Here is a 53,761-nt window from a genome sequence, read left to right on the forward strand (position 1 = left end):
TTCCGAGCGGCTGGTGGCCGAGGCGCAGCGCAACTACGTGAACACGCTGTGGAACGTCTATTCCTTCTTCGTGCTGTACGCGAATCTGGACCGGCCGGAGCTGGGGGCGGCCCCCGCGCTGTCCGAGCGCCCCGAGATGGACCGCTGGCTGCTCGCGCGGCTGGAGGAGACGGTGCGGGACGTGACGGCCTCGCTCGACGCCTACGACGCCCGCGGGGGCGGACGCGCGCTGGAACGCTTCGTGAACGACCTGAGCAACTGGTACGTCCGCCGCAATCGCAGCCGGTTCTGGGGCGAGGGTGGACAGGTGGATGTGGCCGCCTACGCCACGCTGCACGAGGCGCTGGTGGTGGTGTCGCAGCTCACGGCACCCTTCACGCCGTTCCTGGCGGAGGCGATGTACCGCAACCTCACGCGCGGGGAGGGCGCACAGAGTGTCCATCTCACCCGCTGGCCGCAGGTCCGCGCCGAGCGGCTGGACGAGCGGCTGACCGCCGAGATGGCCGCCGTGATGAAGGTGGTCGAGCTGGGCCGGGCGGTGCGCGGCGCGCACAATCTCAAGACGCGGCAGCCGCTGGCGAGCGTGACCGTGCGCGCGGGTACGCCGGAACTGACGGACGCGCTGCGCCGCTCGCAGGAGCAGCTCATGGAGGAGCTGAACGTCAAACAGGTGCAGTTCCTGGAGGGCGTGACCGACCTGGTGCAATACAGCCTGCGCCCCAATCTGCCCGTCATCGGCAAGGTGTACGGCAAGGCGCTCCCCGCCGTGCGCGCGGCGCTGGCGCAGGCGGACGCGGCGGCGGTGGCCCGCGCGGTGCAGGCGGGCGAGAGCTTCACGGTGGAGGCGAACGGGCAGCAGTTCGAGCTGACGCCGGAGGGGGTGCTGGTGGATGCCAAGGCCCCCGAGGGAGTCGCGGCGGCGGAGGACGCCGGGTTCCTGGTGGCCTTCGACACGCACCTGACGCGCGACCTGGTGCTGGAGGGCCTGGCCCGCGACCTGGTGCGCGGCATTCAGGAGGCGCGTAAGGCGGCGGGCTTCGAGGTGCAGGACCGTATCCGCCTCGCGCTGGACCTGGAGGGGGACGCCCGCGAGGCAGCCGAACAGTGGCGCGACTTCATCGCCGGGGAGGTGCTGGCGTCCGAGCTGACCTTTGGGCCAGGCGAGGGCCATGCGGCGGAGGTGGAGGGCGGCACGGCTTATCTGACACGGCTCTGAGGTTATGAGGAGAAGGGGGCGGGCCTGCCAGGTGCCCGCCCCTTTCCCTGTGGCCCCTTTCCTTGTGGCGGGGTTGACCGGCTTCCCACCCCATCCTCCGGAATGCCCGGCAGGATGAGGGGGCAGGAGGAAGCCATGCCCTACAACAGCATCTCGGAGTTGCCGCAGTCGCAGGTGGACCAGTACGACCCGCACCAGAAAGAAGCTTTCCTGAAAGCCTTCAACAGCGCCCTGGAGGAGTACGGCGACGAGCACCGCGCCTTTGCCGTCGCCCACACGGCGGCCGAGAAGGCGGGCGCGAAGGAAGAGCGCGAGCAGGAGAAGTAACTGTCATTCGGGCGCGGCTGGGAGGAGGACTCTCAGCCGCGCCTTTTTGGTGACTGCTGTTACCACCAGAGTACGAACAATATGGGAAGAGACCTCCTACGCTAGGGCATGACCTGGAATCCCGAGCAGTACCACCGCCACCGCGAGGCCCGCAGCGCGCCCGTCCGGGACCTGCTGGCGATGCTTCCTGGCCTCCCCTACCGCGACGCCGTGGACCTGGGGTGTGGGACCGGGGAGCATACGCGGACGCTGGCGGAGCGTTTTCCGGTGGCGCGGGTGCTGGGGCTGGACAGCAGTGCCGAGATGCTGGCGCGGGCGGATGCGGGGGGCCTCTCCAACCTGCGTTTCGAGCAGGGGGACATTCTGGAGCTGCGGGGGGAGTACGACCTGATCTTCTCGAACGCGGCCCTCCAGTGGCTCCCGGACCACCCGGCGCTGCTGGCCCGGCTATGGTCCAGGGTGCGGCCCGGCGGGGTGCTGGCGGTGCAGGTGCCCGCGAACCACGACCATGCCAGCCACCGCCTGCTGACCGACACGGCAAACGAGTTCGGGGCCGAGTTGCAGGGCTTTACCCGCTTCGGCACGGCACATGGGGTCTCCCCGGTGCTGACCCAGGCGGAGTACGCCGAGACGCTGGACGGGCTGGGGGCAACCGACATCACCGCCATCAGCAAGGTCTATCCGGTGGTGCTGCCGGGCGCGGAGGGTGTGCTGGACTGGACGCGGGGAACGGCGCTGGTGCCCTACCTTTCCCGCCTGAGTCAGGAGGATGGGGCGCGGTTCACGGCGGCCTACCTGGCACGCCTGCGGGCGCAGTGGCCGGGCGAGCGGGTGTTCTACGCCTTCACGCGGGTGCTGTTCACGGCGCGGCGGGGCTGAGGGCGGCGTAAACGACTGGGGCATACCCTCCTCTCCCGGCCGACCCAGATGTGCCTAGACGCCGCCTCTGCTGCTGCCGTCCCTGCTGCGCCTCTCGCCTACGGGCTGGCCCTGGCGGGTGTGACCGTCGGGAGCATCACCGACCAGTCCTGTTCGCTGTGGACGCCGCGCCTGCTGCCTTTCCGGCAGCACGGGCAACTGGATCACCTGAGCTTTCTGGCCTTCCTGGGGGGGCCGCGGTTTTCAGGGATGTGGCGGGACCGGGCGTACCTGCCGGGTGTGCTGGCGGCCTCTCTGACGGCGCAGGGGCTGACTGACAGGGAGGCCTGCCAGAAGGACAGGTGACGGAGCGTCCGCAGGACCCCGCTGCCAGGACCATCAGCGAGCCGCTTCCGCAAAAAGCTGTTCAGCCTCGCTGAACCCGTAGAAGGACGCCGCCATCGCCTGATACGTCCCCGAGTCCCGCAGTTCCCGGGCGATGCGTGCAGTCAGGCCCAGGGTGGCGAGCATGGCGCTCTGCCCTATGCTCACGCGGACCGCTCCCGCGTCCAGCAAGGCGGCCACCGAGGGCGCGCCCGGGAACGCCATCACCGTGACAGGGCCGCCCAGGTCCGAGGCCAGCCGGCGAAGCGTGGCCGGGTCGGTCAGGAGCGGCACGAACACGCTGTCGGCCCCCGCGTTCAGGTAGGCCCGGCCCCGGCGCAGGGTTTCGGCCAGGCGCTCCTCTTCTCCGTTGCCGAACTGCGTGATGTACGTATCCGTCCGCGCGTTGAGGTACACGGGGAGGCCAGCGGCGTCGGCGGCAGTCCGGGCGGCTTCCAGACGGCGTTGCTGCTCCTCCAGGGTGTAGAGCGGCTGCTCGGGGCGGCCCGTGGCGTCCTCCAGGTTCAGGCCCACTGCGCCGGCCGCCACAAAATCGGTCACGCTGCGGGCCACATCGGCGGGCGAGTCGCCGTACCCGGCTTCGATGTCGGCGTTCACGGGGATGCCGACCGCGTCCACGATGGCCGCCACCTCCCGGCACATCCCGGCCCGCGTGAGGGTCTGTCCGTCCCGTCTGCCGCGCGAGTAGGCGATGCCCGCGCTGGTGGTGCCGATGGCCGGGAAGCCCGCCGCCTCGAAGATGCGGGCACTGGCCGCGTCCCAGACGTTGGGCAGGAGGAAGCCGCGCTCAGCGTGGTGCAGGTTCTGAAAGGTCCGGGCCTGGGTCAGCGGGGGCTGTGCTGTGGTGATCATGGGGCATCTCCTTACGGGTCTGAAAGCGGTGCCAGAAGTGCAGGGTGGCGAGGCTGCGGTGCGGCGCGAACCGGCCCATCAGGGCGGCCGTCTGCTGGCGGTCGGGGCGGCTGTCCAGCGCGAAGAAGTGTTGCAGTTCACGGGCGAGCGCCGCGTCGCCTAGCGGCAGGCAGTCCTGAAAGCCGAGGGCGCGCAGCATCACGTACTGGGCCGACCAGGGGCCGATGCCCGGCAGACCGAGCAGGGTGCGCTCGGCCCGCGTGGCGGTCCCGGCGGCCAGCGTGTCCAGGGAAAGCCGGCCCCCGGCCACCTGCCGCGCGGCGTTCAGCAGGGCGGCGGCCCTGGCCCGCGTCAGGCCCAGGGCCAGCAGGGCCGGCTCGTCCAGGGCGGCGACCGCTTCCGGGGATGGGGGCACCCACAGGCCCCCGCCCACCTCCCGGCCGGCGCTCCTGACCAGCCGCCGCCGCAGGGTGCAGACGAGGGAAAAGGTGATCTGCTGGCCCAGGATGGCCCACAGCAGGCCGTCGAAGAGGTCGGCCACCAGGGGCAGACGCAGCCCCCGCCGACCGGCCAGCAGCGGCGCGAGGTCGGGGTGCGGCGCGACGTGCGCCTCGAACCGGCCGGGGTCGGCCGTGAGGCCCAGCCGCCGCAGCAGGATTTCGTGGAGCGCGCCCCAGTCCACCTCTGCACCGTCCACCCCCGACTGATCGGGAGGCAGGACCGGTGTACAGGTGGCCGTGCCCGACCCGAATTCCACCCGCACCGCCAGCGGCCCGGAGGGCAGGCGCAGCGCCGCCGTGTACGTGTCCCCCGTGACGCGGGAGGTGAGGCTTTGTGGGTCGCGGCCCAGGTCACGCAGGATGGCGGCCACGGGGTAGCCCGCGGGGAGGGTCAGGCGCAGGACCTGTTCCTGCGGGAGGCGGCGGTACGCCCCCGGGGTCAGGCCACTCCAGCGGCGGAACTGCTCCCCGAAGGCGGACAGGCTCTCGAAGCCCACCCCGAACGCGATGTCGGCGACCGAGCGCGGGGAGGTCAGGAGGAGCCGCCGCGCCGCCGCGACCCGGTGACGGGCCAGCCACTCGGCGGGCGGCAGGTGAAAGTGCAGGCGGAACAGCTCGTGCAGCTTGCTGGTGCTGACCCCGGCCACGCTCGCCAGATGGGCCACGTTCCGGATCGCGGCGGGGGAACTGCGGAAGAGGGCGGCCAGCCCCTCCACCCGCGCTTCCTCCGCATGAATGCCCGCATAGAAGTCGTCGGGCCTGCACCGCAGACAGGGGCGCAGGCCCGCGCACCGGGCGCTCCGGGGTGAGTCGTGGAAGACGACGTTTTCCGGCTTGGGCTTTCTCGCGCGGCAGGACGGCAGGCAGTAGATGCCCGTGCTGATCACGCCGGTGATGAAGTGCCCGTCGTAGGCGGGGTCCGCCGCCAGCATGCGCTCCAGCATCCGTTCGCGGCTCAGGGGCAGGGACATGCCGCCATTGTCGGGGCCAGCGCCCGCGACCTCTACCGGATCTGGACGCGGGATTTTCGGTCAGGGCACGGCGGCCCTATGCAGCACGGCGGCTTCCGCTCACGCCTCCACGCGGCGGGCCAGCAGGCCATAGGCCCCCGGACCCACGTGGGCACCGATGACCGGGCCGAGCAGTTGCAGGCGGCCCCGGACCACCTTCAGGCTGCTGGCGTTCATGGCGGCCTTGAGTTCGGCAATCCGCACCGGGTCGCGGCCCGCGTGGGCGATGGACACGGAGACCGGGTCACGGCCGAAGTGCGCCTCGAGCTGCCCGAGAATGTCGCGGGCCACGTGGGGACTGCGGACGCGGCGCACGGCCCGGAAGCGCCCCTCGTCAAAGCGCATCACGGGCTGCATCCCCAGCACGCTGCCCAGGAGCTGCTGGGCACGCGAGAGCCGCCCGCCCCGGCGCAGGTACTCCAGGTCGGGGATGGTGAATTCGGTCAGCATGCCGTCCTGCGCCGTTTCGATGGCGCGCAGCACTCCGGGCAGGTCCGCGCCCGCCGCGGCCGCCTCGCGGGCCACGATGGCCGTCTCGGCCAGGGCCAGCGAGGTCAGGCCACTGTCGAGCACGTGGACGCGGCCCCCGGCTTTCAGGGCCTGCGCCGCCTGGCGGGCATGGTCGACCGTGGCCGACAGGTGCCCGCTGAGGTGCAGGCTGACCACGCTGTCATGGGTCGCCAGCAGCTCGCGGTAGAGCTGCTCGAAGGCCGCCTGCGCTACGGGCTGGGTGGTGACGCTCCCGCCCCCGCGCACATGGTCGAAGACGGCGTCGAGTTCGATCTCGTGCCAGTCACGGAACCGGCGCTCTCCCAGCAGCACGTGCAGAGGCACCACCTCCAGACCGAGCTGCCGGGCCAGGGTCGGGTGGAGATCACAGGTGGAATCGGTGACGACAGCTATCATCTGCCTTCACCCTAGCTTTAGCCCCTGTACAGATTTCTGACACTCCGGTACGTGACACGACTTCCGGCTGAACAGTGAGGCCATCCCCGCGAACCCCGCCCGGCCGGAACCCGGATGACATGCTGCGGGCACTTCTGGTCCTATACTCCGCACTCATGGTTTCGATTCCAGACAAGATAGCCGTGCTGTGCCACACGGGGGCCGGGGGGTCGGGCGTCGTGGCGACCGAACTGGGCCTGATGGTGGCGCAGGCGGGGCGCGAGGTCCACTTTGTCGGCTCGGCAATGCCCTTCCGGCTGGCGGGGCACCAGGGGGTGCGGGGGCCGTTTTACCACCAGGTGAGCGGCTTCGCCTACGCCCTGTTCGACCAGCCCTATCCCGAGCTGGCCGCCGCCAACACGCTGACGGAAGTCATCCTGGAACACGGCGTGACGCTCGCGCACGCGCACTACGCGATTCCGCACGCCACCGCCGCAATTCACGCGCGCGCCATCACCGGCAGGAGCCGCGTGATGACCACCCTGCACGGCACCGACGTGACGCTGGTGGGCGCGGAACCCGCCTTTCGCCACACGACCCGGCACGCCATCGAGCACAGCGACCACGTGACCGCCGTCTCGCACTTCCTGGCCGAGCAGACGCGCGAGGTCTTCGGGGTGGACCGCCCCATCGAGGTGATTCACAACTTCGTGGACGGCGACCGCTTCGTGCGCGTGACCGACCCCGCCATGCGCGCCCGCTTCGCCCACCCGGACGAGGCCCTGGTGGTCCACGTGAGCAACTTCCGGCCCGTCAAGCGGGTGGAGGACGTGGTGCAGGTATTCGCCCGCATCGCCAGCGAGATTCCCGCCCGCCTGCTGATGATCGGCGACGGCCCCGAGCGCCCCCGCGCCTTCGAGCTGGCCGGGCAACTGGGCGTGATCGGGCGCACGCAGTTCCTGGGGTCCTTTCCCGACGTGCAGAACGTGCTGGGCATCAGTGACCTGTTCCTGCTGCCCAGCAGCAACGAGAGCTTCGGCCTCGCCGCGCTGGAGGCCATGAGCTGCGAGGTGCCGGTCGTCGCCGCCCGCGCCGGGGGCATTCCCGAGGTCGTGGAGGACGGCGTGACCGGCTTCCTCGCCCCCGTCGGCGACGTGGACGCGATGGCGCACGCGGCCCTGCGGGTGCTGCGCGACCGTGACCTGTACCTGAGTATGGGGGCCGCAGGCCGCCACGCCGCCCTGACCCGCTTTCACCCCGGCCAGATCGTGCCCCGCTATCTGGAGGCCTACGCCCGGACAGTGGAGGGTGCAGTGGGCTGATGGCAGAGGCCCCTCCTCCGGGGGTGGGCCTGGCCTTGTGGGTGATGAGGGTAGTAGGTTTGGGAAGAAGTAACAAGTGGAAGTATTCACGATAATACCGATTCGTGAACGTTTTGTTTCTTCTAAATAGGCAATCAAAAAATGGTGGCTTGGCTCCCAGCCAGGCCACCACTTCTTCCCCTCAGCGGCCGGGGTTGAGCAGCACCTCGACCTCACCGTCAAGGAAGGGGGCGACCTTCACGGCGCGGCCCACCTCAACGACGAAGGCGTTCCAGCCGCGTTTCAGGGTGGCCTGGTAGCCGCGGTTGGCCTTGACGGTCACGTCGCTGCTGACCCAGGCGACGAACAGGGTGCCGCGCCCGGCATTCACGCCCACCTCGCGGAGCGTCTCGCCCTCGTCGTGCTGACCGTTGCCGTTGCCGTCGCGATAAACGAAGAACTTGAGTTCGGCGGTCTGGGCCGGGGCGCTCACGGTGACCGGGTCGAGAACACCGGGCCAGGACACGTTCTGGGGGGTCAGGGCGCTCTGGGCGCGGGGACCGGGAGCGGAGGCGGGGAGGTCCAGCCGAAAGGTGCCGCCGCTGACCGGCGCACTCACGATTTCCTGCACCGGTTGCCCGGAGGCGCTGACCGCCCAGCCGCTCACGCGGGTATCGGCCGGAATGCTGCCCGCCACACTCCCCGTCACGGTCAGGGCGCTGCCCACGCCGAGCAGGGCCGCAGCCAGGGGCAGGAGACGTCTCTTCATGGCTCCAGTGTACGCACCGGGCTGACGCACATGTGACCGGAAGTGACGATGTGTTGACCAAAAACAGAAACAGAAGGGGGGCCAGAGCGCGCGTCTCCAGCCCTCCTCCCCTGCTCCCGCTCAGGCGGTGACGTTCAGGACCTTTTTGACCAGCTCGATGATCTCGGGCATGGTGTCGGCCACCGGCACGTTCGCGGCCTTGAAGGCGGCGAGCTTGCTCTCGGGGGTGCCCACGTCGCCCATGATGATGGCCCCGGCGTGGCCCATGCGCTTGCCCTTGGGCGCGCTGCGGCCGGAGATAAAGGCCACGACGGGCTTTTTCATGTTCTGGGCGATGTATTCGGCGGCGGCTTCCTCGTCGGCCCCGCCGATTTCACCGATCACGACCACGGCGTCGGTTTCGGGGTCGGCCTCGAAGAGGGGCAGCACGTCTGCGAAGGTGGTGCCGATCACCGGGTCGCCGCCGATGCCGACAGTGGTGGAAGTGCCCAGACCCGCGTCGAGCAGCAGCTTGCCCGCCTCGTAGGTCAGGGTGCCCGAGCGGCTGATCAGGCCGATGCGGCCCTTTTTCTCATAGATGCGGTTGGGCATGATGCCCACCTTGCACTCGCCGCTGGTGACCAGGCCGGGACAGTTGCCGCCGATCAGGCGGATGCCCTGGCCGCCCTCGGCGCGGTTCTTCGCGTCGAGTTCCTTGACTTCCTGCACGGCCCGCATCATGTCCACCGTGGGCACGCCCTCGGTGATCAGGACGATCAGGGGCATCCCGGCGTGGGCCGCTTCCAGCACCGCGTCGGCCGCGCCCGCCGGGGGCACGAAGATGATGGACACGTTCGCGCCGTGCTTCTCCTTTGCTTCCGCGACGGAGTTGTAGACGGGCCAGCCCTCGAACTCCTGGCCGCCCTTGCCGGGGGTCACCCCCGCGACGACCTGGGTGCCGAAGTCACGCATGGCGCGGGCGTGGTTGGCCCCCTCGCGGCCGGTGATGCCCTGCACGATGACCTTGCTGCTGCTGTCGACGAGAATGCCCATTACTTGTTCGCCTCCTTGGCGGCCTCGTCGGCAGCTTCGAACATGGTGGGGTACATCTGGATCAGGGGGCTGTTCACCTCGGCCAGCAACGCCTTGGCTTCCTCCTCGGCGGTCCCGGCGATACGCATGCGCACGGGCTTGGTCAGGATGCCCTCGTTCAGCGCCTGGATCACGCCCTTGGCGACCTCGTCCGCACGGGTGATGCCGCCGAAGATGTTGATGAAGATGCTCTTGACGTCGGGGTCCTTGCTCACCAGCTTGACCGCGTTGTACACGATGTCCGCCTTCGCGCCGCCGCCGATGTCGAGGAAGTTGGCGGGTTTGGCCCCGGCGCGGTTCACCACGTCCAGCGAGGTCATCACGATGCCCGCGCCGTTGCCCAGCACGCCCACGTTGCCGTCGAGCTTCACGTAGGCGAAGCCGTACTTGCTGGCCTCGATTTCGAGGGGATGCTCGGCTTCGAGTTCGCGCCAGTCGGACAGGTCCTTGTGGCGGTACATCGCGTTGTCATCGATCTCGAACTTGGTGTCGAGCGCCAGCGGGGTGCCGTCCGCCTCCACGAAGAGGGGATTGATCTCGACCAGCACGGCGTCCATCTTCAGGGCCGCCTCCGACATCTTGACCATCATGTCGGCGATCTTGTTCAGGTTGCCCTTGAAGCCCGCCTTGATCGCCACCTCGCGCGCCTCGTAGGGCCGCAGGCCGGTGACGGGGTCCACGCGGTGCTTGATGATCTTCTCGGGGGTGGCGGCGGCCACCTCCTCGATCTCCATGCCGCCCTCGGCCGAGGCCATCAGGGTGTAGCTCTGCACGTTGCGGTCCACGATCATGCCGACGTAGTACTCGGTCCCGGCGTCGATATCGACGGCCTTGGTGACCAGCACCTTCTTGACGGTCAGGCCCTTGATGTCCATCCCCAGGATGTTCTGACCGTTTTCATAGGCCTTGTCGAGGTTGGGGCTGAACTTGACGCCGCCCGCCTTGCCGCGCCCACCGACGTGGACCTGCGCCTTGACGACCACCGGCTGACCGTACTCGCGCGCGATGTCGCGCACCTCGTCCGGCGTGTAGGCCACCTTGCCTTCCTGCACGTTCACGCCAAAGCGGCGCAGCAGTTCCTTGCCCTGATACTCGTGAAGTTTCACGGACTGTCTCCTCCTTGGGTGCTGCGGCCATGGCTGGCCCGTCTTTTGTCCCGATGAAGGAGTATAAGCCGCATTTCCTCTGGACAGGCCCTTGTCCCCCCAGCGGGGACAGCGCCCTGCCCGGGAGGGTGGCCTGGCTCCCGCTGCCGGCCGGCAGGCACATGTAACATCCGCCACATGACTTCACTTGACCAGTTGCAGGCGGCGATGAGCGGGGCGGACGTGGAGGCCCTGTGGGTCAGCAACCCGGCGAACGTGCGGGCCATCACCGGCTTTTCGAGCGGCGCGGACGGCAAGGTGCTGGTGACGGCCCAGGGCGCGACCCTCTACACCGACGCGCGTTACACCGTGCAGGCACGGGAGGAATCGCGCGTGCCGCAGCACATCGCCCGCCCGCCCGAGACGTATCAGGACGCGGCCGGGCGCGTGCGGGGCCAGCGCGTGGGCTTCGAGGCCGAGCACCTGACGGTCGCCGGGCTGGAGGCGTTGCAGGACCACTGGGACGTGACGCTGGTCCCCACACGCGGGCTGGTGGAAGGCGTGCGGCTGATCAAGTCGCCCCAGGAAGTGCAGGCCGTCCGGGACGCCCAGGCGCTGGCCGACCGCGTGTTCGCGGAGGTGCGGCCCATGCTCCGGGCGGGCGTGCGCGAGCTGGACGTGGCCCTGGCCCTGGAAACGGGGCTGCGGCGCGGGGGTGCGGAGGTGGGCTTCGACGTGATCGTGGCGAGCGGGCCGCGCGGGGCGATGCCGCACGGGGTGGCGTCGGAGCGCGTGATCGAGGACGGCGACCTGGTCACGATCGATTTCGGTGCACGGCTGCGGGGCTACCACAGCGACATGACGCGGACGGTCGCGGTGGGCACGCCCTCCGGGGAAATGCGCCGCGTGTACAACGCCGTGCTGGAGGCCGAGGAGGCGGCGGTCGCGGCCATCCGGCCCGGCGCGAAGGCCGGGGAGCTGGACGCGCTGGCCCGCGGGATTCTGGAGCGGCACGGGCTGGCGGAGTATTTCGCGCACTCGCTGGGGCACGGCGTGGGCCTGAACATCCACGAGGGGCCGTCGCTCCGCAAGGGCAGCGAGGACGTGCTGGAGCCGGGCATGGTGGTGACGGTCGAGCCGGGCGTGTACCTGCCGGACGTGGGCGGGGTGCGCATCGAGGACCTGGTGCTGGTGACCGAAGACGGCCACGAGGTGCTGAGCCACACGCCCAAGGAGCGGCTGTGAGGGCCGCGGCGCTGGCTGCCGTGCTGCTGGCGGGGAGCCTCGTCGGCGGGGCGCAGGCGGGGGCCAGCGGCTTCCAGCACGGCCAGGCCGTGTACTACGGCGGCAAGTACAACCGGCACACCCGCCTGACCGCCGCGCACCGCACGCTGCCGCTGGGCACCTGGGTCCGGGTGACGCACACCCGCACGGGCCGCAGCGTGGACGTGCTGATCAACGACCGCGGCCCCTTCGGAAACCGCCGCCGCGTGATCGACCTCTCGCGGACGGCGGCCTCCCGGCTGGGCATCCTGTCGTCGGGGGTCGCCCCCGTGACGGTGCGGGTGCTGTCCTCGCCCTGAGCCGTCCCCCGCCGGGCAGTGATGTTAGAATCTGCGCGGGTTTCACCCTAGAGGAGGAGTTTCAATGACGATGGAAACGGCGCTTCTGACGCTGGACACGCTCGCCAAGTACCTGCGCGAGAAGGAAGTCCAGCTCGACATGGAAGAAAATGGCGGTCAGCGCTTCATCCGCATGGGCTGGCGCTTCGAGATGGGCGATGCGGCGGTGCTGGTCAGCGTGAACGACGGCCCCAACAACACCAGCCGCCTGGAAATCACCTGCGTGACCCAGAAGCAGTACACGGACCGCCGCCAGGAGGTCATGGTCATGCTCAACGACCGCAACCGCGAGCGCGCCTTTTCCCGCTCGATCGACGGGGACGGCAACGTCTGGCTGGAGTACGTGGGCTTTTACCCCACCCTGGCCGAGATGCCCCAGGAAACCTTCGACACGCTGTTCGGCGGCGTCCTGATGCACTTCCAGGACGACTACGCAGCCCTCGAAGGCTTCCAGCCCCAGGGCATGCAGGTTCAGCAACCCCAGGCGTAAGCCGCGGGAAGGCAAGGGCGGGGCTTCCCTGCCCTTCCTTTTAAGGAAATTAAGTGAATAGTTTCACGATAAAAACAGGATGTGAATTTTTTGTCTGGTTGCGAAACAGGGCAGCTCTAAAGTGGCTGCCCTGTTCAGGAAAAGAGGTCAGGCGCGCGCGGTGAGCAGTTCTTCCAGCCGGTCCACGTACCCGGCGAGCGTGCGGAAGGTGGCCTCCACGGGTTCGGGGCTGAGCATGTCCACGCCCGCCTCCTTCAGCGCGTCGATGGGATCGAGGCTGCCGCCGGACTTCAGGAAGGTCAGGTAACGCTCGCGGGCGGCTTCGGGGTCGTGGGCAAACTGTTCGAGAAGCTGGTGGGCGGCGCTGATGCCGGTGGCGTACTGGTAGGCGTAGAAGTTGGCGTAGAGGTGGGTGGAGAACTCGGCCCAGAGGATGCCGCTGCGTTCCCGGTCCATCGTCACGCCGTCGCCGTAGCCCTGCTTCAGCAGGTCGGCGGTGAGGTCGATCAGGTCAGGGGCGCTGAGGGTCCCGCCCGCCTCGATGCGGCGGTAGGCCTCCAGCTCGAAAGCGGCCAGCGTGGGCATGATGAAGAAGTAGCGGTGGAAGTTGGCGAGGGCTTCCTCGATCAGGGCCACTTCGAAGTCGGTGTCACCGGCCTCGCGGGCCTGCTTCAGCAGGTGCTGGCGCACCATCGCCTGGTTGAAGTTCGACGCCACCTCGGCGTGGAAGAGGGTGTAGCGGGGCACCTGGTAGGGATGCTCGCGCTGGGAGAGCAGCGAGTGCATGGAGTGGCCGATCTCGTGGGCGAGGGTGGAGTAGCTGCCCACGGTGCCGTTCCAGGTCATGAAGATGTAGGGCTTGACGCGCCCGCCGCCGTTGGAATATGCGCCCTGGCGTTTGCCGTCGTTCTCGGCGTAGTCGACCCAGCGATCCTCGGTCAGGCCGTGCCGCATGTCTTGTATATATTCGGGACCGAGGGGGGCCATGCCTTCCGCGATCCACTCCACGGCCTGGGCGTAGCTCACCTCGGGGGGGGGGACCAGGGCGGCCTTGACGTCGTACTCGCGCAGTTCGGGGAGGTTCAGCCACTTCCGGCGCACGTTCCAGTAGCGGTGCCAGGTCGGCGTGTGGGCGCGGTAGGTGTGCAGCAGGGTGGTGACGACCTCCACGGGGATGCGGTTGGGCGCGAGGGTCGCCGTGATGGCGTCGGGGTAGTGGCGGGCGCGGGCCAGGAAGACGTTCTGGCGGACATTGGTGGCGTACATGGCGGCCTGGCTGTGCTTCACGGCGAGATGCGCGTCGGCGTAGTTCTCCCAGGCCTCGCGGCGCACCTCGCGGTCGGGGGCGGAGGTGAGGCGGTCCACGTTGCCCTGGGTGACCTTCTCGCCGCCCGCCGTGCCGAAGCGCAGGTCCATGTTGGCGAGCGCCGGGTGGATGCCACGCTCGGAGGCGAAGGGGGCCTGCACCGCGCCGAGGAGTTCTTCCACCTCGGCGGAACGGACATGGGCGCGTTCCCGCCAGAGGCGCTCCAGGCGGATGCGGTCGTCCTTCAACTCGGGGCGGGTGAGCCACTCGCGGACCCTGCCCTCATCGAGCGCGAGGAGTTCGGGGTCGGCAAAGGCGGTCACGCTGCCGTAGTGGGCACCGATGCCGCTGGCCCGGTCGCGGCGGGCGGCAGCCACGGCGTCATGGCCGTCCACGCTGGCGGTCATGCCCGCGTAGGAAAAGAGGCGGCTGAGGCGCAGTTCCACCTCATCGGCCTCGCGCAGGAAGGCGGCGAGGGCCTCGGGACTGTCGCCCAGCTTTCCGGCGTGGGCGGCGAGCGCGTCGATGGCGGCGGGGAGCGCCTCCGCCTCGGCGTCCCAGGCTTCCGGGGTGGCGAAGAGGGCTTCGATGTCCCAGGTCTGCTCGCGGGGAACGTCGGCGCGGGACGGCAGGGCCTTTCTCTGGGTTGTGGTCACGTCCGGCAGGCTAGCACCGGGGCACCGCCCCACCGACTCCGCCGTTTGGCCTAGCGGGACGCCGGACGCCGCTGCCGCACGCACTCGTACAGCACCAGCGCGGCGGCGGTGGCGACATTGAGGCTGTCGGCGGCCCCGTGCATGGGCACGCGCACGGGCACCTCGGCGGCGCGCCAGGCGGGGGGCAGGCCCTCGTGCTCGGCCCCCAGGACCAGGGCGACGCGGCCCGTCAACGGGGCGTCCCAGTAGACCTGGGGGGCGTCAGGCGTGCAGGCGACACGGGTGAAGGCGTGGGCGGCCAGCCAGGTCAGCGCCTCCTCCTCGTCCAGCGCCGCGACGGGCAGGGTGAAGACGCTGCCCTGGGACGCGCGGATGACATTGGGGGAGTACACGTCCGCGCCGCGCCCCAGCACCAGCACACCTGCCGCCCCCGCCGCATCCGCCGTCCGCAGAATCGCGCCGATGTTGCCGGGCTTTTCCAGACCATGCAGGACGACGAGCACGGTGTCCTCGCCCGGTTCGGGGGGGCGCGGGGCGGGGGTGGGCACGAGGGCGAGCAGACCGTCGGGGTTCTCGCGCCCGCTGACCTTCTCGAAGGCCTCGCGGGAGAGGGGGACGCGGGGGCCGGGGAGCGTGGCGGCGACCTCGTGCGCCTCGGGGCTGTAGAGGGCGGCGCAGGTGTAGAGGGTGGATGGGGTCAGGCCCGCCGCGACGGCGCGGGAGAGTTCGCGGGCACCCTCGATCAGGATCACGCCCTCGCGTTCGCGCTCGCGGCGCTGACGCAGGCGCACGAGCCGCTTGACTTGCGGGTTTTGCAGGGAGGTGATGGGGTCGGGGGCGGTCATCGGCCCCCCAGTATGCCCGCTATCCTCCGGCCATGCCTCTCCCCTATCCGCCCGTCAAACCCTGCCCCTGCGGCTCGGGGCGCAGCTACGGCGCGTGCTGCGGCCCCCGCCACACCGGCGAGCGCCCCGCCGAGACGCCCGAGGCCCTGATGCGCTCGCGGTACACGGCCTATGCCCTGCGCGACACCGCCTACGTCCGGCGAACCTGGCACCCCGACACCTGCCCCCCTGGCCTCGACCTGGAAGACGACGGGACGCGCTACACGGGCCTGACCGTTCACCGGGCGGAGGGCAACGAGGTGACGTTCACGGTGACGCTGCGCGCCGGAGGCCGGACCCATCGCCTGCGCGAACGCAGCACGTTCACGCGGCTGGGCGAGGCGTGGGTGTACGTGGACGGCGTAGAGCCGGGGGAGCGGTAGCGGCCTACCCTCACCTCATACAGGCCAGAAGGCCGAGACATGGAGCCGAACGAGGAGCAACAAGCCGTCCCCACGCCCTTTTCTTCGATGCCATCTCCAGTAAGCAGAAGCTCCCGCTGCCCCTCTTTTTTCAGCTTTGGAGCTGATGCCCAAGTTCCACCCTACAAACGGTCAGGCCTGGAAGACGAGCCGTTCGGGCCGCCAGGCCCGAGGCCGCCCGGCGGGCCAGGCAGAGCGACCAGCGGGAAACCGGGGCGAAGCCTGGCAAGCCTTCTACCGCCAGGAACCCCCTGCCTACCCTGCCTAGCGCAGCGCCGCTCCCCCCTGCCCCCGGTGGGGGGTGGGGGGGCTGGGGGGCGGGGGGAAGCTCGCTACAAGATACCCTGCCCCCCCTCACCCCAGCCCCCCCACCCACGGCAGCACCGTCACCACCAGCGCCGCCGTCACCAGACTGGCAAACGTGCTGAGCGCCACCGCACTCGCCACCGTTTCCGCATCCGCCTCATACTCCCGTGCCAGCAGAAAGGCATTCACGGCGGTGGGCATCGCGGAGGCGAGAACCAGTCCCTGGAGGTTCAGCCCCCGCAGGCCCAGCAGCAGCCCCAGCCCCAGCGCGAGGGCCGGCATGGCGAGAACCCGCAGACCCACCGCCGTCAGCACCGGCCAGGTGAGGGCAATCCGGCCCGCCTGCCCGAGCTGGATGCCCAGCGACAGCAGCACCATCGGCAGGGCCGCCTGTCCCAGCAGGTCGATGCCCCGGCGCAGGCCCAGCGGGACAGGGAGGTGCAGCACGCGGACCAGCAGCGCAGCGGCGATGCACCACACGACCGGGAGACGCAGGACCGACTTCAGCCCCGCCCGCGCCCCGCCTGCCGAGCCGTACAGCAGCGGCCCCAGCGTGAAGGTCAGGACGACCGAACACAGGAAGATGACCACCGCCTGGTCCAGCCCCGACTGCCCCAGCGCGAAGAGGGCGATGGGCAACCCGAAGTTCCCGTTGTTGCCGATGGCGACACTTGCCATGACGGCGCGGCGGGTGACGCCGGGGGCGCGGTACGCGGCGAGAAAGGCGAGCAGCACCCCCGCCAGGGCCAGCGCGAAATAGGCGAGGGCCAGATGCAGACCCGCCCCCGCGCTCACGGTGGTGCCCAGCAGGCTGCTGAGGGCCAGCGCGGGGGTGAGGCCGTTGAGGCTGACCTTGCCCAGGGTGTCCTGGCTCAGGGGAAAGCGCCGGGCCAGCAGCGCGCCCACCCCCGCGACCAGCACGACGGGCAGCACAACGTTGAGGAGGGCCGCAAACACGGGGGGCAGCATAGCGCCCGGCATTTCTGGACCCGGTTCAGAGTCGGCGGCGGGCGGGCGGCGGCAGCCTAGCCTGACAGGATGAGCAGAACGCTTGCATTCCTGGGCCTGGGCGCGATGGGCTGGCCGATGGCGGCGCAACTGGCGCGGCACACCACCGAGACGGGCGGGCGCACCCTCGTCTGGAACCGCACCCGCGAGAAGGCCGACGCCCACGCCCGCGAGTTCGGCAGCGAGGCGGTGGAGCTGAGCGCGGTGACGGCCGCCGACGTGATTTTCTCCTGCCTCCCGACCAGCACCGAGGTGGACGACGTCATGCTGGCGCTGGACGGGAAACTCCGGGAGGGGGCCGTCTGGATAGACTGCACCAGCGGGCAGCCCGAGGCAGCGCGGCGGCAGGCGGCGGGGCTGGCGCAGCGCGGGGTCGCCTTTCTGGACGCGCCCGTGAGCGGCGGGCCGATGGGCGCAGAGGCCGGAACGCTGGCCGTGATGGTCGGCGGGGACGCGGCGGTGCTGGAAGGGGTGCGCGGCGACCTCGCCTTTGCCGGGAAGGTCGTGCATGTGGGCGCAACGGGCGCGGGCTTCGCGGTGAAGGCGATCAACAACACGCTGATGGCCGTGAACATGTGGGCGGCGGGCGAGGGGCTGGCGGCGCTGGCGCGGACGGGCGTGGACCTGCACGCGGCGCTGGAGGTCATCAACGCGGGCAGTGGCCGCTCCTACCCCACCGAGACGCTGATTCCGCAGCGGGTGCTGACGCGCGAGTTTCCGCTGACGTTCCAGCTCGGCCTGCTCGCCAAGGACGCGGGCATCGCCGCCGGGGTGGTGCAGGACGCCCGGGCCAGCGCGCCGGTGCTGATGCAGGTGGCCTCTCTGTACCGCGCGGCGGCGCACACGGTCGGGGCGGGGGCGGACTACAGCGCGGCGCTGCGGCTGGTCGAACAGATGAACGGGGTGGAGATCAAGTGACGCCCCCCCTCTTCGCGGTGTCGACCGACGGCGGGCTGGACGCCTTCGCGGGCCTGAACAACGCCGTGCCGGTCGCGCCCTTCAGCCTGAACTTCGGCTCCCGCACGTACCGCATGGACGAGATCACGCGCGAGGGGCTGTACCGTGAGTTGCAGACCAACCCCGAACACCCGACCTCCAGCCAGCCCACCCCGCAGGACTGGGCGCAGGCGTACACCCAGGCCAGCGGAGGCACCCTGCCCGTGCTGGGCCTCACCATCAGCAGCGGGCTGTCGGGGAGCCTCAACGCCGCCGAGCAGGCGCGGGCGGTGGTGCCGCAGATTCCCGTCACCCTGCACGACACGCGCACGTTGAGCGCGGCGCAGGCCTTTCAGGTCCACGCGGCAGCCACGGCGGCGGGGCGCGGCGAGACGCTGGAGACGGCGCTGGACTGGGTGCGGCAGACCGCCGCGGAAACGGAACTGTACTTCACCATCGAGACGCTGGAGTACCTGCGCCGGGGCGGGCGCATCGGGCGAGTGCAGGCCACGCTGGGGGGCCTGCTGAACCTCAAGCCGGTGATCACGGTGGACCGGGCGACCGGGGCCTACACGAACGTGGGCCGGGCACGCAGCTACAAGGGGGCCATCGAGGCCGTCGCCGCGCAGGTCACCGCCCGTTACGGCGAGGGCACCCCGCTGCGGCTGGGCCTGCTGTACGGCAGCGTCCGCGAGGATGCCGACGCGCTGCTGGAGGTGATCCAGGCGCGTCACCCGGTCGTCTGGTCCGGTGCCGCGGGCGTGAACCCGGTGCTGAATGTCCACACCGGGCCGCGGGCGCTGGGGGTAGCCGCCGCGCCGGGCCACTGGGTCTGGGAGCGGTAGCCGCTCAGGTGGGCCAACGGCCGACGTACTGCCGGACCACCTCCAGCAATGGGAAGGCCTGGGCCAGCAGGGCCGCCTGCGCTGCCTGAGCCTGTTCCCAGGCCAGGGCCGCTTCCCGCGGCGTGACCCGGCCCGCAGCCAGCGCCTCCTCAAGTTCATCCACGTCGATGATCTCGGCGGCCGTCACCTGCCAGCGTCCATCCGGCAGCACCTGGCAGAGGGCGACCACATCCAGGTACAGGTCGTTCACCCAAGGCACCCCCGCCGCATCCAGGCCGGACTCGCGGAAGATGTCCACGTACAGTTGCCGCGGAACCCCCTGACCATCCATCTGAACTTTGAGGGCGTGATGTCCGGTATCCGGGACAACGTCCACCCAGCGGTAGCCGCTGTCCAGCACCCGCACGGTCTGGCCCAGCAGGGTCACGTCCAGCGGTGTCTCCACCTTGCCGGGGCGATACTCCACCAGCCAGCCGTTCGGCACCCGCAGCACCTGCTGCTCCCCTGAGCCGAACCACGCGACGTAGTCGTTGCCCTTCCGCTTCATGGCTGAAGGGCAGGCAGCCGCAGGTGCGTATACGACGCCCAGGTGCGGAAGCCCAGGCGCTCGTAGAAGGGCGCGATGCCGGTCCAGTCGATGCCCATCGCCTGCACGCCCTGGCCGCGCAGGTGGTGCATGGCGGCGAGCATCAGGGCGCGGCCCACGCCGCTGCCGCGCAGGTCGGGATGCAGGCCGACGGGACCCAGGCCGCCCGCCAGACCATCTGCACCCACTGCCGCGCACAGGGCCGCCGGGAACAGGAACGAGGGCAGAATCGCCGGGTTGTCCCCGGTGCCGACCAGGGCAAAGCCGAGCACCCGCCCGTCGCCTTGCAGGGCCAGCAGTTGATGGGGTGCGCGGGTGGCGACCGCCGTGGCATCGTGGGTCCAGCGGGGGCTGAAGACATCGGTGGTAAGGGCCTGCACGCCGGACAGGATGCCTTCCTCGCGGGCGTCGGTCAGGCGCAGGTGGGCGGGGAGGCGCGCGGCGGGGGGCGGCGGGCGCAGGTCGGCCACCATGTCCACGCTCACGCGGCCGGTGGGGACAAAGCCCACCCGCTCGAAAAAGCCCACGCTGGCCTCAGGTGCGCTGGGCAGGAAGTGGCCTCTCTCCTCGCCCGCCGCGAGGGGAACGGGGCCGAGGCGCTCGCGCACCTCCGCGACGAGGGCGCGGCCCAGGCCCCTTCCCCGCAGGTCGGGATGGGTAAGCAGCAGGCGCAGGTGCCCATGCGGAGCGCTTTCCGGCGGGCGGAAGGCGGCGAAGGCGACCAGGCGGCCCGCATCATCCCGCCGCCAGGCCCACCCGGACGGCTCGCCCAGCCGGTCCGCGAGGCCGCGCGGATGGGGCAGACGGTCAGGCCAGGCGGTGGCACACAAGGCCGTGACTTCGGCAGGGGTGGGGACGGTCATGCGAGGAAGGGCAGGCGGCCCGGTGCGCCCGCCTCGCCGCGCAACCAGGCGAGCAGGGCCGCGCGCGCCTCCGGGCGAAAGCCGAAGGTGAGGACGGCGGGGGCCTCCACATCCACCACCGCGTAGGGGTTGTAGAGGGCGAGGTGCAGGTCGGGCCGCGCCCCCAGCAGGGCGGGCTGGCGGTGGCGGGTGGTGGTCGCCAGCAGCACGGGGAGGCCGGAGGCGCGCAGGGCCGCCCAGTCGAGGTCGGCGGGGTCGTCGTAGGCGTGCAGGGTCACGTCGTACACGCTGCCCAGTTCGCGGGCGAGGGTCTGGGCGTCCACGCTGGCCTCGCTGACGTTCTCACGCTGGACCCGGCGCTGGGCCACCAGCAGGACGCGGGAGCCGGGCGCAGGCGGACGCGGCTGGCCCGTGGTCGTCAGGCCACAGGCCCAGGCATGGGCGAACAGGGTCGCGTCGGCCTGCGGGTCCAGCGCGGGGTCGGCCCCGGCCGGAAAGGCGGCGGCCAGGGCGTGCAGGCGGCCCAGGCTGGCCTCCACCTCGCGCGCGTCCAGCTCGACCGCCAGGGCGTCCGCGATGGCGGCCAGGGTCGCGTCCTGCGCCTCGCGGCGGCCCAGGGCCATCACCAGGTCGGCCCCGGCGCGCAGGGCCAGCACCGCCGCCTCGCCCCGGCCGTAGTGGGCGTCGATGGCCTGCATCCCCATGCTGTCGGTGACAGTCACGCCCCCATACCCCCACTCGCGCCGCAGGAGGTCCGTCAGGACGGCGCGGGACAGGGTGGCCGGGTGCACGGGGTCCAGCGCGTCATACACGATATGCGCGGTCATCACGGCGGGGGCGAGGGGCAGGCAGGCGCGGAAGGGGGCGAACTCGACCGCGTCCAGCTCGGCGCGGCTCCTGCCCACGTGTGGGAGTGCCCGGTGGCTGTCGAGGTGCGTGTCGCCATGCCCCGGAAAGTGCTTCACGCAGCCCGCCACGCGCCCCCGGGTATGCCCCAGCAGCGCCGCCGTGCCATGCCGCGTCACGAGGTCCACGTCGGCCCCGTAGGCCCGCTCCCCGATGACAGGATTCGCCGGGTTCACGTTCACGTCCAGCACGGGCGCGAAGTTCCAGTTCACGCCGACGGAGCGCAGTTGCCGCGCCAGGGCCGCGTTCACGTCCTCCGTCAGCGCCACGTTGTCGGCCGCCCCCAGGCCCATCGCGGAGGGCGCGAACGGCCAGAAGGTCGGGCGCAGGATCGCGCCGCCCTCGTGGTCCAGGGCAATCAGCGCGTCCCCCCCCATGACCTCCCGCAGGTCCGCGCAAAGCTGGCGGAGCTGGGGAGCGTCCTGCACGTTCTTCCCGAACAGGCACACCGCGCGGATGCCGTGCCGCCGCAGATGCGCCGCCGTGTCCGCATCCAGCACCGGGCCGGGAATGTCCACCATCACCAAAGAGCCAGCCTCGCGTCGAGTCACCCGCCCAGGGTAAGGGATGAGGGCAGGCGAGCAGGCCGCACGGGTTCGGGGTAGACGCGAGCCGCCGGGCATTTTTATCGTTCTCCGCGTTATCTGTTCCTCGCAGCAGACTGCCGCGCGTTACCCGACCCTCAATACGGCAACCCCGCCAGCTCCAGAAGCAGTTCCCGCGCCTTCACCGCACTCCCCAGCCGCTGCGTCCGGTCGGGTTCGGTGAGGGCCACCAGCAGCGCGTCGAGGGGGTCCGGGAGCGGGGGGGGCGGCACATCCGGCCCGGAGAGCGCGCCGTGCAGGCCCCAGCCCAGCAGCACCCCGACGCTGTACAGGTCGCTCTCGGGGCCGAGCGTTTCTCCGCGCGCCGCCTCGGGACTCTGGAAGGCGGCGGTGCCCATGCGGGTGGGCGTGGCAAAGGCCTCGCGGGTGGGGCCGGAGAGGTCGAAATCGACCAGGGTGGCGCTGCCGTCAGGTTCGACCAAGATGTTCTCGGGCTTCACGTCGCGGTGAACCAGACCGCGCGCGTGCAGGTAGCCCAGGGCGTCGAGCAGATGCGCCAGCGTCAGCAAGAAGGCCTGGCGGTCATGCGTGAGGGCCGGGCGGTGGGCGTAGCGGTCAAACAGCACGGTGCCGCGCGCGAGCGTGACGATCAGCCCCGGCTGGTCGCTGACCCGCACGGGCGACAGGACGCGCACCAGGCGGGGATGGTCGAGCAGGGAACCGTTGCCGTACTCACGCACCGCGTGGGCGGCAAAATGGGCGTCGAAGATTTTCACGGCGCAGGCCTGCCCGCCGGGGCCGACCGCGAAGTAGACCACGCTGTGCGAACCGCGGCCCAGGGGGCGCACCAGCCGCACCCCTTCTCCCACCACCTGTCCCGCCCATGGCATGTCGCGTCCACGGTACCCCAGGACGGGGGCAGGGTGATACCCCCACCCGGTAGACTTCCCCCGATGACGGGCTTTGGGCTGGTGCTGGGGGGCGGGGGTGCGCGGGGGCTGGCGCATATCGGGGTGTGGCAAGTGCTGGAAGAGGCCGGGCTGTCTCCACGGGTGCTGGCCGGAACCAGCATGGGCGGCCTGGTCGCGGCCTTTATCGCGGCGGGGGTCAGCGCGGGCGAACTGCGGCGCGTGTCGGAAACGGTGTCGTGGCGGAGGCTGCTGGACTGGCGGCCCGGCACGGGGCTGCTGCGGGCCAGCGCCTTCGAGGCGTGGCTGGCGGCGCACCTGCCCCCCACCTTCGAGGAGTTGCAGCGGCCCCTGGCCGTCACCGCGACCGACATCCTGACCGGGCGGCAGGTGTACCTGACAAGCGGCGACCTATATGCGGCGCTGCGGGCCACCAGCGCCTATCCGGGGGCCATCGACCCGGTGCCCCACGGCGACATGCTGCTGGCCGACGGCGGCATCCTGAACCAGGTGCCGGTGGACGCGGCGCTGTTTCTGGGCGTGCGCCGGGTGGTCGCGGTGGACGTGACGGTACCCGACCCGCTGGAACTTCCCGAACGGCGGCGGCTGTGGCGCAGCGAGGGCCACCTGGGCACGGTGCAGGCCCTGCGGCGGGCGGTGGACATCATGCAGGCGCAGCTCACCGACGCCCGGCTGAGCCTCTACCGCCCGGACGTGCTGCTGCGGCCCCAGCTCGCGGGCGTGGACCTCCAGAGCTTCCGGCGCGGTGCCCAGGCCATCGGGGCGGGCGAGGCGGCGGCCCTGGCCGAGTTGCCCCGGCTGCACGCGCTGGTGTCCTGAGCCTGCCGCCCACTGGGGGAAGCGGCGCGGCCAGGGCTGCCGTCCGCTATCCTGCGCGGCGGACAAGGAGCTGCATGACAAGACTAGAAAAGCCCGCGCCGGGACCCCTGGCGAAGCTGTGGAAGGAAGTGCTGGAACCCATCGTCTTTGCGGTGGTGATCACGCAATTCCTGGCGACGCTGGTCGGCGTGGACGGCGTGAGCATGATGCCGAACCTGCGCGACCACGAGCGCGTGTTCGTGCCGAAATACGAGACCTGGCTGCACAAGGCGGGCGTGGGCGACTTTCAGCGAGGCGACATCCTGATCTTCAAGCCCCCGCGGGCGGCGGCGGCGCAGGCCTCCAACCTCACCCGGCCGGGGCTGCTGGGGCTGTGGACCTACCGGCCCTTTCTGATCAAGCGCCTGATCGGCCTGCCCGGCGACCGCGTGCGTATCGAGGGCGGCGAGGTGTTCGTGAACGGGACCAAGCTGGACCAGAGCTGGACCACCGACTTCTGGCGCGAGCAGGGCTGCTGGGACACCCAGAGCGATCTGGCGAACAACGCCACCTCCAGCGCCGCGGGCATCCTGCCCGACCAGCCCGAAATCACGGTGCCCGCCGGGCATTACTTCGTGATGGGCGACAACCGCACCGAGGGCGGCAGCGAGGACTCGCGCCTGTTCGGGCCGGTCCTGCGGCGCGACGTGGCCGGGCGGGCCGTCGCCGCCATCTGGCCCATCATGCGCAAGACCACCGCCCACTACGACTGCACGGCGGGACGGGTCACGAGCTTCACCGGCCCCACCGTCCTGAACTGGCGCGTGCTGAAGCGTCCGGAAGCCTTCGACGTGCTCAAGACGCAGATGGCGAAGTGAGGGCCGTGAGGTTCTGAGCCTGGAGCATTTGTCGTAAAGATGGCTGCTTTTTTTGACCCTCTCCCCTGGCGGGACTCGTAGAGCTGCGGAGCAGAGAGGGCCTTGCTTTGCGAGGGGAGAGGGGTTCTTTTTACGTCAAATGCTCCAGACAAAGGGGAGCTGAGGCCTTTTCGCTTCAGCTCCCCTTCTTTGCGCATCCCTCATACGGATTCCGTCCAATTCCTGAACAGTCGGGAGGGCACCGCCTGTTCATCCATCTCCCGAAATCCGCCCTTGTTCCTTCTCCCTCTGGTCGGATTTCCGGGTGTTTTCAACACCCTTCAATCGGAATCAGTATCAAAACTCGTCGCTCTCCTCGCCCAGCACCGTGATGTCCGTTTCCTCCCACGCCACACGGTACTCGCCCTCGCGCGCGATGAAGTCGGCGGCCATGCGCAGGGTTTCTTCCACCCAGCCGTAGTCGTTGCTGAGGGTAGCGACGCCGATGATTTCCCAGTCGTGGGCGTCGAGGCCGTCCAGGCGGGCCACCGTGAGGGGATAGCGGGCCTTGAGGCGCTCGACGACCGGGCGGACCAGGGCGCGTTTCTCCTTGAGGTTCGACACCCAGGGCATCTCGACCCGGACGGTCAGGACGCCGACGTAGCCGAGGGCCACGCTAGAGCATGCCCGCCAGGAAGCCCTGCGAGCGCACGGCACGCACCAGGTCCATGACGGTGTGCTGGCTGGGGTCGTAGTGGACCTCGATCTGGCCCTCGTCGGGCATGGCCTGGGTCACGCCGGGCAGGGTCCGCAGGTGGGCAGCGACACGTTCTCCGGCGTCGCGGGTCATGCCGCGCACACCGAGCAGCACGCGGGTGGGTTTACTCGTCATGCCCGTCATTATGCCCGCTCGCCTGGCCCCCGCTGCCGAGGCGTTCGCCCGGAGCGGACATGGCCCGCGTGCCGAGGTGACACACCGCGTACCCGCCGGTCAAATGCGCCTCCTCCCGCCGCGCGGCGGCCTCCAGCGAGGGCGTGAGGGGAAAATGCACCTCGTACACGGCGCTGTCGTAGGCGCTCTTGACGGCGGCACGCAGCAGGCCTTCCGCCGTGCCCTCCGGCGCGTCCGGCGCGAGAATCACCGCCCGGACCAGGACGATGGGACGGTCCCCCTGCCAGACGTGCTGCGCCAGGATCAGGCCCTGCATCTGCCCCGCCTCGTCCTGCGCGGCAAAGGAATGTTCGCTGCGCTCGTAGAACTTCAGGGCGGGGAGGCTGGTGCCCAGACGGCCCTCGCGCTCGCGGGCGGGGAGGGTGTCGAAAGCGGGGTCGGCCTGGCGCTGGGCGGCGAGGTCCAGGGCTTGCAGGGCGTCGTAATCGGGTTCGGCAAAGGTGCGGTACCGCAGCATGGGGGCAGCCTAGCGCGCGCTGGCAAGGGCCGCGGCAATCGCGCCCCGATCCGGCATTGCGTCCTGCGCACCGGGGCGGGTGCAGGCGAGGGCAGCGGCGACTCCGGCCGCGCCCAGGGCCTCGGGGAGAGGCTGGCCGGCCGCAAGCCAGGCTGTCAGCACGCCGCAGAAGGTGTCGCCCGCGCCGGTCGTGTCCACCGGCGTGACCGGAAAGGCGGGGAGGTGGTACGTGGCGTCCGGGGTCACGGTCAGGCTGCCCCGCGCACCCAGGGTGACGGTCACGGCCCGCGGCCCACGGGCGAGGAGGGCGCTGGCCTGCGCTTCTGGGGCCGCTTCCCCGCCCCCGAAGGCGGCGAGTTCGTGTTCGTTCACGATCAGGTGGTGGGTGTGGGCGAGCAGGTCGGGGTCGGGGGCGCGGGCGGGCGCGGCGTTGTGCAGCACGGTCAGGCCGGCGGCGCGGGCGCGGCGGGCGGCGTCGCGGGTGACCTCCAGGGGCAGTTCGCCCTGGAGCAGCAGGTGGGTGAAGCCGGTCAGGTCGGCGGGCAGGTGCGCGGGGGTCACACGGGCATTCGCCCCGCTGGCGACCGTGATGGCGTTCTCGCCGCCCGCCGCCACCGTGATCAGGGCGAGGCCGATGGGCGCGTCCAGCGTGTGCAGATGCGTGAGGCCGACCCCGGCGCGCTTCAGGCCGGCGAGGGCGGGGTCGCGGAAGGTGTCCTGCCCCACCCCGCCGCACAGGGACACCGTGGCACCGGCCAGGGCGGCGGCCACGGCCTGATTGGCCCCCTTGCCGCCGGGCGAGACGTGGGCCTCCTCGCCCAGCACCGTCTCGCCGGGGGTGGGAATGCGGGGGGCGCGGACGGTCACGTCGGCATTGACGCTCCCGACCACCAACACTCTGCCGGGCAGCACGGTCATTCCATGTCCGCCGTTTCCTCCGGATACCGCTGCCGCCACAGCGCCCAGCCCTCTTCCGGGAAGGCCCGTTTGGCCTCGGGGGCAAAGAGGCGCGCGCCCTCGCGCTCCAGCTCGGGGTCGGGGCAGGGCACCACGTCGGTTTCCTGCATGGCGGGGTGGTCACTCCAGGCCAGCAGACGGCCCGAGCCGCCCCAGGGGTCGCCCGTCGCCCACACCACGCGGCCCACACCCAGGAGCGCCGAGGCACCGCCGCACATCAGGCAGGGTTCCAGGCTGGTGTAGAGGGTGAGGCTTTCCGCGTCCCGGACCTTGCCGACGCTGAAGAACACGTCCATCTCGGCGTGGGCGACGCTGGCGGCCCCCACGTGTTCGGGCGACTGGGCCTCCCCGACGCGGTTGCGGCCCCGCGCGATCACCTCGCCCTGCGCGTTGACCAGAACGGCACCGACGGGAGAACTCCCCGCCGCCTGTGCCTCACGGGCCAGGCGCAGGGCTTCTGTGAGGTGGGGGCGGTGGGCGGCCGGATCCAGGGGCGCAGGCGGCATGGAGCAGTCTGGCACGACCGGCCCTCATCAAGTACATTTATACCGAGTTCAGTTTATACTCGGTTCAATTCAACCAGTCCCCCTCCTGCCGCAGGCAGGGCGGACCCGAGGAGTGTGAGGAGCGGTATGACCAGGTCCTGGCTGGCCCACTACGAAGAAGGCGTTCCCCGCGAGTTCACGCCGACGAACGACACGCTGCCCGACCTGCTGCGCCGCAGCGCCGAGACGTTTCCCGAGCGCACGGCGCTGAACTTTCTGGGGGCGAACACCAGCTACCGCGAGCTGTGGCAGGACGTGCAGCGGTTCGCGGCGGGCCTCCAGAAGATCGGCGTGCAGCCCGGCGAGCGCGTCAGCATCATGCTGCCCAACTCGCCGCAGTTCGTGGTGGCCTTTTTCGGCGCGCTGCTGGCCGGGGCCACGGTGGTCAACACCAGCCCGCTGTACGTGCCCGCCGAGCTGGAACACCAGCTCCGGGACAGCGGCAGCGAGACGCTGATCCTGCTCGACGCCTTCTATCCGCGCTACCAGAAAATCGCCACGCGGGTGCCGGTCCAGCGCGTGATTGTGACCGGGATTCAGGACGCGCTGCCCTTTCCCAAGAACGTGCTGTACCCCATCAAGGCGCGGCGCGAGGGCAGCTGGGTAAACGTGAAGGCGGGCGGCTCGGTCTACAGCTTCCGGGGGCTGCTGCGGGGCCAGGCCCCCACGCCGAAGGCCGTCACCCTGCGCCCGGACGACGTGGCGCTGCTGCAATACACCGGGGGCACCACCGGTGTGCCCAAGGGCGCGATGCTCACGCACCACAACCTCGTCGCCAACGCCGAGCAGTCGCGGGCCTGGATGACGGACCTCAAGCCGGGGCAGGAGGTGACGCTGGCGGCCATCCCGTTCTTCCACGTGTACGGCATGACGGTGGGCATGAACCTCAGCATGTTGACCGGCGCGACGCTGGTGCTGGTGCCCAACGCCCGCGACATCAAAATGGTGCTGGGGCAGATCCAGGCGAGCGGGGCGACCCTCTTTCCGGGCGTGCCCACGCTGTACAACGCGATCAACAACCACCCCGACACGCCCAGCTTCGACCTGACCACCATCCGCGCCTGCATCAGCGGCAGCGCGCCCCTGCCGCTGGAAACCGCGCGCAAGTTCCGGCAGATCACGGGCGGGGCGAACCTGGTGGAGGGCTACGGCCTCACCGAATCCAGCCCGGTCACGCACGTCAACCCCATTTTCGGGGATCAGCGCGAGGGCAGCATCGGCCTGCCGCTGCCGGGGGTGGACGCGATGGTGGCGGGCGAGGACGGCCAGCCCCTCCCCAGCGGCGAGATCGGCGAGCTGTGGGTGGCTGGCCCCAACATCATGAAGGGCTACTGGCAGCGCCCCGACGAGACGGCCAAGGTGTTGCGGGAGGCGCACGGCCAGACCTGGCTGCTGACCGGCGATATGGCCGTGATGGACGAGGACGGCTATTTCCGCATCGTGGACCGCAAAAAGGACCTGATCATTGCGGGCGGCCACAACATCTACCCGCGCGAGGTGGAGGAGGTGCTGTACACGCACCCGGCCGTGCTGGAGGCCGCCGCCGTGGGCCTGCCCGACCCCTACCGCGGCGAGACGGTCCACGCGGTGGTGGCCCTCAAGCCGGACATGACCGCGACCGAGGCCGAGATCATCGCGCACTGCCGCGCGAACCTCAGCTCCTACAAGGCCCCGCGCAGCGTGGAGTTTCGCAGCGAGCTGCCCAAGTCGGCGGCCCTGAAGGTGCTGCGCCGCCAACTGGCCGAGGAGGCGCGGGCGGCGCAGCAGCCCAGCAAGGCGGGCTGAGACGAAATCCGGTTGAGCGGTGATGCCATCACGGCGAAACCCGACCGGAAGGACTCGCAGAGCTGAGCCGCAGAGAAGGAACAGGGCCGGAAGCCGTATGACCCCCACCCCTCCCCACCCCCGCCGCGTGCGGGGGTTTCTCATGGTGTTCCCAGCGGGAAGCAGGTGCGGCCCAGGCGGCGGCTGCATTATCATGGTGCTTATGGCGTATACCATCCTCGTCGCGGACGACGAACCGGCCATCCGGACCATGCTGGAGGTCATTCTGTCGGCGGACGGGCACGAGATCGTCACGGTGCCGGACGGCCGGGCGGCACTGGAGTACCTGCGCGAGCACACACCCGACGCGATGCTGCTCGACGTGAAGATGCCGCATATGGACGGCTTCGAGATCTGCTCGCGGGTCAAGCGAGTCAAGCGGCTGCGGCAGTCGGCCGTGCTGCTGCTGACCGGCTTCGACGACGACCAGACCCGTGACCAGGCCAAGCTGGTTGGCGCGGACGACCTGGTGTACAAGCCGCTCAGCGGCAAGAACCTGCGCGGGCGCGTCAATCAACTGATCGAGGCGCGGCGGCGGTGACCATGCCCCGCCCCGCCCACACCAAACCCTGCATTTCAAAGGAGGAAACCGCTTGTTTCTGAGGTTTCTGAAGTTCACTGGGGCGCTGCTGCTGGCGGGCGGGGTGGCCGCCGCCGGGGTGGGAGCCACCTACGTCACCAAATGGACGCGCGAACTGCCCGACTACCGCCAGCTCGACAACCTGAGCCTGGGGGCCGAGACGCGGGTCTTCGCCCGCGACAGCACGCCGCTGGGAACGCTGGTGCCCAAGATCGGGGAGCAGGCCATCAGCCGCACGCTGGTCCGCCTGGACGAGATCAGCCCCTTCATGACGGCGGCGCTGATTTCCAACGAGGACCGCCGCTTCTTCGAGCACTACGGCCTGGACCCCTATGGCATCGCGCGGCAGTTCCGCCGGGTCGCGCAGGGCGAGGACGTGCAGGGCGGCTCCACCCTGACCAACCAGCTCGTCAAGAACACGCTGCTGTATGACGAGTACAAGCAGGCCCGCACGCCCGACCGCAAGATCAAGGAATGGCTGCTGAGCGTGCAGGTCGAGCGCGCCTTTACCAAGGAAGAGATCCTGCGCGACTACCTCAACGCCATCTACTGGGGCGACGGCGGGCCGGTGGAGCTGTACGGCATCTACTCGGCGGCGCAGGCCTACTTCCGCAAGACGCCCAAGCAGCTCTCGCTGGCCGAGAGTGCCTACCTGACCGCGCTGGTGCCCAGCCCCAACCGCTACTTCAACTATCAGGGGCAGGTGCGCCCGGTGATGAAGACCCTGCTTGCCCGCATGGTCGAGGACGGCTGGGTGACGCAGGCCCAGGCCGACGCCGCCTGGCACGAGAAGCTGCAACCGCGCGGCTGGCAGATCACGTATGACGCCAGCGGCAATGTGAAGAGCGCCAAACTCGTCGACCGCAGCGCCAAGGAACTCAAGGCAGTCGTGACCACCCGCGCGCCGCACTTCATGGGGCAGGTGGAACAGGAACTGGTACGCCGCTTCGGGCGGGAGAAGGTGTACGGCTCCGGCGGCCTGCGGGTCTACACCACCCTCGACCCCAAGCTGCAAAGCGCGGTGGAGACCGCCAGCCGTGAGGCGTCATCCCTGGCCTACCGGGGCTTTCCGCCGGGGGCGACACTTGGGGCCGTGATCATCGACCCCTACACGGCAGAAGTGCTGGGCATGATCGGGCAGAAACTGAGCGGTAACCAGCCGCCCGCCGACTGGAACAACGCCGCGCAGGGCCAGCGGCAGGTCGGCTCGACCATCAAGCCGCTGCTGTACACCACCGCGCTCTCGACTGGCCTGGAACAGACCCACCGCGAGGAGGACAAGCCCATCGCCTTCCCCTGCGACACCTGCAAGGGCGGCGAGTACAAGCCGCAGAACTTCGAGGGCAACACCACCTACCGCAACATGACCATCCGCGAGGCGCTCGACCGCTCGCTGAACCTGGTCACGGTGCGCCTGGCCGACCGCATCGGCCTCCAGACCTTTTTCACCAAGCTGCGCGAGCTGGGCATTCCGCCCAACGACGGCACGGGCCTGGCGGCGGCGCTGGGGGCCATTGAGACGACGCCCGTGAAGATGGCGGCGGCCTACGCGCCCTTCGTGAACGGCGGCCTGTACCGCGCGCCCCGCTACATCACCCGCGTGACCACCGCGCGCGGCGAGGTGCTGTACGACGCCTCCAACGACCTCACCAAGCCGGGGAGGGTCTGGACGCCACAGACCGCCTTTCTGGGCCTGGACATGATCCGGGGTGTGGTGAACGACCTGACGGGACCGCAGGGGGGCCTGTCGTGGCCCGCCAAGTTCGGCAACTGGCCGGTCGCGGGCAAGACCGGGACGAGTAACGGCCCCAAGGATTTCTGGTTCGTGGGCACCACGCCCCTTTACACCGGGGCCGTGTGGGTCGGCAAGCAGCAGGGCGGCGAGATGCCCACCTACTACTACAGCGGCTACGTGAACGCCCCGATCTGGCGGCGGATGATGGAGATCGCGCACGCGGGCAAGACGCCGACGAAGTTCGCGGAGCCGCCCGGCATCCTCTACGCCGACGCGCCCGATCCGGGCTATCTCCCCGGCGTGAAGGTCGCCCTGCTCGACCCCCGCTTCAAGAACGTCACGACCGCTGCCGAGGAGGACGCCCCCGCCCCCGTGGTGTACCGCGAGGTCAACTGGGCACCGGGGGGGGCCGATCCCCGCACGACCGTCATCAACCTGGACCGCACCACGGGCCGCCTCGCCACCGAGTTCACCCCGCCCGAGAACGTGGTGCCCCGGCGGGTCGCCATCGAGGACCTGCCCGGCTACGCCCCCGACCCCGACCCCCAGCCCCTGCGCGACGAGCAGCCCGACCCGCAGGCCATCAAGGCCATCCGCTCGCCCGGCACGGCCCCGGCTCCCAACGCCAAGAACTGAAGGCCCCCCTGTCCCACCGCCCGTCTCCGGCGGTGGGATTCTTTTGTCGAGCTGAGGGCGCGGCGGGCACAGGCCGGGCACTTCTCACCGGGCTGTCACGCGCGGGGGCGGGCGCGGCGGGCATCATGCCGCACATGAAACGTGCGCCCCTGCTGACGCTGCTGCTGGCCCTGGGCACCCCCGCCGCCGACGCGCGCGTGCGCCTGGGCGAGCTGCTCCCGGCCCACCCCTGGACCTCCCCTGACCGCGAGGTGCTGGTGGTGTACTCGCACGACTGCGGCGACCTGGGGGACCTGTGGGGGGCCGTGCTGTCGGCGGGCCTGCCGGTGCGCGCCGTGAACGCGGAGGACGTGCCTGCCCCCGCCCCCAGGGGCGTCAACGTATGGCGCGGCCCGGAGGCCACCGCCTTTGCCCGCGCCCTGCGCGTCGGGGCCTACCCCACCGTGCTGCTGGTGCAGGGCGGCCGGGTGCTGAATGCCTGGGAGGGGAACTTCAGCGGGGACCTGGGGCTGGGCAGGTAGGCAGGACGCGGGGCGCAGTACGCAGGAAAGGTTCTTCCCGCGTACCGCCTACTGCGTCCCGCGCCCCTGCCGCCGCTTCTCCGCCTGCACCAGCCGCATGAACTGGGCGAGGCGGGGGGCGCGGTTCCAGCGTTTGCGGTCCAGGCCGACGCGCCAGATGAACTCCACGCCCAGCTTGCGCGTCCAGGCCGGGGCGAGGTCGGCCGTGCCCGCGAACACGTCGATGACGCCACCGCAGCCCAGCAGCACGGGGGCCGCCAGCACCTGCCGCCAGTACTGGTTGAAGATTTCCTGCCTTCCGGCCCCCATGCCCGTCAGGACGAGGTGCGCGCCGGACGCGCCGACCAGCTCCGCGACCCGCTGATCCTCACTGGAGTCGAAGTAACCGTGGTGGACGCCCGCCACCTGAATCCCGTAGTCGCGCATGGCGTTCTGCGCGGCCTGCTCCGCCACGCCCGGCCTGGCCCCCAGGAAAAAGACCCGCAGCTCGGAGCCGTGGCGCTGCATCAGCCCCTTCACGATGTCGTAGCCGGGGGCACGCGGCACCTCGCGCCCATGCAGTTGCCGCGCGGCCCAGACGATGCCCACGCCGTCGGCGGTCACCAGGTCGGCCTCCTGCATCGCCCGGACGAACTCGGGCTGCGTGCGCGACTGCACGATGAACTCGGGATTCAGCGTCACGACCGTGTGGGGACTCCGGGGCGCGCGGAACATCCACCCGCCCAGCCGGTCCAGGGTCTGCTCCAGGGTCACCACGTCCAGCGGCAGGTCGAACAGAGTCAGGCGCGCCTCGCTGGCAGAGGCGGCGGTCGGATCGGGTCGGGTCATGCGTGGCGGGGATTGTAACACGGGGGGGGTTAGGCGTTAGGGATTAGGCGCTAGGAAAAGATTCCACGTTTCCGCCTTCTGCCCGCCTATGGCAGACTGTGCCCATGATGTCCGGGCCATTCGGGATGCTCCCGCAGGAAGCGCAGGCGCAGGTGGTGGCCGCGGCGCGGGTGGGCCGCTGGGCGCGGGGGGGCCTGCTGTTTCATCCGGAGGACGCGGCCGAAACGCTGTTCGTCCTCACGCGCGGCAGCGTGCGGCTTTACCGCCTGGGGGTGGGGGCGCGCGAGGTCACGCTGGACGTGCACGGGCCGGGGCAACTGCTGGGGGCGGGGGCGCTGCTGCCCGGCGCGAGCTACGGCATGTACGCCGAGGCAATGGACGACGCCGAGGCGCTGCTGCTGGGCCGCGAGACGCTGACCCGCCTGATGCAGACGCACCCGGCGGTCGGCGTGGCCCTCACCGAGCAGGTCACGCGGCAGACGCGGGGGGTGCAGGACCGGCTCGCGGGGCTGGTGTTCATGGAGGTCTCGCAGCGGCTGGCGCTGGCGCTGCTGGCCCTGGCCGAGCGCGAAGGCCCCTGGCCCGACGGCGGCACGCTGGCCCTGCGCGAGCGGGTGTCGCACCAGGACCTCGCGCACGTGGTGGGCAGCACGCGCGAGACGATCACCAAGCTGCTGGGCGACTTCCGCTCCCGCGGCCTGCTGGACCTGGGCTACCGCCGCATCATCCTGACCGACCGCGCTGGGCTGCTCACAGCCGCCCGCGAGCCGCTGCGCTAACCATCGGGCAAGTGCTGTAGAATCTAAAGCGAGAAGGGGGGCCGGGCAGGCAGGCGGCCCACCGGACGAGGGTGGCATCTTGACCAGAAGCATTGCAGCGGCATACCGGGCGGGCGACCTGCCCGCTTTCTTCCGCCTCGCGCCGGGGGACCTGGAGGCGGCCAGGCAGGAGGCGCGGCCTGACGTGGACCGCGTCGCCCTGGCCGACGCGCTGCGGGCCTACCACCGCGACCTGGGCACGCTGGACGCGGGGCTGGAGGCACAGCTCACACGCCTGGCGAACCCCGCCTCGCGGGTAGTCGTGACCGGGCAACAGGCGGGCCTGCTGACGGGACCCGCCTACAGCGTCCACAAGGGGGCCGACGCCGCGCTGCTCGCCCGCTCCCTGGACCACGAGGAGGCCCCGGTCGTGCCGGTCTACTGGGTCGCCAGCCAGGACCACGACGCGGCGGAGGTGGCCTCCACCACCCTGCTCGACCACGCCGAGGAGCTGCACCGGCTGACGCTGGCCCTGCCGGAAGGCGTGCCGGTGGGGCGCGTGCCCTGGCGGGACGAGTGGACCGCCGAGGTGGAGGCGCTGTTGGGCCGCTTCGACACCGCCCCGGAGTACCGCGAGGCGGTGCGGGCGCGGGTGCGCCGGGCCGTGGGGGGCGGGGGCAGCTACGCTGATGTCTTCGCCCGGCTGATGCATGGGCTGCTCGCCCCCGCCGGGCTGGTGGTGCTGGACCCCCTGCACCCCGCCCTTGCCCGGCTGATGGCCCCCACCCTGGCCCGCGAACTGGAGCGCCCGCTGGCTGGCCCGGAGTGCATCGAGGCGGCGGCGGCGCGGCTGGAGGAGGCGGGCTTCGTGCCCCAGCTTCGCCGCCCGGCCGGCGCGACGAACCTCTTTCTGGAGGAGGAGGACGGCCAGCGGCGGCTCCTGCGCTTCGACGGGCGGGGATTCAGCACCGGGGCACAGACGTACACGCCGGGGGAGGTGCGGGCGCTGCTGGAGGCCGACCCCTCGCGCCTGACCCCGGCGGCGGGCCTGCGCCCGGCCGTGCAGGACGCGCTGCTGCCCACGCTGGCCTTTGTGGTCGGGCCGGGCGAGATTGCCTACGGGGCACAACTGCGGGAGGTCTACGCGCTGCACGGCCTGCGGCAACCCCTGCTGTGGCCCAGATTGAGCGTCACGTGGCTGGAGCCGAACGTGATGCGCCTGCTTGCGCGCCTGGGGGCGACGGCGGCGCAGGTGCAGGCCGACCCGGAAGGGGTGCTGGGGCGGGCGCTGGCGCGTGAACGGGGGGCGGAAGCGGCCGCCTCGGAGCGACTGACCGCGCTGGACGCCGAACTGCGTGCGCTGACGGAGGAACTGGCCGCCCTCGACCCCACGCTGGAGGGGGCCGCCGAACGCACCCGCCGCCGCACCACGGCCCGTGTCGCGCACCTCCAGACCCTCGCCGTGCGCGCCCTGGCCCGCCAGGAGAACGACCGCACGCGGCAGCTCACGCGGCTGAAGCTCCACCTGCTGCCGAACGGCATTCCGCAGGAACGCGAGATGAACTTCCTGACCTTCCTGCTCAAGCACGGCGAGGAACCGCTGCGGCAGCTGCTGAGCCTGCCGCCGGGAACGCAGGCGGAAGTGGTGCTGAGCTGACGGGGGAGCGGCCAGCCGCCAGCTTCCAGCGGCCAGCTCAGGGCACCGGCTCGGGGTCCGTTGCGCTCTCGCCGTAGTTCAGGCTCTCCAGCACGCAGAGGGCCAGGGCTTCCAGGGCGGTCTGACGTTCGGCGGGCCGGGGCGCGTTCAGGGCCGTGTGGAGGTGGTGGGCAACCTGCAGGTCCTTTTCCGTCAGGTCAGTCAGCCAGTGGCGGGGCTTGACCTCCCACCAGCCGCGCGTGGCGTACAGGGCGCGGACGAGGCGGGCGGCGGCATTCACCACGTGAAAGGCGTGCATGGGGTCAGCCTGGGTGCTGCGGGCCTCCACCACCTCGTCGAGCAACATGTGGCGCTGAAAGGGTGTCAGGGGCCGGGGCGTGGGGCCAGCCGCGAGGAGGGTGCGGGCTTCCTCTACCAGGGCGGCGAGGTCGGGGTGGTCCACCAGCACGCGGCCCTGCGCGAACATGGCAACTGAGGCGTGGTCCGGCTCCGCGAACATGGCCCGCACCTTGCGGGGCGGGTTGTGAAAGACCTCCACGGGCACGCCCTCCACCATGAGGCTGCTGCGCCAGCGGTGGTCGCCCTTCACCAGGGCGTGAAAGTCGAGGTCGCTGTGGACGTCCGCCTCTCCCCGTGCGGCGCTGCCGCACCACAGGACCGCATAGACGCCGGGTGTGGCGACGACGCGGGCGAGGGCGGCGGGCAGGGCGGCTTCCAGGCGGTTCTGGGCGGCATCGGGCATGGGGCAGGGTAGGCGAAAGCGTGGTGCTGCGGCTATGCGCCCTTTGCCTTACGCCGTCGCGTACTCTGTCACCGGCAGCCACTCCACCCGCACGCCCTCCGCGCCCAGCCAGCCCTCCACGCTGTAGCGGGCGCGGGCCAGCCCTGCCAGGACGCGGTGGGCCGTGGCGACAGCGTGGTGCAGTTCGGGCGTGCCGATATAGCCCGCCGCGTGCGCGGCCAGCAGCTCGTCGGTGTCCACGATTTCGGCGGTGAGGCCCTCGTGGACCAGGAGGTCGAGGTAGTGGTCGCGCACGGTCCATAGGTCGCCCGCGCGGGTGATAGTCGCCACGTCGATGTAATAGTCGTGCTCGCGCGAGCCGTGGAAGTCGTAGCGGCAGACGACCACGCCCAGGCGGGGCAGCAGGTGCGCCTGCCAGTGCCGGATGCGCGGATGGGCCACGAAGTCCCGCGCGACGAGGAGGCCGTGCGGGTGTTCGCGGTAGGTCCGCACCGGGCGAACGCCGGTGTTGGTGTGATGCTGGCGTGCCTGCACGTCATGCCGCTCCGTCTTGACCGGTTCCGCCTCGCCCATGCGGTAGCGTACCGGGTCAGCGCCTGCTAGGAACATGAAGTTCCCCTCAAGCGGGGCTTCATGAAGGCGTGGGCGTTACAGCACGGGCAGGGCGGGCAGACGGTCGAAGCCCTCGGGGACGAAGAGGCTGCCCTCGGTGGTCCCCTGGTCGGCCTGACGCTCCAGGGCGGCTTCCAGGGCGGCGGCGCTGAGTTCTCCCGCCAGGAAGGCGCGGTGGGCGCGAATCACCTCGCGCACCTGCCCCGGCGTTTCGTGGACAAACTCCAGGCGGAAGTCGCGCAGCCCGGCGGCCAGCCAGTCTTGCAGGTGGCGGCCCGCGACCTGGGGGCGGCCCTCGAAGATGGTGTTGCGGCAGCCCACGTCGGCCATGACGGGGTGGGCGACGCCGCGCTCGTCGCGCAGGGCGACCCGGTGGGATTCGCAGGGGTGGCCGCAATTGGTGTAGTCGGTGCCCTCCGACAGAAAGCGGCAGAACACGCAGTGTTCGGTGTGAAAGACGGGGAGGTGCTGGTAGGCGATGGCCTCCAGCCGCTCCGGCCCCACCAGCGCGGCGAGGTCGGTGACCTGCCGGGCGTTCAGGTCGTGCGTGGGCGTGACGCGCTCCAGGCCCAGGTCCAGCAGGGCGCGGGTGGTCAGGACGTTGGCAGCATTCAGGCTGAAGTCGCCGGTCAGCGCGGGCCGGTCGGGCACGTCCTGCAAGCCTTCCAGCAGCCCGCCGGAGCGCACCAGCACCTCGGCCCCCAGTGACAGCAGGAACTTCTGGAGGTTCTGCTCGGTGGGCTTGAGGATGCGCGGGCTGGCGACCCGCACCTTCAGGCCCACCTCCCGCACACGCTCCACGCTGGGTTTCAGGCCGTACAGTTCGAGGTAATCGAGGGTGATGGAGTCGGGCCGTTCCGCCAGGGCGGCGTCGAGTTGCTCGGGCGTGCGGACGAGAACGTGGAGGCGGGGTTGTGGGGTGTGGGCTGTGGGTTGTGGAGCCTCTGCCTTCCGCCTTCTGCCTTCTGCCCCCAGCACCTCCTCCAGCCGGGGGATGATGCGGCGCTCGGGGGCCTGCCCTCGCAGAGCCGTGAGCTGCTCGGCGGCCTCGCGGCGCAGGGCGTTGAGCTGCGAGACGGGGAGGAAGCCGGGGCCGGAGAGGTCGGCGGTCAGGGCCGCCAGGTGGTAGCCCGTGCCGCCCAGCTTGCCCAGTTGCTCGCGCAGGCCCGCCTCGTCCAGGGCGCGGTTGCGGGCGGGCTGGAGGGGGTCGGGCAGGGTCACGGTGACGCTGCGGCCCCCCTCGTCCGTGAGGGTGAGGGCGGGAACCTCGCCCAGGTGCCCGCGGAAGTGGGCGGTGACGGGGCGGGTGTAGACCGGGTCGCCAGCCTCCAGCAGGGGGCGGACGCGGGCGCTCAGGCCGGGGTCCTGCGTGCGCCACACGGGGTCGCCAGGGCGCACACGGGCAGGGTCCACCGCGCCGCGCCCGAAGCGCAGTTCGGCCGTCTCGCCGGGGCGCACGTCCTCCACCTGCCGCCCGCGCTGCCACAGGCCGTACAGGAAGCCGCCCTCCTCGCGGCCTTCGGGGGCGCGCCAGTTGGCGGGGTCGAAGACCAGGCCGTCGCCGGGGCGCACCTCCTCCGACAGTTCGACCAGCACGCCGCGCTCGGTGGTGCCGCGCACGGTGCCCACCCGCACGCCGCGGTGCCGGGGCGCACGCCCACGCACGACCTGCTGATGGTTGGTGCCGCTCATGAAGTGTGGCCCCAGGCCCCGCGAGTACGCCTGCTCCAGGTCGCGTTCCTCGTCCGGCGTGACGCTGAGGGGCAGCCCCGCCCACGCCTCGTCCACAGCCTTGCGGTAAGCGGCGGTGGTGAGGGCGACGAACTCGGCGTCCTTATAGCGGCCCTCGATCTTGAGGCAGTCGATACCCAGGCGCACCAGCTCGGGCACCTGATGCAGCGCGTACAGGTCGCCGGGCGAGAGGAGGTAGCGGGCGTCACCCAGGTCGCGCTGCTCGCCGTCCACCAGCATCTCGTAGGGCAGGCGGCAGGCCTGGGCACACTGGCCCCGGTTGGCGCTGCGCCCGCCCCACGCCTCGCTGGAAAAGCACTGGCCGCTGTAGCTCACGCACAGGGCACCATGCACGAAGGTTTCCAGCTCCATGTCGGTCTGCGCGGCGATGCGGCCGATGTCCCGCAGCGACAGCTCGCGGCCCAGCACCACCCGGCTTGCCCCGAAGCGGCGGGCCAGCTCGGCCCCCTCGGCGGAGGTGATGCTCATCTGGGTGCTGCCGTGGATGGGGAGGTCGGGGCAGATGCTGTGCGCCAGCCGCGCGACCCCATGATCCTGCACGATCAGCGCGTCCACGCCCGACTCGGCCAGGTGGATCAGTTGCCGCTCGGCGTCCCGCAGCTCGCGGTCGAACACCAGGACGTTGAAGGTCACGAAGCCCTGCACGCCGCGCTCGTGCAGCGTCCGCATGATGTCAGGCAGTTCCTCGGCGCTGAAGCCCACCTTGGCCCGTGCATGGAAGCCCTGGCCCTGCGCGGGCTGCACGCCGAAGAACACTGCATCCGCCCCGGCCTCCACCGCGGCGCGCAGTTGCGGCCAGCCACCAACAGGACTCATCACTTCGGGTTTCACTCGGGCACGCGCCATAACGCGCCAGTCTAGCCGAACGCTGTCGGCCCGAGCGTGACCGGGGTTCGGATGGGAATGGGAAGTGGGGCGAGGGTGTTCTTACCGAGCCTGAACCCGCAACAAGAAGGGACCGGGATTTTACCCCCGGCCCTTCCCCTGCCACCCGTTCAGCTCTTGTTGTCTCCCCCGCTCTTCCCGCTGTCCTTCCCGCCGTCCTTGCCGCCACCGCTCTCGCTGCCGTTGCGGCGGCCGTCGTTGTTCTTGTCGTCGGCGCTGCCGTGGTTGCTGCCCGGTTTGGGGCTGTGGTCGCGCTCGCCTTCGTTGTAGCGGTCCTTGTGTGTCATGCGTCATGGTGCGCCCCGGCCCCGTGCGGGACATGAGCGCCGGGTCAATCCGGCTTGTGCCTGGCACGCAGGGCGGGAACGCCGCCGGGATAGGCGCTGGCCTCCAGACCGTCGGCCTTCAGGTAACGGGCGGCGAGGCCTGAACGCACGCCACGCTCGCAGATGACGACCAGCGGCCCCAGCTCCGGCTGCAGGCCGTGCGTGCCGTTCTCGATGGCGTTGAGCGTGACGGGCAGGACGGGCAAGGGGGTCAGGTCGGCCAGCGGCTCGCGGGCGCGCAGGTCCGCCGGGCGCAGGTCAATCAGGGTCACGCCGCCGGGCAGGGTCATGAGCCGAGTGTACGCCCGCACCATGCGTCCCGGCCGCCGCCTGTATGCTGGGACCCATGAAGGCCGATTCCCTGAAGGACGTGTCGCCCACCGAGGGCCAGCAGCGGGTGCAAGGAGGCGCGCTGCTGGTCGACGTGCGCGAGCCGAACGAGTACCAGGACGTTCACGCGCAGGGCGCACAGCTCCTGCCCCTCAGCGAGTTCGAGGCCCGCTACGCGGAACTGCCGCGCGACCGCGAACTGGTGATGATCTGCCGCAGCGGTGCCCGCAGCGCCCGCGCCGGGCAGTACCTGCTGGACCACGGCTACACGCGCGTCGTGAACCTGGAGGGCGGCACACTCGCCTGGCAGGACGCGGGCCTGCCGACCGAGGAAGGAGGCGCGTGATGGACGACACTGGAGCCAATCCCACCCCGCAGGCCGGGGAAGCGGCGGGCCTGCCCACCGAGGCGCAGGTGCTGGAGGCCCTGAAGATCGTCAAGGACCCCGAGATTCCGGTGAACGTGGTGGACCTGGGCCTGATCTACGGCGTGGACATCGCGCCGGGCGGCCTGGTGGACATCACCATGACCCTCACCAGCGTGGGTTGCCCGGTGCAGGACCTGATCCGCGCCGATGCCGAGATGGCGGTCGGGCGTCTGGACGGCGTGAGCGAGGTCAATGTCGAGTTCGTGTGGACGCCGCCCTGGGGGCCGGACAAGATGACCGAGGACGGCAAGCGGCAGATGCGGATGTTCGGCTTCAACGTGTAGAGGGCGGCCAGCTTCCAGCAACCAGCAAAAGAGATGCCCCGGCCTGAAGCTGGGGCATTTGCTTTCAGGTGAGGGGCACCACCTCACGGACCACGCGGGCGAGTTCGGTGTCGCCGTCGAGGAGGCGTGCGGGGGTGGCGGGGTCAGGGGTGGGCACCCAGACGCCCCGCCCGACGTACTTCCGGGCCGCACGCTGGGCCGCCCCGGCGGTCTGGGCGAAGTGCGCCCGGATGCGGCCCCCATCACGCACGACTTCGAGGACGTAGACGAACTGCGGCACGGCCCCAGTCTCCCCCATCCGACAAACGGAAGAAGCCCCCGCTCCAGGCAGGGGCTTTCTTGTGCTGGTTGCTGGCGGCTGGAAGCTGGCCGCTCTCCCTCAATCGTCCTGGCTGCGGGCGATGCCCAGCACGTTCAGCAGTTGCGCGAGGGCCATCGCGAAGCCCGCCACGTAGGTGAGGGCGGCGGCGGTCAGGACGGCGCGGGCACCCTGGCTCTCGCGGCCGCTGGTGAGGCCACGGGTATTCAGGTAGACCAGCGCGCGGCGGCTGGCGTCGAACTCGACCGGCAGGGTGATCAGGTGGAACAGCAGCGCCGCGCCGAACAGGAACACGCCCACCCAGATCAGGCCGGTGAAGTGCAGGAACACCCCTGCGAGCAGCAGCAGCGGCGCGAGGTTCATCCCCAGGCTCAGGGGCACGGCGAGCTGGCCGCGCAGCACCAGGGCGGGCATCCGCACCTTGTCCTGAATCGCGTGGCCGACCTCGTGGGCAGCGACGGCCAGGGCGCTGACGCTGGGCACGTGGTAGTTGGCTTCCGACAGGTTCACGACCTTCTTGATGGGGTCGTAGTGGTCACTGAGGTTGCCGGGGACGGCATTCACCGGCACGTTGGGGAGGCCGTTCTCGTCCAGCATCTGTCGGGCAAGCTGCGCGCCCGTCAGGTTGCGGCTGTTGCGGACGTTGCCCCACTGCCCGTAGGTCCGGCTCAGGTAGCCCTGGATCAGCAGCGAGGCGACGAAGATGATGAGGATCAGAAAGGTATACGGGCCGAAGAACATGCAGGGGCTTCCTCCTGCCCATATCTTAGCGTGCCGTACTCAAGTTTTATGAGAGGCTTTCCGGTGGGTTTAGCCTGGGCGAATGCCCTCCACCCGGAAGGTCAGGGCCGTGCGCTCCTCGTCGGCCACATCGAGTTTCAGGAAGGCGGGCTGCACGGTGAGGTCGAGGCCATCGCCCAGCAGGTAGCCGCGCGCAATCGCCAGGGCCTTGACGGCCTGGTTCACCGCCGCCGGGCCGATGGCGTGGACCTCGACCCGGCCCTGAGAGCGCAGCAGGGCCGCGACCGCCCCGGCCACCGAGTTTGGACGTGATTTGCCAGAGACGCGCAGGGTTTCCACAGCCGTAAGGCCCTCCAGAAAGCTAAGGATTCTAATCTAGCCGCCGCCGCCGCCGCAGCGCAACCGCCCGGCGGGGGGGTGGAGATACCCCTCCCGTCTATCCCGGTGGCCCCATGCGTCTGTACAGGCCCCAGCCACGAGCAGCAGCTTTATGCCATTAAATGAATATTTACTCAAGGGGTGGCCTCTTCCCCCCGACCGCCCCCACAGTTCTCCGCCCGCCTGTTCCGCCTGGAGGCCCGCGCATGACCGATGCCCAACGACCTGCCCATGACCGCCCCTTCTACCAGACGGGGGACAGCCTGTACCGCCAGTCCGAACGCTCCAGGCTCGAACCGCTTTTTCCGGGCAACTTCGACGAACTCGGGCACGACGCCTGCGGAATTCTCTGCAAGGTCCGCAAGACGGGCGAGGCCACCCACGGCAACGTGACGCGCGCGCTGGAGGAACTCGCGCACATGGCGCACCGCAGCGGCGAGGTGCGCGGCGAGGGCGACGGCGCGGGCATCCAGACCGACATCCCGCGCCTGCTGTGGAAGCGCTACCTCACGGAGGCGCGGCTGGACGAGGGCGTGGTGGACAGCGCCGACTTCTGGGTGGGGCATTTCTTCGTGCCGCAGGGCCAGAGCGTGCGCGAACTGCTCGACGGGCTGCGGGTGCTGGCGGGCCGCCTGGGGGTGCAGGTGCTGCTCGAACGCCAGGGTCAGGTGTACAGCCACGCCCTGGGGCCGATTGCGCGCCTGACCGAGCCGCAGTTCGTGCAGATTGCCGGGACCGTGCCGGGCAGCACCAACCATGAGCGCAACGCCACGCTGTTCGACCTCGCGCTGGCGCTGGAGCAGAAGTACCCGGTCCACGTGGTCAGCCTGTCCACCCACGCGGTCGTGTACAAGGTGCGCGGCAGCGCCGAACTGCTGCCCCGCTACTACCCGGAACTCTCGCGCCCCGACTTCATGTCGGTCGTGACGATCGGGCACAACCGCTACTCCACGAACACGCTCTCCACCTTCGAGCAGGTGCAGCCCTTCAGCCTGCTGGCGCACAACGGCGAGATCAACACCATCGACCGCCTGCGCAAGGAGGGCGTGCAGCTCGGCCTGCCGCTGACCGGCGGCTCGGACAGCCAGGATCTCAACCGGGTGCTGATGGGCTACATCAACGACCGCGGCATGAGCCTGCTGGAGGCGGTGGAGAGCGTGTTCCCGCCCGTCCTGAGCGAGGTGAAGGGCTTTTCCACGTCGCTGCAATCGGCCTATATCGGGCTGCGGGCGGGGGGCGGGCCGCTCGCGCAGGGACCGGCGGCGATCATCGCGCGGCACGGCAACGAGTGCGTCTTCTCGGTGGACGCGATGGGCCTGCGCCCGCTGTGGTTCGGGGAGACGGAAAAGGAATACTTCTGGAGCAGCGAACGCGGCGTGATTCCGCTGGGCAGCATGGTGGCCGACCCGCAGCCCTTCGCGCCCGGCGAGAAGATGGTCGCCTGCCTGTCGGGGGGCCGGGTCAAGCTGCATGCCAACGAGAACGTGCAGCGGCTGGTGCTGGAGCGCGTCCACGGCAAGGGCTACAACTTCGAGAACGCCCATGAGCGGGTGAAGGGGCCGCACCTCCCGGCGGGCGAGAATCCGCCGCTGCCCGAGTTCAGCCGGGCGCAGCGGGCCGCCTTCGGCTGGGAGCGCTGGGACGAGGAGTACGTGAAGGCGGTCGCGGAAAAGGGCGCGGAACCCATCGCCTCGCTGGGCTTCGACGGGCAGATGCCCGCCCTGCGCGCCGAGAAACCCAACCTCGCGGAGTTCTTCAAGGAGACGGTGGCAGTCGTCACCAACCCCGCCATCGACCGCGAGCGCGAGATCGAGCATTTCTCCACCCGCACCCTGCTGGGCCGCCGCCCGCTGCCCGGCAGCAGCGACGGCCACAGCGTGGACCTGCTGACCCCCGTCCTGGCCCCCACCGGGGCGGTCGCGGAGGCGTACGGCACGCTGACCGTGCAGGGCATCCGCGACGCCTTCCAGACCGCGACGCTGGTGCCCGCGCTGGGGGCCGGCGAGCGCCTGACGGACGCGCTGGCCCGCCTGCACGCGGAAGCCGTAGGGGCGGTGCGCGGCGGGGCCGAGGTGCTGCTGCTCGACGATACGGCGCTGTACGCGAGCGGTGAGGCGGCCCTCGACATCGCGCTGGCGGTGGGGTCGCTGGAACAGGCGCTGACGGCGGCGCGGAACGAGGAAGGCATCAGCCTGCGCCGCCTGACCAGCCTGGCGGTTCGCAGCGGGCAGATCCGCAACCTGCACGACGTGATGCTGCTGATCGGGCTGGGGGCCGAGGCCGCCGAGCCGACCGCCCTATATGCCCTCTACCCGGAGGCGGGGCACCAGCTCGTAGGCGGGCTGACCAAGGGCGTCGAGAAGGTGATGTCCACCATGGGCATCCACGAGCTGCGCGGCTACGGGCAGATGTTCAGCGCGCTGGGGCTGGCGGCGGACGTGACGAACACGCTGGGCGTGCGCGGCTTCTGGGGCGGTGAGAAGGGCTACACGCTGGCCGGGCTGGAGCAGACCTTGCAGGCCAGGCTCGCCAAGTTCCAGGCGGGCGGCGAGGGCATGGACCGCGATCAGCGCTTCAACCCGCGCGTGTTCAAGGCGGCCTTTGCCCTCGCCAACGGCGAGATCAGCCCCGCCGACTACCAGCAGCGCATCCGGGCGCTGGAGCAGGAGATGCCGCTCTCGGCGCGGCAACTGCTCACGCTGCGGGCACCGGAGGGCAGCGAGGCCCTGGACCCCGACAGCGTGGACCTGGCAGTGGGCGGACACAGCCTCCCGTTTGTCATCAGCGCGATGAGCTTCGGGTCGCAGGGCGAGACGGCCTTCCGCTCCTACGTGGAGGCGGCGCGGCGGCTGAACATCCTGGCGATGAACGGCGAGGGCGGCGAGATTCCCGCGATGCTGGGGCAGTACAACCACTGGCGCGGGCAGCAGGTGGCGTCGGGGCGCTTCGGCGTGAGCAGCGTGATGCTGAACTCGGCCCACGTCATCGAGATCAAGGTGGGCCAGGGGGCCAAGCCCGGCGAGGGCGGCCACCTCCCCGGCAAGAAGGTCAGCGCGAAGGTCGCCGCCGCCCGCCACGCCGTGCAGGGCACCGACCTGATCAGCCCCAGCAACAACCACGACGTGTACTCCATCGAGGACCTCGCGCAGCTGATCGAGGAACTCAAGACCATCGCGCCGCAGGCCAAAATCAGCGTGAAGATTCCGGTGACGCCCGGCGTGGGCACCATCGCGCTCGGCGTGGCGAAGGCGGGGGCACACATCATCACGCTGTCTGGCTCCGAGGGGGGCACGGGCGCGGCCCGGTCGCACGCGCTGAAGTACGCCGGAATGCCGGTCGAGTTCGGCGTGGCACGCGCGCACCGGCTGCTGACGGCCGCCGGGATGCGCGACCGGGTGGAGCTGTGGGCCGACGGCGGCCTCAAGACGGCGCTCGACGTGGCGCGGGTGGTGGCGCTGGGCGCGAACCGCGTGGGCTTCGGCACGCTGAGCATGGTCGCCATCGGCTGCACGATCTGCCGGGGCTGCCAGCTCGACACCTGTCACGTGGGTATCACGACCCAGGTGGAAACCGAGGAGGAGGCGAAGGCCCACGGCTTCAAGCGCTTCGTGCCGCGCGTGCTGCCGACCGAGGTGGACCGCCTGCACGCCTTTTACAGCGGGATTGCCGCAGAACTGCGCGGCCTGGTGGCGGGGCTGGGGCTGGGCAGCCTGCAGGAACTGGTGGGCCGCGCCGAGCTGCTGGCGGGCGAGACGGACGCGCTCGACCTCACCGAACTGCTCACGCCCGCCGAGGCCCCGGAGGCGTGGCAGGGCCTGGGGGGGCGCGTGATTCACAAGCCGCTGAACTACATGACCAAGATGGTCAGCGAGTGGGTCACGGACGCCATCGAGGACGAGGACGAGGAGGACGTGGTGTACCGCGACGGCCCGGTGCAGTCGGCCGAGCGGGCGCTGGGCACCCACCTCGTCGGCACGCTGACCCGCGACCCGCGCACCGCCCGGCAGGCCCGGCGCGTGAAGCTGCACTTCGAGGCGGGCAGCATTCCGGGCAACGGCCTGGGGGCCTTCAACAACGGCCCCGTAGATATTCAGGTGGACGGCGGCGCACAGGACGGCGTGGGCAAGAGCGCGCTGGGCGGCCAGATCGTGATTCTCAAGGGCCGCAACCACCAGGGCGTGCGGGTGGACGGCTCGGTGGGCAAGAGCTTCGCCTACGGGGCCATCGGCGGGCGCTTCTTCGTGCAGGGCAACGCCGACAGCCGCTTCTGCGTGCGCCTCTCGGGGGCGGACGTGGTGCTGGGCGGCGACCTGCGCGCCCCGGTGGACGACTCGCCCGGCGCGCTCGCCACCCGCGCCAACGCCAAGGGCTACGCCTTCGAGTACATGACGGCCGGGCGGGCCGTGGTGCTGGGCGACCCCGGTCCCTGGATTTGCAGCGGCATGAGTGGCGGCGTGGTGTACCTGCGCTTCGAGCCGGAGCAGGGCCTAGACGACGCGGCGCTGCGGCGACGCCTCGCCCGCGGGTCGAACGTGCAGATTCTGCCCCTCAGTGCGCAGGGAGCCGCCGACGTGCGCGAACTGCTGGGCCAGTACCACGAGCTGCTGCTGGCGAGCGAGCAACCCGTGCCCGCCCGCCGCGTGGCCGAGCTGCTGGTGAACCCCGCCGCGCACTTCCGCATGGTGCTGCCCGCCTCGCAGGCGGTGGATCAGACGGTGGCGACGGAGTAAGGGGAAGCAGCCAGCTTCCAGCGGCCAGCCCCAGGCCCCCGGCACTCACGCCGGGGGTTCCTGCCGCCTGCCCCTGTCCTGTACCCCACTCTTCTGCTCTGATGGGCGCATGACAGACGCGGTCCGGCTGACCCTCTCCATCCTCACCGGTGACTATGCGGTGGCGCAGCTCGCGCCCGGCTCTCCCCCACCCGGGTGGGCAATGGACGGCGAGCTGTGGGCGGTGACAGCCGCGCCGGGCGAGGTGAGTGTGGTGACGCTGGCGGGGCATGTGCCCGACGGCGTGCGGGCCGAGGGCGGCTGGGCGGCGCTGCGGCTGCACGGCCCCTTTCCCTTTCACCTGACGGGCATCCTGGCCGCCGTGCTGAACCCGCTGCGGGGGCGGGGGTGGGCATCTTCGCGCTGTCCACCTTCGACACGGACTACGTGCTGGTGAAGGCGGCGCAGCTTCCGCAGGCGGCAGCGGCCCTGCGGGCGGCGGGACATGAGGTGCTGGGCTGACATTTGAGCTGACATCCACCTGACCAGATGCTCAAGCTGCGCTGACGAGGCGGCCCCATGCTCCGGGGCGTGACGAATCCTGTCTCTTCTTCCGCCAGCCAGAGCTTCTGGCACCGGCTGCTGGACGCCAAGATCACCCGCCGGGGGGCGCTGGGCACGGCCGCCGCGACCGCCGCTGCCGCCACGCTCCCCGTGACCTTCAGCGGGGCGCAGGCGGCGGCGAACAACGGGGGGCCGGTGGGGGCCGGGGCGACCCAGGCCGACCCGCGCACCTACCCGCCCTTCCGGCCGATCGAGCCGACCGGGGCCGACACGCTGACGCTGCCCGAGCGTTACCGCTTTCAGGTCGTGGCCCCCTGGGGCGAGGTCTTTACCGAAGGTGGGCGCGAGATCGGCTTTAACCACGACTACGTGGGCTTCTTTCCCATCGACCTGCTGGAAGGCGGGAGCAGCAGCACCGACGCCCTGCTGACCATCAACCACGAGTACGTCAATGCGCTGTTCGTGGGCGGCAACACCAAGGAGCGCACGCGCGAGCAGATCGACGCCGAGATGAAGGCCGTGGGCGTGAGCGTGGTGCGGGTGCGGCGGGAAGGCGGCGGGTGGAAGATCGTGCCCGACCCGCGCAACCGCCGCATCGACGCCCTGACCGAGATCGAGCTGACCGGCCCGGCGCGGGGCAGCGCCGCGGTGAAGGGCGCGACCACGGTACGCGGCACGGTGGGCAACTGCTCGGGCGGCCAGACCCCCTGGGGCACGCTGCTGACCTGCGAGGAGAACGTGGACGGCTACACCAAGGCCTGGGCAGGCAGCGGCTACGAGGCCATGCACCAGGGCTGGGTCACCGAGATCGACCCCTTCGACCCGGCCTGGACGCCCAGGAAGCGCACCGGCATGGGCCGTTTCCGCCACGAGAACGCCGCCGTGACGGTCGCCAAAGATGGCCGGGTCGTCGTGTACATGGGCGACGACATGCAGGACTCGTGCATCTACAAGTTCATCAGCCGCGGGAAGTACGCGCCCGGCAACCGCGCCGCCAACCGCGACCTGCTCGCGGACGGCGACCTGTACGTGGCGAACTTCGGCAACGGCTCCTGGGTGCTGCTCGACTACGACCGCAACAAGAAGCTGCAAGAGGCGCGCGGCAGCGACGGCAAGGCGCTGTTCGGCGGTCAGGCGGACGTGCTGGCCGATGCCCGCGCCTCGGCCCTGGCGGTGGGCGGCACTCCGGTCGACCGCCCCGAGGACATCGAGATTCATCCACGCACCGGCGAGGTGTACGCCTCGCTGACCAACAACTCCAAGCACGGCAACTACTTCGGCCAGATCATCAAGTTCCGCGAACACGGCGACGACTGGACGGCGCAGACGTTCCTGTGGGACGTGTTCGCGGTGGGCGGCCCGCAAAGCGGCTTCGCCAGCCCCGACAATCTGGTGTTCGACCCCTACGGCAACCTGTGGATGGTCACGGACAACAGCGACCTGAGCAGCAACCCCACCAAGGCCTTTCACGGGAACAACGCCATGTTCTTCTTCCCGACCGAGGGGCCGAACCGGGGCCGCGCGTACCGCTTCGCCGTCGGCCCGGTGGATGCCGAGATGACTGGCCCAGTGTTCTCGCCCGACGGCCGCACGCTGTTCGTATCCATCCAGCATCCCGGCGAGGACAGCGAGAGCCTGGACAAGCTGCGCTCGAACTTCGCCGCGAAGCCCGGCAGCAATGTCCCGCGCCCCACGCTGGTCGCCATCGAGGGCTTTCCCGGCTGGGTGAAGGCGTGAGCATGACGGCCCCTCCCGTCTCGCGTGCCCCCTGGATCCTGGGCCGCCCGGTGCTCCTCGAACACGCCGCCGAGGAGTTCCTGAACGAGATCACCCGGCAACAGCCCTGGCGGCGGGCCAGGTACGAGGCGCTGCTGGAGAGCCTGGAAGAGTCCCTGGGCCACCCGGCTCCACTGCTGGCCTACACCCGCCTGACGGGTGAGACGTGGCGGCGCGCCCTGCCCGAGGAAGACCGCGCCGACGCCGCCGAGCTGCTGGACGCCTTCCGCGCCTACCTGCGCGACTGGGGCTGGCTCGACCACGCGCGGCCCGTGAACCTGCCGGACTGAGCCGAACAACCAGCAACAGGAGGCGTGCGCCGGGAAATGGACTTTTCGTCCGCCCGGCGCACGCCCCTTGGCTCATACGGTTTCCGTCCAATCCGTTATCGAATCGGGAAAGCACCGATTCGATAACTCCTTTCCCGGCAACCGTTCCTTTCCTGCTCGCTCCGCTCGGGTTGAACAGTTTTTGTAACTGTTCAACCGGAATCCGTATCAGTCAGCCACCACAGGCAACTCCTGCACCCGCACCCCCAGCAGCCCCGCGAGGTCGAGCAGTTGCACGGGTTCCACCGTCACGCCCGCGACCTCCCGCAGACCCAAGCGGGTGCCCGCCAGTTCCGAAGCCCGCAGGTCGGCCCCGTCCAGGTCCGCACGCTGGAAGTCGGTGCGGGGCAGGCGGCAGCCGCGGAAGACCGCGCCGGGGAGCTTCGCCTCCAGAAAGGTGGCCTCCCCGAAATCGCTCTCCTCGGCCCAGAGGTTGCGGGTGTCGGCCCGCTCCCACAGCGAGAGCCGCGCCTGCACGCGGGTGAGCCGGACATGCCTCAGCCGCGCCGCCGGGAGGTGCAGGCCCATCAGGCGGCAATCGCTGAACTGCACGCGCTCCAGGCTGGCCTCGCTCCAGCACGCGGCACTCAGATCACTGTCCTCGAATCGCGCGTCCACGAAACGGACGTGGGACCACGCCGCCCGCGAGAAGTTCACCCTCCGGAACACCACTTGCTCGAAGGTGACGGCGTGCAGCGTGCGGCCGCTCAGGTCCGCGCCCTCCAGCACCCGGCCCCGATACACGCTCTCGTCTTCCAGGTGTTTGGCGGTCATGGGCAACAGCCCGCCGCGCGGGAACTTCGGGGCGGCGGGGGGCTTGGGTGCGTCGAGGGTCACAGCGTCAGAATCTCATGGCCCCTGGGGGTGACGACCACCGTGTGCTCGAACTGCGCGCTGGGTTTCTTGTCAGCAGTGATGACGGTCCAGCCGTCGCTCAGCAGGCGGGTGTCGGGCGTGCCCAGGTTGATCATCGGCTCGACGGTGAAGACCATGCCGGGCTGGAGCTTGAGTCCGGTGTAGCGCGCGCCCCAGTGGTAGATGGTGGGTTCCTCGTGCAGCCGCTTGCCGATGCCGTGGCCGGTGTACTCGCGCACCACACCATAGCCCCGGCCCTCCGCGACCGTCTGAATGGCGTGCCCGATGTCGCCGGTGCGGTTGCCGGGCCGTACGACCTCCAGCCCCGCCTTCAGGCTCTCGCGGGTGGTGTCCACCAGCCCCTGCACCTCCGGACTGACCTGGCCCACGGTGTAGGTGTAGCAGGCGTCCCCGTACACGCCGTCCAGCAGCACGCCGATGTCCACGCCGATGATGTCGCCCTCCTTCAGCTCCAGAGGGCCAGGTATCCCGTGGCAGATGACCTCGTTCACGCTGGCGCAGATGGTGGCGGGAAAGGGATTGTTCCTGGGGCCGTAGCCGAGGTAGGCGGGCGTCGCGCCGTTCTTGCGGATGTGCTCCTCCGCGATCCGGTCGAGTTCGGCCAGCGTCACGCCGGGCTTCACGAAGGGGTCGAGGACACGGAACGTCTCCGCCACGAGCGCCCCCGCACGGCGCATGGCTTCAATCTCGCGGGCGGATTTCAGGGCGATGCGGCTCATAACGTACGAGGCTAGCACGCCCCATGGGGACAGCCCCCGGCGCGTATCACGGTAGAGCACAGGACCGTCGGGCGCGGTACGCTCCTTCCCATGAAAGTCGTCATCAGCGTGGACATGGAGGGCGTGTGCGGTGTGGCCTCGTGGGTGCAGGTCAGCCCGCCGGAGTTCGGGGGCCTGGTGAACGCTACGGAGTATCAGGCGGCCCGTGAGCGGATGACGCTGGAAACCGCCGCCGCCGCCGAGGGCGCATTCGCGGGCGGCGCAACCGACGTGCTGGTCAACGACAGCCACGACACCATGCGGAACCTGCTGCCGGAGTTGCTGCCGGAGGGGGTCTGCTTTACCAGCGGCAACGACAAGCCGCTCAGCATGGTGCAGGGCGTGCAGGAGGAAGGCGTGGGCGCGCTGCTGTTCGTGGGCTACCACGCGCGGGCGGGGAGCGTGCGCGGGCCGCTGGCACACACCTGGAACGGCTTTATCCGCAACGTCCGCATCAACGGGCGTGACACGGGCGAGTATGGCCTGAATGCCCTGGTCGCCGGGCATTACGGCGTGCCGGTGGTCTTTGCCTCCGGGGACGACGTGGCGCTGGCCGAGATTGGGGACGAACTGGGCGAGCAGGTGGTGCGCGTGGCGGTCAAGGAGGGCCTCAGCAGCTTCGCCGCCGTCCACCTGCACCCGCGTGAGGCGCAGCGGCGCATCCGCGAGGGCGCGGAGCAAGCCGTGCGGGCCGCGCAGGAAGGCAGGCCGTACAAGACCACCTGGCCGGCCCGCGTGGAACTCAGCTTCAACCACCAGGCCCGCGCCGACCAGTGTGAGCGGGTGCCCAGCGTGGAGCGGGTGGACAACGTGACCGTCGCGTACACCAGCCCGGACGCCCTCCACCTCTTCCAGTCCTTCCGGATGCTGGCGAAGGTGGCCGAGGTGCGGCTGGAGGGGTGAGAGCAGGCGTCACCACTCGAAGAAGAGGGCGTCACCGCGAGAGAGCTGGCGCGAGCGTTTCCACTCCGGTCCTTCAAGAAGGCCCAAAGCCCGCAGGTCCTCTGGAGTGGGACTGGCATTGAGCCAGGCCGCATCCGGCGTGAGCCACCCGGCGGCCTGCCACCAGGCCACCAGGGGTGGAGGATTGATATAGGAATGGCCCCAGGCCACCCAACTGGAGGCCCACACATCAAGACTTGCTTGCAGGGCCTGTGCATCCACAAACCCCAGGACAGGCACCACCCGGTGGAAGCGCAGCTCCGCCCCCGCTCCACCGTGTGGCCCCTGCAAGGTGAAGGATTCCATCTGTTTGTCAGGAGGTGACGCGGAGAAGGGCTGCAAGTGCCACCCGGTTTCCCGGGCACAGCGGTGCAGCTCGGCATGAAGGCGGGGCAGGGGGTGGTCTTCCAGTCCCGCCAGGTCATCTGCCAGCCACACTTCCACCACCGTGGGCATCCCCCTTCCCCTAGCCCAGCGCCGCCCGCAGCCGCTCCACGTCGGTCTGCCACTCGTCGGCATCCTGACTGTCGGCCCAGAGGTCGGGGAGTTCGCTCTCGGGGCCGAGGACACGCTCCAGCGCGGCGCGGGCCAGTTCGCGCAGGGGTTCCAGCTCGGTGAGGTTGGCGCTTGCAACCCAGGCACGCAACGGGGCGTCCGTGATGCCTCCCGTCTCGCCCGTCAGCGCGGCAGCCAGAATCTCGGCGGCGGCCAGGACGCGGTGGCCTTCCTCAGCGGCCAGGAACCCGGTGTCGGGGTCGAGGGCCACGTCGAAGGCTTCGGCGAGGGCGAACGCGCCGTCCTGCACGACCTCCTGCGCGAAGGCCGCACCCACTTCATTCTCGAAACTGCCCGTGCCCCAGACGTTCATGGGTTCAGGGTAACCGCTTTTCATGTCGCACGAGCCTAATGCCCAGCGGCTCCAGCCCGTTCGCCAGTTGCTCCAGCAACGCCGGCTCTCCCGTCTGGAGGTGCAGGTCGCCCTCGTGGCATAACTTCACCTCCCATGCAAACGGCACGGTCCCAAACAGAAACCAGTCGTCGTGACCTAACCGCAAGCCCTGCGCCTGCCGTTCCCGGAGCAGGGCCGGGAAAGCGGCGAGCGGCACCGGCAAGGTGACCCACTGCCACGCCTCGAAGGCCGGATTCTCATCAAAGGCCGAGGCGCTCCAACCGTGCATGGTTTCCAGCGTTTCGACTCCGCAACAGGCCAGCGCACCGACCAGAACGGTCACCACCTCCGGCCACAGCAGCTCTGGCAAAGGCGCAGGCTGGCTGAGCCACTCGGCGGGCGAACCGGGTGTTATGCGCCGACCTCCTCCCGCC

60 protein-coding genes (2 of these 60 running past the window's edge) are annotated in these 53,761 nt (G+C 70.5%); 27 read left to right on the forward strand and 33 right to left on the reverse strand.

All coding sequences use genetic code 11. The features are described 5' to 3' along the window. The 4 genes from ileS to ABEA67_RS04650 form a co-directional block, all read left to right on the forward strand. Positions 1-1,216, forward strand: partial view of an isoleucine--tRNA ligase gene (gene ileS / locus ABEA67_RS04635; protein WP_345461570.1) — the end only. 2,087 nt of this gene lie to the left of the window's left edge; only the last 1,216 of its 3,303 coding nucleotides appear in the window; its start codon lies off the left edge, out of view; its stop codon occupies positions 1,214-1,216. 135 nt (positions 1,217-1,351) lie between these two features. Then, on the forward strand, positions 1,352-1,543 hold the full coding sequence (locus ABEA67_RS04640; RefSeq protein WP_345461573.1) for a ChaB family protein: 192 nt from the start codon (positions 1,352-1,354) through the stop codon (positions 1,541-1,543). A gap of 108 nt (positions 1,544-1,651) precedes the next feature. Further along, entirely contained in the window at positions 1,652-2,422 is a 771-nt protein-coding gene (locus tag ABEA67_RS04645; RefSeq protein WP_345461576.1) for a methyltransferase domain-containing protein, read from the forward strand. A 48-nt stretch (positions 2,423-2,470) separates the two neighbouring features. Then, positions 2,471-2,767, forward strand: a complete 297-nt coding sequence (locus ABEA67_RS04650; RefSeq protein WP_345461579.1) for a hypothetical protein — start codon at positions 2,471-2,473, stop codon at positions 2,765-2,767. A 33-nt stretch (positions 2,768-2,800) separates the two neighbouring features. Here ABEA67_RS04650 and ABEA67_RS04655 read toward each other — a convergent pair whose 3' ends face one another. From ABEA67_RS04655 to ABEA67_RS04665, 3 genes are all read right to left on the reverse strand, one after another. Further along, complete coding sequence (locus tag ABEA67_RS04655) at positions 2,801-3,658, reverse strand: isocitrate lyase/PEP mutase family protein (protein ID WP_345461582.1); 858 nt, start codon at positions 3,656-3,658, stop codon at positions 2,801-2,803. After that, on the reverse strand, positions 3,594-5,129 hold the full coding sequence (locus ABEA67_RS04660; RefSeq protein WP_345461585.1) for a DNA-3-methyladenine glycosylase 2: 1,536 nt from the start codon (positions 5,127-5,129) through the stop codon (positions 3,594-3,596). The genes ABEA67_RS04655 and ABEA67_RS04660 overlap by 65 nt, the downstream gene beginning before the upstream one ends. Before the next feature lie 99 nt (positions 5,130-5,228). Continuing rightward, positions 5,229-6,074: a DegV family protein gene (locus ABEA67_RS04665; RefSeq protein ID WP_345461588.1), complete on the reverse strand. Its 846-nt coding sequence runs from the start codon at positions 6,072-6,074 to the stop codon at positions 5,229-5,231. A gap of 155 nt (positions 6,075-6,229) precedes the next feature. Here ABEA67_RS04665 and bshA point away from each other — a divergent pair, with 155 nt between their 5' ends. Further along, positions 6,230-7,375, forward strand: coding sequence for an N-acetyl-alpha-D-glucosaminyl L-malate synthase BshA (gene bshA / locus ABEA67_RS04670; protein WP_345461590.1), 1,146 nt, complete (start codon positions 6,230-6,232; stop codon positions 7,373-7,375). A gap of 181 nt (positions 7,376-7,556) precedes the next feature. On the opposite strand, the gene ABEA67_RS04675 is transcribed toward bshA, so the two are convergent. The 3 genes from ABEA67_RS04675 to sucC all read right to left on the reverse strand — a co-directional run bounded on the left by ABEA67_RS04675 (position 7,557) and on the right by sucC (position 10,300). After that, a complete protein-coding gene (locus ABEA67_RS04675; protein WP_345461593.1) occupies positions 7,557-8,123 on the reverse strand; it encodes a hypothetical protein in 567 nt (188 codons plus the stop codon). Between the two features lie 120 nt (positions 8,124-8,243). Beyond that, a complete protein-coding gene (gene sucD, locus ABEA67_RS04680; protein WP_345461596.1) occupies positions 8,244-9,155 on the reverse strand; it encodes a succinate--CoA ligase subunit alpha in 912 nt (303 codons plus the stop codon). Continuing rightward, the gene (gene sucC / locus ABEA67_RS04685) at positions 9,155-10,300 is read right to left on the reverse strand and encodes an ADP-forming succinate--CoA ligase subunit beta (protein WP_345461599.1); all 1,146 of its coding nucleotides are present in this window, start codon (positions 10,298-10,300) and stop codon (positions 9,155-9,157) included. The genes sucD and sucC overlap by 1 nt, the downstream gene beginning before the upstream one ends. Before the next feature lie 177 nt (positions 10,301-10,477). Here sucC and ABEA67_RS04690 point away from each other — a divergent pair, with 177 nt between their 5' ends. The 3 genes from ABEA67_RS04690 (at position 10,478) to ABEA67_RS04700 (ending at position 12,391) form a co-directional block, all read left to right on the forward strand. Beyond that, positions 10,478-11,524, forward strand: a complete 1,047-nt coding sequence (locus tag ABEA67_RS04690; protein ID WP_345461602.1) for a M24 family metallopeptidase — start codon at positions 10,478-10,480, stop codon at positions 11,522-11,524. Further along, the gene (locus ABEA67_RS04695) at positions 11,521-11,862 is read left to right on the forward strand and encodes a septal ring lytic transglycosylase RlpA family protein (RefSeq protein WP_345461604.1); all 342 of its coding nucleotides are present in this window, start codon (positions 11,521-11,523) and stop codon (positions 11,860-11,862) included. The genes ABEA67_RS04690 and ABEA67_RS04695 overlap by 4 nt, the downstream gene beginning before the upstream one ends. A gap of 64 nt (positions 11,863-11,926) precedes the next feature. Continuing rightward, on the forward strand, positions 11,927-12,391 hold the full coding sequence (locus tag ABEA67_RS04700) for a type III secretion system chaperone family protein (protein WP_345461607.1): 465 nt from the start codon (positions 11,927-11,929) through the stop codon (positions 12,389-12,391). A 147-nt stretch (positions 12,392-12,538) separates the two neighbouring features. On the opposite strand, the gene pepF is transcribed toward ABEA67_RS04700, so the two are convergent. Beyond that, positions 12,539-14,353: an oligoendopeptidase F gene (gene pepF / locus ABEA67_RS04705; protein WP_345461610.1), complete on the reverse strand. Its 1,815-nt coding sequence runs from the start codon at positions 14,351-14,353 to the stop codon at positions 12,539-12,541. 50 nt (positions 14,354-14,403) lie between these two features. After that, entirely contained in the window at positions 14,404-15,198 is a 795-nt protein-coding gene (locus ABEA67_RS04710) for a TrmH family RNA methyltransferase (protein ID WP_345461613.1), read from the reverse strand. Positions 15,199-15,230: 32 nt separating this feature from the next. Between ABEA67_RS04710 and ABEA67_RS04715 the strand changes: the two genes are divergently transcribed. Beyond that, positions 15,231-15,620, forward strand: coding sequence for a YchJ family protein (locus tag ABEA67_RS04715; RefSeq protein WP_345461616.1), 390 nt, complete (start codon positions 15,231-15,233; stop codon positions 15,618-15,620). A gap of 393 nt (positions 15,621-16,013) precedes the next feature. On the opposite strand, the gene ABEA67_RS04720 is transcribed toward ABEA67_RS04715, so the two are convergent. Continuing rightward, positions 16,014-16,922 carry an AEC family transporter gene (locus tag ABEA67_RS04720; protein ID WP_345461618.1) on the reverse strand — a complete coding sequence of 303 codons (909 nt, stop codon included), beginning with the start codon at positions 16,920-16,922 and terminating at the stop codon, positions 16,014-16,016. An 81-nt stretch (positions 16,923-17,003) separates the two neighbouring features. Here ABEA67_RS04720 and ABEA67_RS04725 point away from each other — a divergent pair, with 81 nt between their 5' ends. Next, a complete protein-coding gene (locus ABEA67_RS04725; RefSeq protein ID WP_345461621.1) occupies positions 17,004-17,891 on the forward strand; it encodes an NAD(P)-dependent oxidoreductase in 888 nt (295 codons plus the stop codon). Beyond that, a complete protein-coding gene (locus tag ABEA67_RS04730; RefSeq protein WP_345461624.1) occupies positions 17,888-18,754 on the forward strand; it encodes a DegV family protein in 867 nt (288 codons plus the stop codon). Before ABEA67_RS04725 ends, ABEA67_RS04730 begins: the two co-directional genes overlap by 4 nt. 4 nt (positions 18,755-18,758) lie before the next feature. On the opposite strand, the gene ABEA67_RS04735 is transcribed toward ABEA67_RS04730, so the two are convergent. The 4 genes from ABEA67_RS04735 to ABEA67_RS04750 form a co-directional block, all read right to left on the reverse strand. Next, entirely contained in the window at positions 18,759-19,301 is a 543-nt protein-coding gene (locus tag ABEA67_RS04735; RefSeq protein ID WP_345461627.1) for a DUF402 domain-containing protein, read from the reverse strand. Further along, on the reverse strand, positions 19,298-20,203 hold the full coding sequence (locus ABEA67_RS04740) for a GNAT family N-acetyltransferase (RefSeq protein ID WP_345461630.1): 906 nt from the start codon (positions 20,201-20,203) through the stop codon (positions 19,298-19,300). Before ABEA67_RS04740 ends, ABEA67_RS04735 begins: the two co-directional genes overlap by 4 nt. Next, complete coding sequence (locus tag ABEA67_RS04745) at positions 20,200-21,660, reverse strand: glycoside hydrolase family 3 protein (RefSeq protein WP_345461633.1); 1,461 nt, start codon at positions 21,658-21,660, stop codon at positions 20,200-20,202. Before ABEA67_RS04745 ends, ABEA67_RS04740 begins: the two co-directional genes overlap by 4 nt. A gap of 131 nt (positions 21,661-21,791) precedes the next feature. Continuing rightward, entirely contained in the window at positions 21,792-22,544 is a 753-nt protein-coding gene (locus tag ABEA67_RS04750; protein WP_345461636.1) for a serine/threonine-protein kinase, read from the reverse strand. Between the two features lie 63 nt (positions 22,545-22,607). Between ABEA67_RS04750 and ABEA67_RS04755 the strand changes: the two genes are divergently transcribed. Both ABEA67_RS04755 and lepB read left to right on the forward strand, forming a co-directional pair. Continuing rightward, a complete protein-coding gene (locus tag ABEA67_RS04755; RefSeq protein WP_345461639.1) occupies positions 22,608-23,402 on the forward strand; it encodes a patatin-like phospholipase family protein in 795 nt (264 codons plus the stop codon). Positions 23,403-23,476: 74 nt separating this feature from the next. Beyond that, entirely contained in the window at positions 23,477-24,259 is a 783-nt protein-coding gene (gene lepB, locus ABEA67_RS04760) for a signal peptidase I (protein ID WP_345461642.1), read from the forward strand. A 336-nt stretch (positions 24,260-24,595) separates the two neighbouring features. On the opposite strand, the gene ABEA67_RS04765 is transcribed toward lepB, so the two are convergent. The 5 genes from ABEA67_RS04765 to ABEA67_RS04785 are packed head-to-tail and all read right to left on the reverse strand — an operon-like array spanning position 24,596 to position 27,110. Continuing rightward, positions 24,596-24,913: a DUF503 domain-containing protein gene (locus ABEA67_RS04765; protein WP_345461645.1), complete on the reverse strand. Its 318-nt coding sequence runs from the start codon at positions 24,911-24,913 to the stop codon at positions 24,596-24,598. A gap of 1 nt (position 24,914) precedes the next feature. Next, entirely contained in the window at positions 24,915-25,139 is a 225-nt protein-coding gene (locus ABEA67_RS04770; RefSeq protein ID WP_345461648.1) for a heavy-metal-associated domain-containing protein, read from the reverse strand. Continuing rightward, positions 25,120-25,644: a DUF1999 domain-containing protein gene (locus ABEA67_RS04775; RefSeq protein WP_345461812.1), complete on the reverse strand. Its 525-nt coding sequence runs from the start codon at positions 25,642-25,644 to the stop codon at positions 25,120-25,122. The genes ABEA67_RS04770 and ABEA67_RS04775 overlap by 20 nt, the downstream gene beginning before the upstream one ends. 12 nt (positions 25,645-25,656) lie before the next feature. Further along, on the reverse strand, positions 25,657-26,565 hold the full coding sequence (locus ABEA67_RS04780; RefSeq protein WP_345461651.1) for a ribokinase: 909 nt from the start codon (positions 26,563-26,565) through the stop codon (positions 25,657-25,659). Further along, complete coding sequence (locus tag ABEA67_RS04785; protein WP_345461654.1) at positions 26,562-27,110, reverse strand: nucleoside deaminase; 549 nt, start codon at positions 27,108-27,110, stop codon at positions 26,562-26,564. Before ABEA67_RS04785 ends, ABEA67_RS04780 begins: the two co-directional genes overlap by 4 nt. Positions 27,111-27,236: 126 nt before the next feature. Here ABEA67_RS04785 and ABEA67_RS04790 point away from each other — a divergent pair, with 126 nt between their 5' ends. The 4 genes from ABEA67_RS04790 (at position 27,237) to ABEA67_RS04805 (ending at position 32,445) form a co-directional block, all read left to right on the forward strand. Beyond that, positions 27,237-28,934 carry a long-chain-fatty-acid--CoA ligase gene (locus ABEA67_RS04790; RefSeq protein ID WP_345461657.1) on the forward strand — a complete coding sequence of 566 codons (1,698 nt, stop codon included), beginning with the start codon at positions 27,237-27,239 and terminating at the stop codon, positions 28,932-28,934. Between the two features lie 193 nt (positions 28,935-29,127). Then, positions 29,128-29,514, forward strand: coding sequence for a response regulator (locus tag ABEA67_RS04795; protein ID WP_345461660.1), 387 nt, complete (start codon positions 29,128-29,130; stop codon positions 29,512-29,514). A gap of 52 nt (positions 29,515-29,566) precedes the next feature. Beyond that, the gene (locus ABEA67_RS04800; RefSeq protein ID WP_345461663.1) at positions 29,567-31,924 is read left to right on the forward strand and encodes a transglycosylase domain-containing protein; all 2,358 of its coding nucleotides are present in this window, start codon (positions 29,567-29,569) and stop codon (positions 31,922-31,924) included. 125 nt (positions 31,925-32,049) lie between these two features. Then, positions 32,050-32,445 (forward strand): penicillin-binding protein, encoded by a 396-nt coding sequence (locus ABEA67_RS04805; protein WP_345461667.1) that lies wholly within the window; start codon positions 32,050-32,052, stop codon positions 32,443-32,445. Positions 32,446-32,493: 48 nt separating this feature from the next. Here the strand turns inward: ABEA67_RS04805 and ABEA67_RS04810 are convergent, their stop codons facing one another. Continuing rightward, entirely contained in the window at positions 32,494-33,273 is a 780-nt protein-coding gene (locus ABEA67_RS04810) for a WecB/TagA/CpsF family glycosyltransferase (RefSeq protein WP_345461670.1), read from the reverse strand. A 104-nt stretch (positions 33,274-33,377) separates the two neighbouring features. Between ABEA67_RS04810 and ABEA67_RS04815 the strand changes: the two genes are divergently transcribed. Then, positions 33,378-34,052 (forward strand): Crp/Fnr family transcriptional regulator, encoded by a 675-nt coding sequence (locus ABEA67_RS04815; RefSeq protein WP_345461673.1) that lies wholly within the window; start codon positions 33,378-33,380, stop codon positions 34,050-34,052. Between the two features lie 79 nt (positions 34,053-34,131). After that, positions 34,132-35,688: a bacillithiol biosynthesis cysteine-adding enzyme BshC gene (gene bshC / locus ABEA67_RS04820; protein ID WP_345461676.1), complete on the forward strand. Its 1,557-nt coding sequence runs from the start codon at positions 34,132-34,134 to the stop codon at positions 35,686-35,688. 37 nt (positions 35,689-35,725) lie between these two features. On the opposite strand, the gene ABEA67_RS04825 is transcribed toward bshC, so the two are convergent. The 5 genes from ABEA67_RS04825 to ABEA67_RS04845 all read right to left on the reverse strand — a co-directional run bounded on the left by ABEA67_RS04825 (position 35,726) and on the right by ABEA67_RS04845 (position 40,295). Then, positions 35,726-36,430 (reverse strand): hypothetical protein, encoded by a 705-nt coding sequence (locus ABEA67_RS04825; protein WP_345461679.1) that lies wholly within the window; start codon positions 36,428-36,430, stop codon positions 35,726-35,728. Between the two features lie 48 nt (positions 36,431-36,478). Continuing rightward, positions 36,479-37,039: a DUF402 domain-containing protein gene (locus ABEA67_RS04830; RefSeq protein ID WP_345461682.1), complete on the reverse strand. Its 561-nt coding sequence runs from the start codon at positions 37,037-37,039 to the stop codon at positions 36,479-36,481. Positions 37,040-37,078: 39 nt separating this feature from the next. Then, the gene (locus tag ABEA67_RS04835) at positions 37,079-39,640 is read right to left on the reverse strand and encodes a U32 family peptidase (RefSeq protein WP_345461685.1); all 2,562 of its coding nucleotides are present in this window, start codon (positions 39,638-39,640) and stop codon (positions 37,079-37,081) included. 149 nt (positions 39,641-39,789) lie between these two features. After that, entirely contained in the window at positions 39,790-39,966 is a 177-nt protein-coding gene (locus tag ABEA67_RS04840; RefSeq protein ID WP_345461688.1) for a hypothetical protein, read from the reverse strand. Positions 39,967-40,010: 44 nt separating this feature from the next. After that, positions 40,011-40,295, reverse strand: a complete 285-nt coding sequence (locus tag ABEA67_RS04845) for a rhodanese-like domain-containing protein (protein ID WP_345461691.1) — start codon at positions 40,293-40,295, stop codon at positions 40,011-40,013. A 56-nt stretch (positions 40,296-40,351) separates the two neighbouring features. On the opposite strand from ABEA67_RS04845, the gene ABEA67_RS04850 reads away from it, so the two are divergent. Further along, positions 40,352-40,681 (forward strand): rhodanese-like domain-containing protein, encoded by a 330-nt coding sequence (locus tag ABEA67_RS04850; RefSeq protein ID WP_345461694.1) that lies wholly within the window; start codon positions 40,352-40,354, stop codon positions 40,679-40,681. Further along, positions 40,681-41,046, forward strand: coding sequence for a metal-sulfur cluster assembly factor (locus ABEA67_RS04855; protein WP_345461697.1), 366 nt, complete (start codon positions 40,681-40,683; stop codon positions 41,044-41,046). Before ABEA67_RS04850 ends, ABEA67_RS04855 begins: the two co-directional genes overlap by 1 nt. A 64-nt stretch (positions 41,047-41,110) precedes the next feature. On the opposite strand, the gene ABEA67_RS04860 is transcribed toward ABEA67_RS04855, so the two are convergent. The 3 genes from ABEA67_RS04860 to ABEA67_RS04870 form a co-directional block, all read right to left on the reverse strand. Further along, a complete protein-coding gene (locus ABEA67_RS04860) occupies positions 41,111-41,326 on the reverse strand; it encodes a hypothetical protein (protein ID WP_345461700.1) in 216 nt (71 codons plus the stop codon). 99 nt (positions 41,327-41,425) lie between these two features. Next, on the reverse strand, positions 41,426-42,106 hold the full coding sequence (locus ABEA67_RS04865; RefSeq protein WP_345461703.1) for a zinc metallopeptidase: 681 nt from the start codon (positions 42,104-42,106) through the stop codon (positions 41,426-41,428). Between the two features lie 69 nt (positions 42,107-42,175). After that, entirely contained in the window at positions 42,176-42,445 is a 270-nt protein-coding gene (locus ABEA67_RS04870) for a stage V sporulation protein S (protein ID WP_345461706.1), read from the reverse strand. A gap of 245 nt (positions 42,446-42,690) precedes the next feature. On the opposite strand from ABEA67_RS04870, the gene ABEA67_RS04875 reads away from it, so the two are divergent. The 5 genes from ABEA67_RS04875 (at position 42,691) to ABEA67_RS04895 (ending at position 49,823) form a co-directional block, all read left to right on the forward strand. After that, on the forward strand, positions 42,691-47,214 hold the full coding sequence (locus ABEA67_RS04875; protein WP_345461709.1) for a glutamate synthase-related protein: 4,524 nt from the start codon (positions 42,691-42,693) through the stop codon (positions 47,212-47,214). A 109-nt stretch (positions 47,215-47,323) separates the two neighbouring features. Next, positions 47,324-47,650 carry an ACT domain-containing protein gene (locus ABEA67_RS04880; protein ID WP_345461712.1) on the forward strand — a complete coding sequence of 109 codons (327 nt, stop codon included), beginning with the start codon at positions 47,324-47,326 and terminating at the stop codon, positions 47,648-47,650. Further along, a complete protein-coding gene (locus ABEA67_RS04885) occupies positions 47,602-47,715 on the forward strand; it encodes an ACT domain-containing protein (RefSeq protein WP_345461715.1) in 114 nt (37 codons plus the stop codon). The genes ABEA67_RS04880 and ABEA67_RS04885 overlap by 49 nt, the downstream gene beginning before the upstream one ends. Positions 47,716-47,784: 69 nt before the next feature. Continuing rightward, a complete protein-coding gene (locus ABEA67_RS04890; protein ID WP_345461718.1) occupies positions 47,785-49,494 on the forward strand; it encodes a PhoX family protein in 1,710 nt (569 codons plus the stop codon). 2 nt (positions 49,495-49,496) lie between these two features. Then, the gene (locus tag ABEA67_RS04895; protein WP_345461721.1) at positions 49,497-49,823 is read left to right on the forward strand and encodes a hypothetical protein; all 327 of its coding nucleotides are present in this window, start codon (positions 49,497-49,499) and stop codon (positions 49,821-49,823) included. Positions 49,824-50,030: 207 nt separating this feature from the next. On the opposite strand, the gene ABEA67_RS04900 is transcribed toward ABEA67_RS04895, so the two are convergent. After that, positions 50,031-50,699 carry a pentapeptide repeat-containing protein gene (locus tag ABEA67_RS04900; protein ID WP_345461724.1) on the reverse strand — a complete coding sequence of 223 codons (669 nt, stop codon included), beginning with the start codon at positions 50,697-50,699 and terminating at the stop codon, positions 50,031-50,033. Next, entirely contained in the window at positions 50,696-51,457 is a 762-nt protein-coding gene (gene map / locus ABEA67_RS04905) for a type I methionyl aminopeptidase (RefSeq protein WP_345461727.1), read from the reverse strand. The genes ABEA67_RS04900 and map overlap by 4 nt, the downstream gene beginning before the upstream one ends. Positions 51,458-51,547: 90 nt before the next feature. On the opposite strand from map, the gene ABEA67_RS04910 reads away from it, so the two are divergent. Further along, a complete protein-coding gene (locus ABEA67_RS04910; RefSeq protein ID WP_345461730.1) occupies positions 51,548-52,399 on the forward strand; it encodes a M55 family metallopeptidase in 852 nt (283 codons plus the stop codon). Between the two features lie 9 nt (positions 52,400-52,408). On the opposite strand, the gene ABEA67_RS04915 is transcribed toward ABEA67_RS04910, so the two are convergent. The 4 genes in view from ABEA67_RS04915 to ispG are tightly spaced (at most 41 nt apart) and all read right to left on the reverse strand, a layout consistent with a single transcriptional unit that may run on beyond the window. Further along, positions 52,409-52,894 (reverse strand): hypothetical protein, encoded by a 486-nt coding sequence (locus tag ABEA67_RS04915; RefSeq protein ID WP_345461733.1) that lies wholly within the window; start codon positions 52,892-52,894, stop codon positions 52,409-52,411. A gap of 10 nt (positions 52,895-52,904) precedes the next feature. Beyond that, a complete protein-coding gene (locus tag ABEA67_RS04920; protein WP_345461736.1) occupies positions 52,905-53,306 on the reverse strand; it encodes a DUF4259 domain-containing protein in 402 nt (133 codons plus the stop codon). 4 nt (positions 53,307-53,310) lie between these two features. Continuing rightward, a complete protein-coding gene (locus ABEA67_RS04925) occupies positions 53,311-53,697 on the reverse strand; it encodes a hypothetical protein (protein WP_345461738.1) in 387 nt (128 codons plus the stop codon). Positions 53,698-53,738: 41 nt separating this feature from the next. Continuing rightward, positions 53,739-53,761, reverse strand: the end of a protein-coding gene (gene ispG / locus ABEA67_RS04930) for a flavodoxin-dependent (E)-4-hydroxy-3-methylbut-2-enyl-diphosphate synthase (protein WP_345461740.1). Its footprint extends 1,207 nt past the window's final position; 23 of the gene's 1,230 nt are visible here — the last part of the coding sequence; the start codon falls outside the window, past its right edge; its stop codon occupies positions 53,739-53,741.

It is taken from the genome of Deinococcus carri, assembly GCF_039545055.1.
Taxonomy (GTDB): Bacteria; Deinococcota; Deinococci; order Deinococcales; family Deinococcaceae; genus Deinococcus; species Deinococcus carri.

What these genes read in the sequence shown, in the direction of transcription:
- ABEA67_RS04830 (WP_345461682.1), bottom strand. Translation starts at nt 37,039, where the DNA reads ATGTTCCTAGCAGGCGCTGACCCGGTACGCTACCGCATGGGCGAGGCG.
- ABEA67_RS04895 (WP_345461721.1), top strand. Translation starts at nt 49,497, where the DNA reads ATGACGGCCCCTCCCGTCTCGCGTGCCCCCTGGATCCTGGGCCGCCCG.
- ABEA67_RS04825 (WP_345461679.1), bottom strand. Translation starts at nt 36,430, where the DNA reads ATGCCCGATGCCGCCCAGAACCGCCTGGAAGCCGCCCTGCCCGCCGCC.
- ABEA67_RS04790 (WP_345461657.1), top strand. Translation starts at nt 27,237, where the DNA reads ATGACCAGGTCCTGGCTGGCCCACTACGAAGAAGGCGTTCCCCGCGAG.
- ABEA67_RS04785 (WP_345461654.1), bottom strand. Translation starts at nt 27,110, where the DNA reads ATGCCGCCTGCGCCCCTGGATCCGGCCGCCCACCGCCCCCACCTCACA.
- ABEA67_RS04910 (WP_345461730.1), top strand. Translation starts at nt 51,548, where the DNA reads ATGAAAGTCGTCATCAGCGTGGACATGGAGGGCGTGTGCGGTGTGGCC.
- ABEA67_RS04920 (WP_345461736.1), bottom strand. Translation starts at nt 53,306, where the DNA reads ATGAACGTCTGGGGCACGGGCAGTTTCGAGAATGAAGTGGGTGCGGCC.
- ABEA67_RS04875 (WP_345461709.1), top strand. Translation starts at nt 42,691, where the DNA reads ATGACCGATGCCCAACGACCTGCCCATGACCGCCCCTTCTACCAGACG.
- ABEA67_RS04675 (WP_345461593.1), bottom strand. Translation starts at nt 8,123, where the DNA reads ATGAAGAGACGTCTCCTGCCCCTGGCTGCGGCCCTGCTCGGCGTGGGC.
- ABEA67_RS04640 (WP_345461573.1), top strand. Translation starts at nt 1,352, where the DNA reads ATGCCCTACAACAGCATCTCGGAGTTGCCGCAGTCGCAGGTGGACCAG.
- ABEA67_RS04650 (WP_345461579.1), top strand. Translation starts at nt 2,471, where the DNA reads ATGTGCCTAGACGCCGCCTCTGCTGCTGCCGTCCCTGCTGCGCCTCTC.
- ABEA67_RS04665 (WP_345461588.1), bottom strand. Translation starts at nt 6,074, where the DNA reads ATGATAGCTGTCGTCACCGATTCCACCTGTGATCTCCACCCGACCCTG.
- ABEA67_RS04840 (WP_345461688.1), bottom strand. Translation starts at nt 39,966, where the DNA reads ATGACACACAAGGACCGCTACAACGAAGGCGAGCGCGACCACAGCCCC.
- map (WP_345461727.1), bottom strand. Translation starts at nt 51,457, where the DNA reads ATGAGCCGCATCGCCCTGAAATCCGCCCGCGAGATTGAAGCCATGCGC.
- ABEA67_RS04795 (WP_345461660.1), top strand. Translation starts at nt 29,128, where the DNA reads ATGGTGCTTATGGCGTATACCATCCTCGTCGCGGACGACGAACCGGCC.
- ABEA67_RS04710 (WP_345461613.1), bottom strand. Translation starts at nt 15,198, where the DNA reads ATGACCGCCCCCGACCCCATCACCTCCCTGCAAAACCCGCAAGTCAAG.
- ABEA67_RS04810 (WP_345461670.1), bottom strand. Translation starts at nt 33,273, where the DNA reads ATGACCCGACCCGATCCGACCGCCGCCTCTGCCAGCGAGGCGCGCCTG.
- ABEA67_RS04805 (WP_345461667.1), top strand. Translation starts at nt 32,050, where the DNA reads ATGCCGCACATGAAACGTGCGCCCCTGCTGACGCTGCTGCTGGCCCTG.
- ABEA67_RS04715 (WP_345461616.1), top strand. Translation starts at nt 15,231, where the DNA reads ATGCCTCTCCCCTATCCGCCCGTCAAACCCTGCCCCTGCGGCTCGGGG.
- ABEA67_RS04780 (WP_345461651.1), bottom strand. Translation starts at nt 26,565, where the DNA reads ATGACCGTGCTGCCCGGCAGAGTGTTGGTGGTCGGGAGCGTCAATGCC.
- ABEA67_RS04815 (WP_345461673.1), top strand. Translation starts at nt 33,378, where the DNA reads ATGATGTCCGGGCCATTCGGGATGCTCCCGCAGGAAGCGCAGGCGCAG.
- ABEA67_RS04725 (WP_345461621.1), top strand. Translation starts at nt 17,004, where the DNA reads ATGAGCAGAACGCTTGCATTCCTGGGCCTGGGCGCGATGGGCTGGCCG.
- ABEA67_RS04660 (WP_345461585.1), bottom strand. Translation starts at nt 5,129, where the DNA reads ATGTCCCTGCCCCTGAGCCGCGAACGGATGCTGGAGCGCATGCTGGCG.
- ABEA67_RS04690 (WP_345461602.1), top strand. Translation starts at nt 10,478, where the DNA reads ATGACTTCACTTGACCAGTTGCAGGCGGCGATGAGCGGGGCGGACGTG.
- bshA (WP_345461590.1), top strand. Translation starts at nt 6,230, where the DNA reads ATGGTTTCGATTCCAGACAAGATAGCCGTGCTGTGCCACACGGGGGCC.
- ABEA67_RS04880 (WP_345461712.1), top strand. Translation starts at nt 47,324, where the DNA reads ATGACAGACGCGGTCCGGCTGACCCTCTCCATCCTCACCGGTGACTAT.
- ABEA67_RS04750 (WP_345461636.1), bottom strand. Translation starts at nt 22,544, where the DNA reads ATGCCATGGGCGGGACAGGTGGTGGGAGAAGGGGTGCGGCTGGTGCGC.
- ABEA67_RS04645 (WP_345461576.1), top strand. Translation starts at nt 1,652, where the DNA reads ATGACCTGGAATCCCGAGCAGTACCACCGCCACCGCGAGGCCCGCAGC.
- lepB (WP_345461642.1), top strand. Translation starts at nt 23,477, where the DNA reads ATGACAAGACTAGAAAAGCCCGCGCCGGGACCCCTGGCGAAGCTGTGG.
- ABEA67_RS04845 (WP_345461691.1), bottom strand. Translation starts at nt 40,295, where the DNA reads ATGACCCTGCCCGGCGGCGTGACCCTGATTGACCTGCGCCCGGCGGAC.
- ABEA67_RS04735 (WP_345461627.1), bottom strand. Translation starts at nt 19,301, where the DNA reads ATGAAGCGGAAGGGCAACGACTACGTCGCGTGGTTCGGCTCAGGGGAG.
- ABEA67_RS04865 (WP_345461703.1), bottom strand. Translation starts at nt 42,106, where the DNA reads ATGTTCTTCGGCCCGTATACCTTTCTGATCCTCATCATCTTCGTCGCC.
- ABEA67_RS04700 (WP_345461607.1), top strand. Translation starts at nt 11,927, where the DNA reads ATGACGATGGAAACGGCGCTTCTGACGCTGGACACGCTCGCCAAGTAC.
- ABEA67_RS04655 (WP_345461582.1), bottom strand. Translation starts at nt 3,658, where the DNA reads ATGATCACCACAGCACAGCCCCCGCTGACCCAGGCCCGGACCTTTCAG.
- ABEA67_RS04755 (WP_345461639.1), top strand. Translation starts at nt 22,608, where the DNA reads ATGACGGGCTTTGGGCTGGTGCTGGGGGGCGGGGGTGCGCGGGGGCTG.
- sucD (WP_345461596.1), bottom strand. Translation starts at nt 9,155, where the DNA reads ATGGGCATTCTCGTCGACAGCAGCAGCAAGGTCATCGTGCAGGGCATC.
- ABEA67_RS04835 (WP_345461685.1), bottom strand. Translation starts at nt 39,640, where the DNA reads ATGGCGCGTGCCCGAGTGAAACCCGAAGTGATGAGTCCTGTTGGTGGC.
- ABEA67_RS04850 (WP_345461694.1), top strand. Translation starts at nt 40,352, where the DNA reads ATGAAGGCCGATTCCCTGAAGGACGTGTCGCCCACCGAGGGCCAGCAG.
- ABEA67_RS04770 (WP_345461648.1), bottom strand. Translation starts at nt 25,139, where the DNA reads ATGACGGGCATGACGAGTAAACCCACCCGCGTGCTGCTCGGTGTGCGC.
- ABEA67_RS04915 (WP_345461733.1), bottom strand. Translation starts at nt 52,894, where the DNA reads ATGCCCACGGTGGTGGAAGTGTGGCTGGCAGATGACCTGGCGGGACTG.
- ABEA67_RS04855 (WP_345461697.1), top strand. Translation starts at nt 40,681, where the DNA reads ATGGACGACACTGGAGCCAATCCCACCCCGCAGGCCGGGGAAGCGGCG.
- ABEA67_RS04740 (WP_345461630.1), bottom strand. Translation starts at nt 20,203, where the DNA reads ATGACCGTCCCCACCCCTGCCGAAGTCACGGCCTTGTGTGCCACCGCC.